General features: G+C 69.0%; 56 protein-coding genes and 1 pseudogene (1 of these 57 only partly in view). 37 read left to right on the top strand and 20 right to left on the bottom strand.

Features of this window, described 5'->3' with window-relative positions; all coding sequences use genetic code 11:
• From ASF75_RS00270 to ASF75_RS17495, 3 genes are all read left to right on the top strand, one after another.
• Positions 1 to 712: the 3' portion of an ATP-dependent DNA ligase gene (locus ASF75_RS00270; RefSeq protein WP_056068197.1), read on the top strand. 332 nt of this gene lie to the left of the window's left edge; only the last 712 of its 1,044 coding nucleotides appear in the window; its start codon lies off the left edge, out of view; its stop codon occupies positions 710 to 712.
• Positions 713 to 898: 186 nt separating this feature from the next.
• Positions 899 to 1,060, top strand: a complete 162-nt coding sequence (locus tag ASF75_RS17500) for a hypothetical protein (RefSeq protein ID WP_156155271.1) — start codon at positions 899 to 901, stop codon at positions 1,058 to 1,060.
• Positions 1,057 to 1,200, top strand: a complete 144-nt coding sequence (locus tag ASF75_RS17495) for a hypothetical protein (RefSeq protein WP_017886554.1) — start codon at positions 1,057 to 1,059, stop codon at positions 1,198 to 1,200. Before ASF75_RS17500 ends, ASF75_RS17495 begins: the two co-directional genes overlap by 4 nt.
• A gap of 40 nt (positions 1,201 to 1,240) precedes the next feature.
• Here the strand turns inward: ASF75_RS17495 and ligD are convergent, their stop codons facing one another.
• The gene (ligD, locus tag ASF75_RS00265) at positions 1,241 to 2,263 is read right to left on the bottom strand and encodes a non-homologous end-joining DNA ligase (RefSeq protein WP_056068194.1); all 1,023 of its coding nucleotides are present in this window, start codon (positions 2,261 to 2,263) and stop codon (positions 1,241 to 1,243) included.
• A 158-nt stretch (positions 2,264 to 2,421) separates the two neighbouring features.
• Here ligD and ASF75_RS00260 point away from each other — a divergent pair, with 158 nt between their 5' ends.
• Genes ASF75_RS00260 through ASF75_RS00250 form a run of 3 tightly spaced genes read left to right on the top strand, consistent with a single transcriptional unit; the run spans position 2,422 to position 5,153 of the window.
• On the top strand, positions 2,422 to 3,318 hold the full coding sequence (locus ASF75_RS00260; protein ID WP_200942656.1) for a DUF429 domain-containing protein: 897 nt from the start codon (positions 2,422 to 2,424) through the stop codon (positions 3,316 to 3,318).
• 9 nt (positions 3,319 to 3,327) lie between these two features.
• On the top strand, positions 3,328 to 4,530 hold the full coding sequence (locus ASF75_RS00255; RefSeq protein ID WP_017886551.1) for a glycosyltransferase: 1,203 nt from the start codon (positions 3,328 to 3,330) through the stop codon (positions 4,528 to 4,530).
• Positions 4,527 to 5,153, top strand: coding sequence for a uracil-DNA glycosylase (locus ASF75_RS00250; protein WP_056068190.1), 627 nt, complete (start codon positions 4,527 to 4,529; stop codon positions 5,151 to 5,153). The genes ASF75_RS00255 and ASF75_RS00250 overlap by 4 nt, the downstream gene beginning before the upstream one ends.
• A gap of 50 nt (positions 5,154 to 5,203) precedes the next feature.
• Here ASF75_RS00250 and ASF75_RS00245 read toward each other — a convergent pair whose 3' ends face one another.
• A complete protein-coding gene (locus tag ASF75_RS00245; RefSeq protein WP_052481637.1) occupies positions 5,204 to 5,632 on the bottom strand; it encodes a DUF6892 domain-containing protein in 429 nt (142 codons plus the stop codon).
• Between the two features lie 98 nt (positions 5,633 to 5,730).
• On the opposite strand from ASF75_RS00245, the gene ASF75_RS00240 reads away from it, so the two are divergent.
• The 3 genes from ASF75_RS00240 (at position 5,731) to ASF75_RS00235 (ending at position 8,189) form a co-directional block, all read left to right on the top strand.
• On the top strand, positions 5,731 to 7,185 hold the full coding sequence (locus ASF75_RS00240) for an APC family permease (protein ID WP_017886548.1): 1,455 nt from the start codon (positions 5,731 to 5,733) through the stop codon (positions 7,183 to 7,185).
• On the top strand, positions 7,185 to 7,313 hold the full coding sequence (locus ASF75_RS18215; protein WP_268750869.1) for a hypothetical protein: 129 nt from the start codon (positions 7,185 to 7,187) through the stop codon (positions 7,311 to 7,313). Before ASF75_RS00240 ends, ASF75_RS18215 begins: the two co-directional genes overlap by 1 nt.
• A 255-nt stretch (positions 7,314 to 7,568) precedes the next feature.
• Entirely contained in the window at positions 7,569 to 8,189 is a 621-nt protein-coding gene (locus tag ASF75_RS00235; protein ID WP_017886546.1) for a hypothetical protein, read from the top strand.
• Positions 8,190 to 8,193: 4 nt separating this feature from the next.
• Here ASF75_RS00235 and ASF75_RS00230 read toward each other — a convergent pair whose 3' ends face one another.
• The 3 genes from ASF75_RS00230 to ASF75_RS00220 form a co-directional block, all read right to left on the bottom strand.
• Positions 8,194 to 8,628: a hypothetical protein gene (locus tag ASF75_RS00230; protein ID WP_056068189.1), complete on the bottom strand. Its 435-nt coding sequence runs from the start codon at positions 8,626 to 8,628 to the stop codon at positions 8,194 to 8,196.
• A gap of 95 nt (positions 8,629 to 8,723) precedes the next feature.
• Positions 8,724 to 9,221: a DUF6264 family protein gene (locus ASF75_RS18055; RefSeq protein ID WP_235517512.1), complete on the bottom strand. Its 498-nt coding sequence runs from the start codon at positions 9,219 to 9,221 to the stop codon at positions 8,724 to 8,726.
• A complete protein-coding gene (locus ASF75_RS00220) occupies positions 9,194 to 9,574 on the bottom strand; it encodes a hypothetical protein (protein ID WP_056068184.1) in 381 nt (126 codons plus the stop codon). Before ASF75_RS00220 ends, ASF75_RS18055 begins: the two co-directional genes overlap by 28 nt.
• A gap of 90 nt (positions 9,575 to 9,664) precedes the next feature.
• Here ASF75_RS00220 and ASF75_RS00215 point away from each other — a divergent pair, with 90 nt between their 5' ends.
• Positions 9,665 to 9,997, top strand: coding sequence for a hypothetical protein (locus ASF75_RS00215; RefSeq protein WP_017886542.1), 333 nt, complete (start codon positions 9,665 to 9,667; stop codon positions 9,995 to 9,997).
• A 93-nt stretch (positions 9,998 to 10,090) separates the two neighbouring features.
• On the opposite strand, the gene ASF75_RS00210 is transcribed toward ASF75_RS00215, so the two are convergent.
• Complete coding sequence (locus ASF75_RS00210) at positions 10,091 to 10,591, bottom strand: DUF427 domain-containing protein (RefSeq protein WP_031259408.1); 501 nt, start codon at positions 10,589 to 10,591, stop codon at positions 10,091 to 10,093.
• Between the two features lie 76 nt (positions 10,592 to 10,667).
• On the opposite strand from ASF75_RS00210, the gene ASF75_RS00205 reads away from it, so the two are divergent.
• Complete coding sequence (locus ASF75_RS00205) at positions 10,668 to 12,080, top strand: amino acid permease (protein WP_056068181.1); 1,413 nt, start codon at positions 10,668 to 10,670, stop codon at positions 12,078 to 12,080.
• 18 nt (positions 12,081 to 12,098) lie between these two features.
• Here ASF75_RS00205 and ASF75_RS00200 read toward each other — a convergent pair whose 3' ends face one another.
• The 3 genes from ASF75_RS00200 to ASF75_RS18210 all read right to left on the bottom strand — a co-directional run bounded on the left by ASF75_RS00200 (position 12,099) and on the right by ASF75_RS18210 (position 13,646).
• A complete protein-coding gene (locus ASF75_RS00200; protein ID WP_056068179.1) occupies positions 12,099 to 12,284 on the bottom strand; it encodes a hypothetical protein in 186 nt (61 codons plus the stop codon).
• A gap of 116 nt (positions 12,285 to 12,400) precedes the next feature.
• The gene (locus ASF75_RS00195; RefSeq protein WP_056068177.1) at positions 12,401 to 13,402 is read right to left on the bottom strand and encodes an AraC family transcriptional regulator; all 1,002 of its coding nucleotides are present in this window, start codon (positions 13,400 to 13,402) and stop codon (positions 12,401 to 12,403) included.
• 115 nt (positions 13,403 to 13,517) lie between these two features.
• On the bottom strand, positions 13,518 to 13,646 hold the full coding sequence (locus ASF75_RS18210; RefSeq protein ID WP_258375068.1) for a hypothetical protein: 129 nt from the start codon (positions 13,644 to 13,646) through the stop codon (positions 13,518 to 13,520).
• A 191-nt stretch (positions 13,647 to 13,837) separates the two neighbouring features.
• Here ASF75_RS18210 and ASF75_RS00185 point away from each other — a divergent pair, with 191 nt between their 5' ends.
• The 5 genes from ASF75_RS00185 to ASF75_RS00165 all read left to right on the top strand — a co-directional run bounded on the left by ASF75_RS00185 (position 13,838) and on the right by ASF75_RS00165 (position 20,935).
• Positions 13,838 to 17,284 (top strand): DEAD/DEAH box helicase, encoded by a 3,447-nt coding sequence (locus ASF75_RS00185; RefSeq protein ID WP_140447908.1) that lies wholly within the window; start codon positions 13,838 to 13,840, stop codon positions 17,282 to 17,284.
• A gap of 603 nt (positions 17,285 to 17,887) precedes the next feature.
• Complete coding sequence (locus ASF75_RS18285) at positions 17,888 to 18,715, top strand: HNH endonuclease family protein (RefSeq protein ID WP_040419335.1); 828 nt, start codon at positions 17,888 to 17,890, stop codon at positions 18,713 to 18,715.
• Positions 18,716 to 18,791: 76 nt separating this feature from the next.
• Entirely contained in the window at positions 18,792 to 19,457 is a 666-nt protein-coding gene (locus ASF75_RS00175) for a GOLPH3/VPS74 family protein (RefSeq protein WP_082509328.1), read from the top strand.
• A gap of 153 nt (positions 19,458 to 19,610) precedes the next feature.
• A complete protein-coding gene (locus ASF75_RS00170; protein ID WP_056068171.1) occupies positions 19,611 to 20,414 on the top strand; it encodes a glucose 1-dehydrogenase in 804 nt (267 codons plus the stop codon).
• Between the two features lie 104 nt (positions 20,415 to 20,518).
• Complete coding sequence (locus tag ASF75_RS00165) at positions 20,519 to 20,935, top strand: SseB family protein (RefSeq protein ID WP_159556558.1); 417 nt, start codon at positions 20,519 to 20,521, stop codon at positions 20,933 to 20,935.
• Positions 20,936 to 21,044: 109 nt separating this feature from the next.
• Here ASF75_RS00165 and ASF75_RS00160 read toward each other — a convergent pair whose 3' ends face one another.
• From ASF75_RS00160 to ASF75_RS00150, 3 genes are all read right to left on the bottom strand, one after another.
• On the bottom strand, positions 21,045 to 21,461 hold the full coding sequence (locus ASF75_RS00160) for a hypothetical protein (RefSeq protein ID WP_235517447.1): 417 nt from the start codon (positions 21,459 to 21,461) through the stop codon (positions 21,045 to 21,047).
• Positions 21,462 to 21,525: 64 nt separating this feature from the next.
• Complete coding sequence (locus ASF75_RS00155) at positions 21,526 to 25,020, bottom strand: TM0106 family RecB-like putative nuclease (RefSeq protein WP_056068167.1); 3,495 nt, start codon at positions 25,018 to 25,020, stop codon at positions 21,526 to 21,528.
• A gap of 67 nt (positions 25,021 to 25,087) precedes the next feature.
• Positions 25,088 to 25,306 (bottom strand): DUF1653 domain-containing protein, encoded by a 219-nt coding sequence (locus tag ASF75_RS00150; protein ID WP_235517445.1) that lies wholly within the window; start codon positions 25,304 to 25,306, stop codon positions 25,088 to 25,090.
• A gap of 226 nt (positions 25,307 to 25,532) precedes the next feature.
• On the opposite strand from ASF75_RS00150, the gene ASF75_RS00145 reads away from it, so the two are divergent.
• Positions 25,533 to 26,033: a thioredoxin family protein gene (locus ASF75_RS00145; protein ID WP_082509324.1), complete on the top strand. Its 501-nt coding sequence runs from the start codon at positions 25,533 to 25,535 to the stop codon at positions 26,031 to 26,033.
• On the top strand, positions 26,030 to 26,692 hold the full coding sequence (locus ASF75_RS18280; protein WP_156463734.1) for a DUF4395 domain-containing protein: 663 nt from the start codon (positions 26,030 to 26,032) through the stop codon (positions 26,690 to 26,692). The genes ASF75_RS00145 and ASF75_RS18280 overlap by 4 nt, the downstream gene beginning before the upstream one ends.
• Positions 26,693 to 27,214: 522 nt before the next feature.
• On the opposite strand, the gene ASF75_RS00135 is transcribed toward ASF75_RS18280, so the two are convergent.
• Positions 27,215 to 27,682: a hypothetical protein gene (locus ASF75_RS00135; protein WP_056068165.1), complete on the bottom strand. Its 468-nt coding sequence runs from the start codon at positions 27,680 to 27,682 to the stop codon at positions 27,215 to 27,217.
• On the opposite strand from ASF75_RS00135, the pseudogene ASF75_RS18275 reads away from it, so the two are divergent.
• Positions 27,681 to 28,322: pseudogene (locus ASF75_RS18275) on the top strand (hypothetical protein); the annotation flags it as partial. The gene ASF75_RS00135 and the pseudogene ASF75_RS18275 sit on opposite strands and share 2 nt — an antisense overlap.
• A gap of 194 nt (positions 28,323 to 28,516) precedes the next feature.
• Here ASF75_RS18275 and ASF75_RS00125 read toward each other — a convergent pair.
• Positions 28,517 to 29,455, bottom strand: coding sequence for an ADP-ribosylglycohydrolase family protein (locus tag ASF75_RS00125; protein ID WP_056068159.1), 939 nt, complete (start codon positions 29,453 to 29,455; stop codon positions 28,517 to 28,519).
• 91 nt (positions 29,456 to 29,546) lie between these two features.
• Between ASF75_RS00125 and ASF75_RS00120 the strand changes: the two genes are divergently transcribed.
• From ASF75_RS00120 to ASF75_RS00110, 3 genes are all read left to right on the top strand, one after another.
• Positions 29,547 to 30,191, top strand: coding sequence for an NUDIX hydrolase (locus tag ASF75_RS00120; RefSeq protein ID WP_056068156.1), 645 nt, complete (start codon positions 29,547 to 29,549; stop codon positions 30,189 to 30,191).
• Positions 30,192 to 30,282: 91 nt separating this feature from the next.
• The gene (locus ASF75_RS00115; protein ID WP_056068153.1) at positions 30,283 to 30,873 is read left to right on the top strand and encodes a hypothetical protein; all 591 of its coding nucleotides are present in this window, start codon (positions 30,283 to 30,285) and stop codon (positions 30,871 to 30,873) included.
• A 5-nt stretch (positions 30,874 to 30,878) separates the two neighbouring features.
• Positions 30,879 to 31,472: a hypothetical protein gene (locus ASF75_RS00110; protein ID WP_156463733.1), complete on the top strand. Its 594-nt coding sequence runs from the start codon at positions 30,879 to 30,881 to the stop codon at positions 31,470 to 31,472.
• Position 31,473: 1 nt separating this feature from the next.
• On the opposite strand, the gene ASF75_RS00105 is transcribed toward ASF75_RS00110, so the two are convergent.
• Positions 31,474 to 31,902, bottom strand: coding sequence for a hypothetical protein (locus ASF75_RS00105; protein WP_156463732.1), 429 nt, complete (start codon positions 31,900 to 31,902; stop codon positions 31,474 to 31,476).
• Positions 31,903 to 31,996: 94 nt separating this feature from the next.
• On the opposite strand from ASF75_RS00105, the gene ASF75_RS00100 reads away from it, so the two are divergent.
• From ASF75_RS00100 to vsr, 7 genes are all read left to right on the top strand, one after another.
• Complete coding sequence (locus ASF75_RS00100; protein ID WP_056068144.1) at positions 31,997 to 32,740, top strand: ATP-binding cassette domain-containing protein; 744 nt, start codon at positions 31,997 to 31,999, stop codon at positions 32,738 to 32,740.
• Positions 32,740 to 34,032: a hypothetical protein gene (locus ASF75_RS00095; protein WP_056068141.1), complete on the top strand. Its 1,293-nt coding sequence runs from the start codon at positions 32,740 to 32,742 to the stop codon at positions 34,030 to 34,032. The genes ASF75_RS00100 and ASF75_RS00095 overlap by 1 nt, the downstream gene beginning before the upstream one ends.
• Positions 34,029 to 34,634, top strand: coding sequence for a hypothetical protein (locus ASF75_RS00090; protein ID WP_056068139.1), 606 nt, complete (start codon positions 34,029 to 34,031; stop codon positions 34,632 to 34,634). The genes ASF75_RS00095 and ASF75_RS00090 overlap by 4 nt, the downstream gene beginning before the upstream one ends.
• Positions 34,616 to 35,203 (top strand): hypothetical protein, encoded by a 588-nt coding sequence (locus ASF75_RS00085; RefSeq protein ID WP_056068134.1) that lies wholly within the window; start codon positions 34,616 to 34,618, stop codon positions 35,201 to 35,203. The genes ASF75_RS00090 and ASF75_RS00085 overlap by 19 nt, the downstream gene beginning before the upstream one ends.
• Before the next feature lie 330 nt (positions 35,204 to 35,533).
• Positions 35,534 to 36,037 (top strand): N-acetylmuramic acid 6-phosphate etherase, encoded by a 504-nt coding sequence (locus ASF75_RS00080; RefSeq protein ID WP_414835786.1) that lies wholly within the window; start codon positions 35,534 to 35,536, stop codon positions 36,035 to 36,037.
• Positions 36,038 to 36,081: 44 nt separating this feature from the next.
• Positions 36,082 to 37,611, top strand: coding sequence for a PTS transporter subunit EIIC (locus tag ASF75_RS00075; protein ID WP_056068127.1), 1,530 nt, complete (start codon positions 36,082 to 36,084; stop codon positions 37,609 to 37,611).
• A 94-nt stretch (positions 37,612 to 37,705) separates the two neighbouring features.
• A complete protein-coding gene (vsr, locus tag ASF75_RS18035) occupies positions 37,706 to 38,560 on the top strand; it encodes a DNA mismatch endonuclease Vsr (protein WP_235517442.1) in 855 nt (284 codons plus the stop codon).
• On the opposite strand, the gene ASF75_RS00065 is transcribed toward vsr, so the two are convergent.
• Positions 38,550 to 39,779: a YDG/SRA domain-containing protein gene (locus tag ASF75_RS00065; protein ID WP_235517440.1), complete on the bottom strand. Its 1,230-nt coding sequence runs from the start codon at positions 39,777 to 39,779 to the stop codon at positions 38,550 to 38,552. The two genes, vsr and ASF75_RS00065, sit on opposite strands and share 11 nt — an antisense overlap.
• Positions 39,780 to 39,966: 187 nt before the next feature.
• Here ASF75_RS00065 and ASF75_RS00060 point away from each other — a divergent pair, with 187 nt between their 5' ends.
• Both ASF75_RS00060 and ASF75_RS00055 read left to right on the top strand, forming a co-directional pair.
• Positions 39,967 to 41,001, top strand: coding sequence for a 5'-nucleotidase (locus ASF75_RS00060; protein ID WP_235517438.1), 1,035 nt, complete (start codon positions 39,967 to 39,969; stop codon positions 40,999 to 41,001).
• 58 nt (positions 41,002 to 41,059) lie between these two features.
• Positions 41,060 to 45,853, top strand: a complete 4,794-nt coding sequence (locus ASF75_RS00055; protein ID WP_056068121.1) for a DEAD/DEAH box helicase — start codon at positions 41,060 to 41,062, stop codon at positions 45,851 to 45,853.
• A gap of 24 nt (positions 45,854 to 45,877) precedes the next feature.
• On the opposite strand, the gene ASF75_RS00050 is transcribed toward ASF75_RS00055, so the two are convergent.
• Complete coding sequence (locus tag ASF75_RS00050) at positions 45,878 to 47,077, bottom strand: McrC family protein (RefSeq protein ID WP_056068118.1); 1,200 nt, start codon at positions 47,075 to 47,077, stop codon at positions 45,878 to 45,880.
• Positions 47,058 to 49,196 carry an AAA family ATPase gene (locus tag ASF75_RS00045; protein ID WP_156463731.1) on the bottom strand — a complete coding sequence of 713 codons (2,139 nt, stop codon included), beginning with the start codon at positions 49,194 to 49,196 and terminating at the stop codon, positions 47,058 to 47,060. The genes ASF75_RS00050 and ASF75_RS00045 overlap by 20 nt, the downstream gene beginning before the upstream one ends.
• A gap of 248 nt (positions 49,197 to 49,444) precedes the next feature.
• Between ASF75_RS00045 and ASF75_RS00035 the strand changes: the two genes are divergently transcribed.
• On the top strand, positions 49,445 to 50,617 hold the full coding sequence (locus ASF75_RS00035; protein WP_056069034.1) for a GTPase family protein: 1,173 nt from the start codon (positions 49,445 to 49,447) through the stop codon (positions 50,615 to 50,617).
• Between the two features lie 31 nt (positions 50,618 to 50,648).
• Here ASF75_RS00035 and ASF75_RS18300 read toward each other — a convergent pair whose 3' ends face one another.
• Together ASF75_RS18300 and ASF75_RS00030 are read right to left on the bottom strand one after the other, a co-directional pair.
• Positions 50,649 to 50,858 (bottom strand): HTH domain-containing protein, encoded by a 210-nt coding sequence (locus ASF75_RS18300; RefSeq protein WP_414835785.1) that lies wholly within the window; start codon positions 50,856 to 50,858, stop codon positions 50,649 to 50,651.
• 48 nt (positions 50,859 to 50,906) lie between these two features.
• Entirely contained in the window at positions 50,907 to 51,839 is a 933-nt protein-coding gene (locus tag ASF75_RS00030) for an NADP-dependent oxidoreductase (RefSeq protein WP_056068110.1), read from the bottom strand.
• A 139-nt stretch (positions 51,840 to 51,978) separates the two neighbouring features.
• On the opposite strand from ASF75_RS00030, the gene ASF75_RS00025 reads away from it, so the two are divergent.
• From ASF75_RS00025 to ASF75_RS00005, 5 genes are all read left to right on the top strand, one after another.
• Positions 51,979 to 52,551, top strand: coding sequence for a hypothetical protein (locus ASF75_RS00025; RefSeq protein ID WP_056068107.1), 573 nt, complete (start codon positions 51,979 to 51,981; stop codon positions 52,549 to 52,551).
• 164 nt (positions 52,552 to 52,715) lie between these two features.
• Positions 52,716 to 53,555 (top strand): ABC transporter ATP-binding protein, encoded by an 840-nt coding sequence (locus ASF75_RS00020; protein ID WP_056068104.1) that lies wholly within the window; start codon positions 52,716 to 52,718, stop codon positions 53,553 to 53,555.
• Positions 53,552 to 54,349: an ABC transporter permease gene (locus ASF75_RS00015; RefSeq protein WP_056068101.1), complete on the top strand. Its 798-nt coding sequence runs from the start codon at positions 53,552 to 53,554 to the stop codon at positions 54,347 to 54,349. The genes ASF75_RS00020 and ASF75_RS00015 overlap by 4 nt, the downstream gene beginning before the upstream one ends.
• 29 nt (positions 54,350 to 54,378) lie before the next feature.
• Entirely contained in the window at positions 54,379 to 55,581 is a 1,203-nt protein-coding gene (locus tag ASF75_RS00010) for a sensor histidine kinase (RefSeq protein WP_056068097.1), read from the top strand.
• Positions 55,578 to 56,210: a response regulator transcription factor gene (locus ASF75_RS00005; protein ID WP_056068094.1), complete on the top strand. Its 633-nt coding sequence runs from the start codon at positions 55,578 to 55,580 to the stop codon at positions 56,208 to 56,210. Before ASF75_RS00010 ends, ASF75_RS00005 begins: the two co-directional genes overlap by 4 nt.
• Positions 56,211 to 56,715 lie beyond the last annotated feature (505 nt).

The following is a 56,715-nucleotide window of genomic DNA, read 5'->3' as shown; positions in this document are numbered from 1 at the left end:
CAAGCTCAGCGTCGAGACCCCGGCGCAGTTCGTGGTGTTCGACCTGCTGGCGGTCGACGGGCAGGAACTGCTCGACCTGCCGTTCGACGAGCGCCGCGAGCGCCTGGAACAGCTCGGCGACGCGATGACCACCCCGCTCTTCGTCACCCGCACCACGCTCGACGTCGAGCAGGCCCGCGAATGGCTCACCACCTTCGAGGGCGCCGGGCTCGACGGTGTCGTCGCGAAGCCCCGCGCGCGGCCGTACGAACCGAACAAGCGCACCATGCTCAAGATCAAGCACCACCGCACCGCCGACGTCGTCGCCATCGGCTACCGCGTGCACAAGAGCGGCTCCGGTGTCGGGTCGCTGCTGGTCGGCCTGTACGACGCAGACGGCGAGCTCCGCCAGGTGGGCGGCGTCTCCGCCTTCACGGACAAGCGACGGGCCGCGTTGGTCGAAGAACTCGAGCCCGTCGTGCTCCGCGATGCGGACGGGAGGCCCGTGACCGGTGACGGGGAACGGTCGCGGTTCTCGTCGGGTCGCGACACGTCGTTCGTCCGGCTGGCGCCGGAACTGGTGCTCGAGGTCCGGTACGACCAGATGGAGGGCGACCGGTTCCGGCACACCGTGCAGTTCGAGCGGTGGCGGCCCGACCGTGACGCGACGTCGTGCGGGTTCGAGCAGCTCGAGGTGCCGAGTGCGTACGACCTGCACGACGTGCTGTCCTGAGGCGTTCGCCACCGCCCCTGTGCGCTCCTCCGGGTCGTGGAACGCACTGCGGTGTCCGTTTGTCGCTGTTCGGTCACGTTTCCGGATGAGTAGTTAGTCGAACTAGCGAAGTCGTGTGAGGATGTTCCCAGCAGCACGAGGCGTCCATTCCGGAGCCCCGGATGCCTGGATCGAATGGGGATCGACATGAGCACCAGCACGCTTGTCCGCCACCCTCAGCGGAGCCCCTTCACCGAAGTCCGAGAAGCACGGCGTCAGCGCGTCCTGCAGCTCAGCGCGGTCATCAGTGCCATCGCCGGCGTCACCGCCACGGCGCTCGCACTCGTCACGATCGGACTCGGCGCGTGATCGTCGACGGCATCACCGACGCGCACCGCGGCACCTGGTCGAGACTGACCCGCCTGCACACCGCGAGCGTCGGGCTGCCGACGCACACCACCCGCGTCGAGGACCCGGACCGCCAGCGGGACGTCTCCTCCGCAGCCTGAGGTTCGGCTCGGCTGGGCCCGTCTGCTCGACCGCTGGGCCTCAGCTCGGCTTCTTCGCCCGTGAGGGCTGCACGCGCGGCGGTTCCCCCGGCATCTTCGGGAAGTCCGGCGGGAACGGCAGCTCCCCCTCGCCGTTCGCCAGGTCACGCTCCCACCACTCCAGCAGCGGTGCGATGCTGCCCGGCTGCTCCCGCATCGACTCCCACGGGTCGCCGGTGGTCTGCAGCCGCTCCGGAACCGTCCGGATCGTGAAGCTCGTCGGGTCAGCGGTCGGCAGTTCGTCCCATGTGATCGGCGTCGACACCGAGGCGTGCGCCAAGGCCCGGGGGCTGTAGGCACCGGCCATCGTGCGGTCGCGGTTCGCCTGGTTGAAGTCGACGAAGATCCGCTGTCCCCGTTCCTCCTTCCACCACGCCGTCGTCACCTGGTCGGGCATCCGGCGTTCGAGTTCACGCGCTGCGGCGATCACCGCGTGCCGCACGTCGAGGAACTCGTGCTCGGGGTGGATCGGCGCGAACACGTGCAGGCCACGGTTGCCGCTCGTCTTGATCCACGTGGTCAACCCGACCTCGTCGAGGACCTTCCGGAGCTCCTCGGCCACGGGCACCGTGTCACCGAAGCCGGTGCCGGGCTGCGGGTCGAGGTCGATGCGGAGCTGGTCCGGGTGGTCGCTGTCCTCGGCGCGTGAGGCCCACGGGTGGAACACCACCGTGTTCATCTGGGCGGCCCACACCGCCACGGCCGGCTCGTCGATCACGAGCTGCAGGTGCGACCGGGCACTCGGGTAGGTCACCGTCACCGACCGGACGTAGTCGGGCGCTCCCTTCGGCGGGTTCTTGGAGAAGAACTGCTCGCCGTCGACACCACCGGGGAACCGCTGCAGCGAGATCGGCCGGTCGCCGTTCGCCCGGACGAAGGCATCGCCCACCGTCACGAGGTACACCGCCAGGTCGAGCTTCGTGATCCCCGCCTCGGGCCAGAGCACCCGCGAGGGGCTACTGATCCGGACCTCGCGGTCGCCGTCAGGCCCGGGCACACGCACCATCGTCGCTTCGCTCGCCATGCAGCGGACCGTACACGCGTGCCCGCCGCGCGCCCGCAGCCCGGTGTGCGTGCGCCTTCGCGCTCCCGCTGGACACCGGTGTTCCCGGGTCGAACACGCGCACGCCGGTGTTCAGCGCACGAACACCGGTGTCGTGCGGGCACGGCAGGATGGGGCGGGTGAACGCGTACCTCGGCATCGACCTCGCGTGGGGACTCGGCTCGGATCGGAAGGCCGCGAACGAGACCGGGCTGGTCGCGATGGACTCCGACGGCACGATCACCGACGCCGGGTGGGCCCGCGGGGTCGACGCCGTCACCGACTGGATCGCCGCGCACCTCGGGCAACGGTCCCTCATCGCGGTGGACGCCTCGCTCGTCGTGACGAACCCGACGGGCATCCGCGAGTCCGAACGACAGGTCGGGCAGCGCTACGGCCGGTGGAAGGTCGCGGCCAACCCGACGAACCAGGCATCTGCGGCGAGCGCCGGCTCAGCGCTGCTCGACCGGCTGACCGCACTCGGCGTCGGGTACGTCTCCGACACGGACGCCATGCGGGCACGGACCGGTCCGGCGATGTTCGAGTGCTACCCGTACACGACGCTGGTGGGGGTGGAGGAGCTCGGGTACGACGTCGAACGCCCCCGCTACAAGCGACTCGACCTCCGGATCCCTGCCGCCGAGGCTCGTGCCCGTCGCGCCGAGGCCTTCGACGAACTGGTCCGGCGGCTGCGCGAGACCCCGCTCGACCCGCCGCTGCTGCTCGACTCGCACCCGCTGACGCAGCGGCTCGCCGATCCGTCGGTGCTGCACGGTCCGACGCACAAGCACCGCGAGGACCTGCTCGACGGGGCGCTGTGCGCGTGGACGGCGTCGTTCTGGGAGCGACACGGCGACGAGCGCGTGCAGATCCTGGGAGGTGATCCTCCCCACCGACACGGCCCGGACGCCGCTGGCGCGTCGCCCGGGAACCGGCGGCGTGGGCCCACCCTCCCCACCGACACGCCGGACGAGGCGGGCCGCCGGCCCGTCGTGGTGGCGCCCGCACGCCCGTCGCAGCGGGGGCCGCGCGGCTAGGGTTGAGCGGTGAGCTCGACGACCGAACCCCTGCACATCGGGCTGGTGTCGCTGCACACCTCCCCCGGAGACGAACCCGGTTCGGGCGAGGTGGGCGGCATGAACGTCGTCGTCCGGCACCAGGCCGAGGCGCTGGCGGACCTGGGCCACCACGTCGACATCATCACGCGCCGCTCCGCCCCGACGCAGCCGGACTCGGTGTCGCTGGTGCCGGGCGTGTGTCTGCGGTTCCTGTCCGCGGGGCCGGCCCAGCCGGTGCCGAAGGGTGAGCACGACGCGTTCATCGAGCCGTTCCGCCACGAGCTCGAGCAGCTCGGGCAGTTCGACGTCCTGCACTCGCACCACTGGTTCTCCGGAGCGGCCGCGCTGCCCGTCGCCCGTGAGCGCGGCATCCCCCACGTGCAGTCCTTCCACTCCATCGCTGCCGACCCGGCGACGCCGCTGTCCGAGGGCGAGCGCCCCGAGTCCGCCGGTCGCATCGCGGGCGAAGAACTGCTGGCCCGCGAGTCCGACGCCGTCGTCGTGGTGTCCGAGGCCGAAGCGTCGACCGTGCGCTCGCGGCTCGGTGGCGACGACGCCCGCATCTGGATCGTGCCGCCGGGGGTCGACGGTTCCGTCTTCCGTCCCGCTGCCGTCGGTGCGCGCCGCGCCGCCTCGCCCTACGTGGTCGCGGCGGCGCGCGTGCAGCCGCTCAAGGGCCTGGACCTGGCGATCGAGGCGATCGCCGACATCAGCCTGGAGGCCCGCCCCACTCTGGTCATCGCGGGCGACGTCTCGAGTGAGGCGGGCGACTACGTGGACGAACTGCGTCGGCTCGCCGACGCGCGTGGAATCGCCGACCACGTCACCTTCATCGGGCCGCAGTCCCGTGCCGACCTGGCGTTCCTGTTCCGTGGCGCGGCAGCCGTGCTCGTGCCGTCCCACTCCGAGACGTACGGCCTCGTCGCGCTCGAGGGGTCCGCTTCCGGGGTGCCGGTCGTGGCCGCCGCTGCCGGGGGCCTTCGTGAGGCCGTGGTCGACGGGGAGACGGGTGTCGTGCTCGAGTCCCGCGACCCGCAGGACTGGGCGAACGAGATCGAGCGGATCCTGACGGATGCGCCCTACGCCGCCGGGCTCGCTGCTGCGGGCCGGGAGCACGCGGAGCGGCTCAGCTGGGAGCGGTCGGCCGCGGGGCTCGAGGACGTCTACCGCCGGGTGCTCGGACGCTCGTGAGCAGGTCGGGGGCCCCGGACACGGGCGATCGGTTCGCGGCGTTCTGGGCCGCGATCGACGCCGTGCCCGTGGAGTCCGACGCCGAGGCGCTCTACGACGTCGGATCGGCCGAGGGGCGGCTGCGTCGGGCGAACCTGACGCGGTACCTGGAGCAGTCCGGGCCGGGTGCCGACACGCTGCTCGTGGCCGAGGCCCCGGGGTGGCGCGGCATGACGAACACGGGCGTGCCGTTCACGAGCATGCGTGAACTCGGGTCCGAGTACCTCGTGCCGCCGGACCCGACCGCCCCGTGGGAAGCGTCGTCCCGCGTCGTGCACGCAGCGCTCGAGGGGTGGCACGGCGCGCTCCCCGTCGCGTGGGCGATCTTCCCGCACCATCCGTTCGTGGCACCGGACCGGCTGACGAACCGCACGCCCCGGCCCGCCGAGGTCCGCTCGGGAGCGCCCGTCGCGCTCGCGCTGCTGGAGGCCCTCGGCGGCGCAGACAAGGTCCGGGTGGTCGCCGTCGGTCGGAAGGCGCAGGGAGCGCTCGCGCTGGCCGGCATCGAGGCGGTCGCCGTACGGCACCCGGCGCAGGGTGGCGCGAAGCAGTTCACCGAGCAGGTGCGGGCGCTCGACCGCTAGCCGTCGGCCCGTCCCGGTCGGGTGCCGGTCGGGTGCCGGTTGCGTCCCGCTCAGGCGGAGCGGACCTCGACACCCTTCGTCGCCAACCGCTCGGCGACGTGGGCGGGCAACGGTGCGGCGGCGTACACGGTGCGGAGCTCCGGCAGGTCGAGCAGGTCGTCCCAGTTCTGCGGGTCGAAGCGGTCGTCCGAGCCGTCCCAGCCGGGGTGGACGTCCTGCAGGACCTCGAGGTCGGAGTCCACCGTGATCTCCGTGACGAGCGACAGGTGCGACGGCAGCAGGTCGAGGTCGTCGTAGTACTCGCGCGCCCGGTCGTCCTGCCCGTCGACGTCGAGGTCCTCGTCGGTCTCGTCCTCGGCGTCCGGGTCGTAGGGGTCGAGGACGTCGAGGTCGTAGCAGAGGACATCGAGCACCAGGAGCTTCGCGTTGAAGTCCGCGAACTCGATGGGCTCCTCGGTGGTGTTCGACTGCTGGTCCATGGCCCGGAGCGTATCCGTCGCCGCGGGACCGTGTTGCGATCGCGAGAAACCTTCCTGTGGGACTGGACAGCAAGGTGTTCCGCGCGCAAGGGTGACGCATGGCCACCACCAAGACGGACCGCCCACAGCAGGAGCAGCACGAGCTCCGCCGGGTCATCGGTCCCAAGCTCCTGCTGCTGTTCATCGTCGGCGACATCCTCGGTACGGGTGTCTACGCGCTCACCGGCCAGGTCGCGGCCGAGGTCGGTGGGGCAGCGTGGCTCCCGTTCCTCATCGCGTTCGCGGTCGCCCTGCTGACGGCGTTCTCGTACCTCGAGCTCGTGACGAAGTACCCGCAGACCGCCGGCGCCGCGCTCTACGTGCACAAGGCGTTCGGCATCCACTTCGTCACGTTCATCGTGACGTTCATCGTGATGTGTTCCGGGATCACGTCGGCGTCGACCGCGTCGCGGGCATTCGCGGCGAACCTCGGCGCGGGGTTCGGCATCGAACTGCCGAACGGCGTGGTGATGCTCATCGCGATGGGCTTCATGCTCGCGGTGATGTTCATCAACTTCCGCGGGGTGAGCGAGAGCGTCAAGACGAACGTCGTGCTGACGCTGGTCGAGCTGTCCGGTCTCGTCATGGTGATCCTGATCGGGTTCTGGGCGATCGCGGGCGGCAACGCGGACTTCTCGCGGGTCGTGATGTTCGAGACGCCGGAGGACAAGTCCCTGCTGCTGTCGATCAGCACCGCGACGTCGTTGGCGTTCTTCGCGATGGTCGGGTTCGAGGACTCGGTCAACATGGCCGAGGAGACGAAGGACCCCTCGCGCATCTTCCCGAAGATCATGCTCACCGGCCTCGGCATCACCGCCGTGATCTACGTGCTCGTGTCGATCTGCGCCGTCGCCGTGGTGCCGATCGGTGAGCTCGCCGGCAACGAGACGCCGCTGGTGACCGTGGTGCAGACCGCGGCGCCGGACTTCCCCATCGCCGACCTGCTGCCGTTCATCTCGATGTTCGCCGTCGCCAACACGGCCCTGATCAACATGATGATGGCGTCGCGACTGCTCTACGGCATGAGCAAGCAGGGCGTGCTGCCGGGCTTCCTGTCCCGCATCTCCCCCGCCCGTCGCACCCCGTCGACCGCGATCGTCTTCACCACGCTCATCTCGCTCCTGCTGATCGGGTGGGTCTCGCTCGACCCCGACTCCCCCATCGTCGTGGTCCTCGGCGGCACGACCTCGCTGTTGCTGCTGACGGTGTTCGCCGTCGTCAACGTGACCGTGCTCGTGCTGCGCCGCGACAAGGTCGACCACAAGCACTTCCGTGCCGGTGTGGTCATCCCGATCATCGGCATCGTCACGTGCCTGTGGCTCGTCATGCCGTTCTCGTCCGGTCGTGACCCGCAGCAGTACCAGATCGCCGGCGCCCTGCTGGCCCTGGGCGTGCTGCTCTGGGTCCTGACGTGGTTCACCCACGGACGGAAGCAGGCTGAGAAGGCCCCGACCGGACTCGTCACGGAACCGACGAAGGTGCAGCGCCCGCCGCACGACCAGCGCGACGCCTGATGGACGCGACGAGCGTCATCTGGACCGTCGTCATCACCGTGATCGCCGCGCTGTCGCTGTCCGCCGGAGGCTGGCACCTGCGCCAGGCTCGGGGTCGGGGTCGAGGGGACGACCGACGCGAGCGCTGACCGCCGTGCACGGATGACCGTGACGGTTCTGGTTCGCGAAGCCCCCGATTCGCAAACCAGAACCGTCACTCGTTGTTGGGGATGCACCTTCCCCGCGGCGAGCAACCGGCGGCGGACCGCGGACTCCGAACTCCGAACCCCGAATGTGCGAGCACGGCGGGCCGCCGCAGGCTTCCCAGGAGGCGCCCGTACGCTCGTGCTGCTCTTCCTGCTCCGTCCGCCCAGCACTCGCCCAGCCCGTCGAGAGGTCCCGTCATGCGCCGTGTCGGCATCACCCTGGCCTCGGTGTTCGGCGCCGGGATCGTGGCGGTCGGCATCGGCGTGGTCGTCCTCGTGGTGATCGCGGTCAACTCGCTCGCCGGGGTCGCCAAGTCGAGCGCCGCGACTCCGGAGCCCGCGTGTCCGGCCGTCGCTTCGAAGACGATCGGGGGCATGGTCGTGCCGGCGGGACCCGTCGCCGGCTTCTGCCAGGACCGCCTGGTGAACGCCGCGCACGTGATCGAAGCCGCTCAGGCACTCGGGATCGGCCCGCACACGCAGGCCGTCGGTGTGATGACCGCGATCGGTGAGTCGAGCCTGGTCAACCTGGACCACGGCGACGCCGCCGGCCCGGACAGCCGCGGACTGTTCCAGCAGCGCGACAACGGCGCCTGGGGCACGTACGAGCAGCGGATGGACCCGTACACGGCCGCGACGATGTTCTACACGAAGCTCGTGAAGGTACCGGGCTGGAAGACGATGACGCCGACGCAGATGGCACACGCGGTGCAGATCAACTCGGACCCGGACCACTACGCGAAGTCGTGGCCGGAGGCGAAGGTGATCGTCGAGGAGCTCACCGGCCAGACCGTGCCGGACACCGCTCCCCAGGGCTGACCCGTCACGAGGCCACCGCCTGTGTTTCCTCGTCGAACTCGACGATGGCCGCTCCGCCGGAGTGCACGACGACCTGCGCGCGGAGCCGGACGGACTGCTCGTCGAGGGCGCACGCGCAGGCGTCGACCCACTCCCAGTCCACCGGGTAGAGGCGATCGGCGCCGGGGCGTTCCCACGCGAGCACGACGTCGACGGCACCGAGCTGCGCGACGATGTCGGCGATCAGGGCGGCGAAGTCGTCGACGTGTTCGTCCGGCGAGTACGGCAGGTCGGCGATCGGCAGCAGGAACGGGATCGACATCCCGCGGTCGTCGAGGAACAGCACCCAGCACTGCCGACGCAGCGGGCGTTCGACGACGGCTTCGACGAGTGCGACGACGTCGTCGTCGGTGCGGACGGGTTCACGGGTCAGGCGGTCGAGCATCTCGGTGTCAGGCATGGCCCCAGCGTGGCGGCCCAGCATCCACCCCCGAGGCAACGACCAGCTTCTGTGGAGAGACGCTCGACGAGCCCGGCCTGTGGAGGAAGAACCGCTCAGATGCCGTGCGTGACCGAGCTGTCGACGAGCAACAGCGAGGCGAAGAACACCGCGACGATCGCTGCCATACCGACGAGCACCACCGGCCAGGTCAACCGTCGGCGCACGAGCCGCAGCACGCACACCACGATCGTCGCGACGAGCACCACCGCCACGATGATCGGCCCCATGACGACCACGGAGTCACCCAGCGTCTCGTTGCAGGTGTTGCCCGGTGCCGCACACGACACGAACGCCAGCGACATGAGCTTGATCCCCCACCCCGCTGCCAACGCACCCACCGTGAGCACCACGAGCAGGGCGGCGGAGGCGACCACGTCCGCGACGCGAGCGCGTCCTGCCCGGGGGTGCCGGGCCTCCCGACCGAAGCGCGCCGGGCCGGACCCGAGCGGATCGGGACCCGACGCAGGACCCGACCCGGGGCCCACACCGGGGGCAGGCCCGGTCTGCCGCGCGGGCGCGCCCATCAGGAGCGCCGGCCGCGCGTCGACCAGAGGGCGAGCGCGATGAGGACGGGCTGGCCGAACAGGCGACCGAAGCGCTTCTCGTCGCTGTCCAGGCCGAAGGCGTCGCGACGGTTTACCCACTGCGACAGGTTGCCGGGGAAGATCACCGTGAAGAACAGGGCAGCGACCGAGCCGACGAAGCGACGCGCCGACTTCGGCGCGAGCACCAGGGCCGAGCCGAGCGTGATCTCCGCGACCCCGGACGCGAGCACCGTCGTGTCGTCGTCGAGCGGCACGAAGTCGGGCACCTGCGCCGTGAACTCCTTGCGCGCGAAGGTGAGGTGGCTCGTGCCCGCGACGACGAGGGCCAGGCCGAGCAGGACGCGGAAGAAGGAACGCATGCCTCCATGGTGCCCGTTCCCACGGCCGGATGCCCGCGCTGCGCGACCCGGACGTACCCGAAGCGAGGTTCACTCGCTACCATGCCGTCCATGGGAGCAGTCGCTCGGGACCACGAACCGCCGGCAGCTCCGGCGACCTTCGCGGTGTTGCTCGGACCGGTCGCGTTCTACCTGGGCATCATCGTGCCCGCGCAGTCCACCATCCGCCACGTCCTGCTCGCTGCCGTGTTCGGGCTGGTCTGCGTGCTGAGCGGCTGGCGGGCGATCCGGATCGCCGGCCGTCGCCGAGCCGTGCAGGTGTGGTCGTGGATCGGCATCGTCATCGGCACCGCCGGACTCGTCATGCTCGTCTGGCAGGTACTCGTGATCGTGAGCGGCGGCACGTTCCCGCCGCCGTTCTGGTCGCCGTACGCCAACCGCTGACGCGGTCCGGCCGGGAGGCCCGGGTCGGGTCCGCCCCGCCGCCCACGAAACGGGTCGGTCCGGGTCAGGGCCGCCCCACCTGACGACGCCGGGTCACCAGCCGAGCGTGCCGGGCGCGCCCTTGAACGGGCCGACGATGTCCGCCGTGATCCAGCCGCCGTAGAAGTCGCCGTCCTGCGCCTGGACGCGTTCGCCGCCGACCTCGCACGAATCCATCGCCGACGGGTAGATGGCGACGCGTTCCCGCAGCGACTCGTAGCCGGGGACCGGTGTCGGGTAGTTCCACGCGGCACGGCTCGCGACCGTGCCATCGCCGCCGACGACGTCGAAGTAGCGCGCCAGGCCCTTGAACTCGCACATGCTCGATCCCGACGCCTTGACGAGCGCGCCCTCGGCCAGATCGGCCATCGGCAGGTAGTAGACCGGCGGGTGCGAGGTCTCGAGCACGCGGACGGCGTCGGTCGTGTCCGCGACGACCGTGCCGCCCAGACGGACGACGACGCGGGCGGTGACCCGCTCGACGGCGGGTGGGCGGGGGTAGTCCCAGACGGATTCCTGGCCGGGGCCGGGCTCGGTCCTCTTCGGGTGACGCATGCTCCAGGTGTACGCCCGGAGCCTGCGGTGCAGCCGCGTGCGTGCGCGGAATCGTCTCCGGGTGCACCATGGGCGGGTGACGACGACGACACGCACCCTGTTCCGACGGAAGCCCATCGAGACGATCGATGACGAGGCCGGGGGCGAGGGCGGCCTCAAACGGCACCTCGGCCTGTGGCAGCTCACCGCGATCGGCATCGGCGGCATCATCGGCGCCGGCATCTTCACCCTCGCCGGCACCGTCGCGAACGGCGTCGCCGGACCCGCGGTGCTGATCAGCTTCCTGGTCGCCGGCGTCGCGAGCGCCGCCGCCGCCCTGTCCTACGCCGAGTTCGCCGGGCTCATCCCGAAGGCCGGCAGTGCGTACACGTACGGCTACGCGGTGCTCGGCGAGATCGTCGGGTGGTTCATCGGCTGGGACCTGTTGCTCGAGTACACCGCGATCGTGGCGGTGGTCGCGATCGGGATCTCCGGCTACGTCGGGTTCCTGGTCGGCCAGTTCGGCATCGACCTGCCCGCGTGGATGCTCGGCGCCCCCGGCACCGGTGACGGCCACGTCATCGACGTCTTCGCGATCGCGCTGTGCCTGCTCACCGCGTTCGTGCTCACCCGCGGCATCCGCAGCGCCGCCCGGTTCGAGTTCGTCGCCGTCGGCATCAAGGTGGCGCTCGTCGTGCTCATCGTCGTGCTCGGGGTGTTCCACATCAACAGCGCGAACTACTCCCCGTACTTCCCGTTCGGGTTCGGCGGCGTGATGACCGGCGCCGCGACCGTGTTCTTCGCCGTGTTCGGCTACGACGCCATGTCCACGGCGGCCGAGGAGTCCACCGACGCCCGCAAGCACATGCCGAAGGCGATCCTCCTGTCCCTCGGCATCTCGATGGTGCTGTACGTCCTGGCGACCCTCGTGCTCACGGGGATGCAGAAGTACACCGACATCGACCCGGCGTCGGGCTTCTCGTCGGCGTTCGCGTCGGTCGGGCTCGGCGGTGTCGCCAACGTCATCGCGATCGGTGCCATCGTCGGCATCGTCACGGTGCTGGTGACGTTCATGCTCGGTGCCTCGCGCGTCTGGTTCTCGATGAGCCGCGACGGTCTGATGCCGAAGTGGTTCGCGAAGACCGACCCGAAGCGGCACGTGCCGACACGGGTGACCTGGATCCTCGGCATCGCGTCGGCGATCCTGGCCGGGGTGCTGCCGATCGGTGTCGTCGCGGAGCTCACGAACATCGGCATCCTGCTCGCGTTCGTCGTGGTCTGCTCGGCCGTGGTGGTGCTGCGCTACCGGCAGCCCTACCTGGACCGCCAGTTCCGGCTGCCGTTCATGCCCGTCATCCCGATCATCGGCGTCATCGCGTCGCTGTGGCTCGTCACGTTCCTGCAGTGGGAGACGTGGGTGCGGTTCGCGATCTGGTTCGCGATCGGGCTCGGTGTGTACTTCGGGTACTCGCGGAAGCACAGCAAGCTGGCCGAGCCGGCGAAGCGCTGACCCCGAGCCCCTGCGCGGCTACCGCGACGGAGACCGTCGGCGTCTCAGCACGGCCCAGACGACGGCGACCACCACGCCCGCTGCGAACCACAGCCACGAGTTCGGCTGCCCGGCGAGCGCACCGGCCGCGCTGCCGATCAGCCCCAGCACGAGGGCGGTCAGCGGCAGCCACTGCTTGGTCGTTCGTGTGGGTCGGGATGCCATGGGCGAGACCTTCGTGACAGGGGTGCGGACAGCGCCGAGCCGCAACTGCACATCGACGGATCCGGCTCGGAGTGGAGCCAGTGTACGGCTGGGTCGTCGACGACGATCGACGCCGCTCAGCGCCGCAACGTCTCCCGCGGGTACTCCCCGAACCGGGCCGCGTACACCGACGCGAACCGCCCCATGTGCGCGAAGCCCCAGCGCCGCGCGACGTCCGCCACCGAGGTAGCGTGCGGCTCGAGGACCCGCAGTTCCTCGTGCACGCGCCCGAGCCGCACCTCGCGCAGGTACGTCATCGGCGAGCGCTCGAACGCTCGCTGGAACGACTCCTGGATCCCGCGGATGCTCAGCCCCGCGGCCTGTGCGACGTCGGCGACGGTCAGCGGCTCGTGGGCGTGTGCCTGGATGAACTCGACCGCGGCACGGAGTCGTCCGTCGCTGCGGGTGCCGTAGCCGGAGGGGAACCGCTCGGCCTGCAGCGGGTACATCCGGAACAGGGCGCGGGCGACGTCGCGCTGCGCTTCGTGCCAGGCGAGCGACTCCTCGCCCTCCTCGCGCAACGCGTGGAGGGCACCCGACACGGCGGTGCGCCAGAGTGCGACGGCGGACGGGTCCGGGGCGGCGGTCGTGTCGAACGCCACGGTGCCGTCGACCAGGTGGTTCTCGGCAGCGACGTCGAGCACCAGGTCCCGGCGCAGGTGCACCAGGCGCTGGTCCCAGTCCTGGTACTCCATCTCGAACCGGCGCTCGACGGGGAACATCGTCGGGACGCCGGGCTGCATGCGGACCTCGTCGTGGCCGACGTCGACGCGGGCTTCGCCGCGTTCGAGCCACTGCACGACGACCTCGCCCTCGGTGGCGACGTCGCCCCGCAGGTACCCGTGCATCTGGGAACGGCGGATGCTGAGCCGTTCGTCACCGACGCCGACGTACTTGAACCAGTAGTCCTGGTCGAGGGCCCGGGAGTACCAGGCCTTTCCCGCGTACATGCCAGCGAGCGAGCTGATGGCGGAGTCGGTGTCCTGCCCGGCCACGGCGACGAGTGCACGCGGCGGCGTGGGACGCGCAGCGGGGTCGGAGCCCGGAGCGGGCGACTTCGACTCGGTCGTGTCGGTCATGGGGCCACCTCTCTCTCCTGGAAGCAGAGCGGTGTGATCACGTGCGGTGGTGCCGACCTGCCCCCTCACGCTAAGGAGCGGTGCGTGGTCGTACAACCAGGTTGCGTTCCGTGGCCTAACGGCCGGTCCAGCGCACCCAACCGTGCACCTGGGCGGCGGCGCTCTCGAACGACGAGTGCCCACCGGTCAACGAGTGGTCCGGTGAATCGACCGTGTACGTGTCGGTCCGGGTGATGTCGCACACGACTTCCGAGCCGAGCCACCCGTTCCAGTGGTCGGCTGAGTCGCGTACCCACCGCAGTCGGTCCGGCATGCGTTTCCAATCGGTTCCGTGGACCGCAGTCGTCGCGCTCCGGTGTCGACGGTAGCCCTGCCCGATGTGGGGCGCCCAGGGTGGCGGCGCGGATCGTCGGTGGCGACTGGCACGATGGACCCGTGCCAGCAGCCCCGATGATCGACGCCGTCGACGTCATCCGATTCGTCGGGCCGCAGACCTTCGGCCGTGCACGCGACGTCGTCCGCGCCGGACTGGTCGACGACGCCACCTGGCACGACGACGACGGCACGGTCACCGCGGTCGTGTCCGGCACCGCCGACGACCCGTACGAGCTGCGCGTCGACACCACCCCGGCTCGCGGCGACTTCGTCCGCCCGGTCCGCAGCAGCTGCAGCTGCCCGCTCGGCGGCGACTGCAAGCACGTCGCGGCTGCGCTCCTCACCATCAACGCCCGCGCCCTCGCCGCGAACGCCGGCCCGCGTCCGGACGCGCCGGCTCCGCCGCCCTCTGACTGGAGGCACGACCTCGCCCGCCTCGCCGGTGACGACGAGCAGGCGCCCACCCCGCAGGGCACGCGGATGGGGCTGCAGTTCGAGTTGCGTGACGCGGTCCCCGCCAAGCTCGCCTCGCGAGCCCGTGCCGCGGGCCGTGCGCTGCCGACGGCGTCCCGCAGCGTGCGGCTCGGCGTCCGCCCGGTGACCCGAAGCGACGCCGGCAACTGGGTGCGTGGGCAGCTGACCTGGGGCACGCTCCCCTACTCGCAGAACCGGCTCGGCGTCGGTGCCGAGCAGCACGCCTGGTTCCTGCAGCTCGCCGCCCTGCACCGCGCCGGGCAGCTCGCCGGGTTGCCGGGTGAGAGCGACTGGCTGCACCTCGACGACTTCCGGAGTCCCCTGCTCTGGCCGCTCCTGCAGCAGGCCGCGACGCTCGACATCGCGTTCGTCACCGGCAAGCGCGAGGGCGGCGCGGTGCTCGGCACGCAGGCCCAGGTGCTGCTCGACGTCGGCCGGCACGACGACGCCGTGGTGATCGGCGCGAGTGCGGTGCTCGACGGCCGACCAGTGGTGCCCAGTGCGGCGCGGATGATCGGCGACCACGGCGTCTACGTGTTCCGCGAGAGCCCGGAGTTCACGGTCGCCGTCGCCCCGACCCCCGCGCCGGTGCCCGAGGACCAGCGCCGCATGCTCGTCGAGGGCACCCGCATCACCGTGCCGACGGCCGAGGTCGACGAGTTCCTGGCGGACTGGTCGCCCCGGTTGCGCGGTGCCCTCGGGCTGGTCAGCTCGGACGGCTCGGTGGAGCTGCCCGAGCGCACCCCGCCCGAACTCGTGCTCACCGCGACCTTCGAGCCGGCCCGGGCGCCGCGCACCGACGACCGCGTGCACCTGCACTGGCGCTGGCACGTCGACGGCCGGAAGGACCCGGTGTCCCTGCACGGTCCGCTCCCCGACCTGTCCGGGCTCCGTGCCGCCGACGATCCGGCCGGCACCGACGACGCACCCGTGACGAGCCCGACCAGTCCCGACGACGCACCCGCGGTGGAGCCGACCACGGCGACGACGCCGGCCGACGACGCGACGCGGGCCGGCCCTCCCGTCCGCAGTGCCGGACCCGGTGGCGGACTGGACTGGTTCCAGGACGGCACCATCGACGGCGCCGACGTCGCGGTGTTCGCGAACGAGTTCCTGCCGGAGCTGCCGTCGCTCGGCGTCCGCACCGTCGTGCAGGGCGAGCGGCTCGACTACGAGCGGCTGAGCGGGCGACCGCACATCCGCGTCACGACGATGCCGTCGGACAAGCACGACTGGTTCGACCTCGGCATCATCGTCAGCGTCAACGGCAAGCAGATCCCGTTCACGCCGCTGCTCACCGCGCTCGCGGGTCGGCAGCGACGCCTGAAGCTCGTCGACAACTCGTACCTGTCCCTGGCCGACCCCGCGTTCGACCGGCTCAAGGAACTCATCGACGAGGCCCGCGACCTGGACGAGTGGGAGCCCGACCAGCCGATCGCCGTGACGCCGCTGCACGCCGGGCTGTGGACCGAGTTCGACCTGCTGGCCGACGAGACCTCGCACGACGAACGCTGGCAGGCGATCACCGCGGGGCTGCTCGGGGCGACTCCCCCGGGTGACGTCCCGGTGCCGGACACCGTGCACGCCGACCTGCGGCCCTACCAGCACGCCGGGTACGCGTGGCTGTCGTTCCTGGTGACGCACGGCATCGGCGGGGTGCTCGCCGACGACATGGGTCTCGGCAAGACGCTGCAGGTGCTCGCGATGGTCGCCGCCCGTCGTGCCGCGGAGCCCGACGCTCCCCCGTTCCTGGTCGTCGCACCGACCTCGGTCGTCGGCAACTGGGCGGCCGAGGCCGCGAAGTTCGTGCCGTCGCTGCGGGTCGCGACGGTGAACTCGACGTCGCTGAAGGACCCCGGGCTCGTCGCACGGACCGCCGCCGCGTCGGACGTCGTCGTCACGTCCTACGCGCTGCTCCGGCTCGATGCCGACGCCTGGACCGACCTGCCGTGGTCGGCGCTGGTGCTCGACGAGGCCCAGTTCGTGAAGAACCCGCAGTCGCAGACCCACCGTGTCGCCTCGGAGCTGCAGGCACCGGTGAAGTTCGCGATCACCGGCACCCCGCTCGAGAACGGGCTGACCGACCTGTGGGCACTGTTCCACATCGTCGCGCCGGGGCTGCTGTCGACCTGGACCCGGTTCGGCGACGACTACGTGAAGCCCCTCGCCTCACCCGAGCTCCGGGGCGAAGCCCGCCAGGAGCTCACCGGGCGGCTGCGTCGACGGATCCGGCCGCTCATGCTCCGGCGCACGAAGGAAGCCGTCGCGTCCGACCTGCCCCCGAAGCAAGAACAAGTGGTCCGGGTCACGCTCGACCCCGCGCACCGTGCGCTGTACGAGCGCACGCTCAACCGGGAGCGGCTGAAGGTCCTCGACCTGATCGACGACCTTTCCAAGAACCGGATGATCGTGTTCCGGTCGCTGACGCTGCTGCGGATGCTCGCGCTGTCGCCGGCGCTGGTGTCCGCCGGAGCGTCCGGGTCGGCGTCGTCCGGCTCCGACGTCACGTCCGGCTCGACCCCGATCCCCTCGGCCAAGCTCGACCTGCTGCTCGACGAACTCGAACAGCTCGCGGCAGAGGGGCGACGCGCCCTGGTGTTCAGCCAGTTCACCTCGTTCCTGCGGATGGTGTCCGACGCCCTCGACGCCCGCGGCATCGGGTACGAGTACCTCGACGGCTCCACCCGCAAGCGCCCCGAGGTCATCGAGCGCTTCCGGCAGGGCACCGCCCCGGCGTTCCTCATCTCGTTGAAGGCCGGCGGCTTCGGACTCACCCTGACCGAGGCGGACACCGTGTTCGTGCTCGACCCGTGGTGGAACCCCGCCGCCGAGTCCCAGGCCGTCGACCGCACGCACCGCATCGGCCAGACCCGGTCGGTGAGCGTCCAGCGGTTCATCGCCGAGGACACCATCGAGGAGAAGGTCCTCGCCCTCGCCGCCCGCAAGGCCGAGCTGTTCGCCACGATGATCGACGACGACGCCCTGTTCGCCGACGACCTGACCGCCGACGACATCCGTTCCCTGCTGACCTGACCCGCCGCCTGCCGGCTCCCCCGCTGTTCGCCCGCCGCCGCGCTGCCCGCCGCCGCGCTGCCCCGCTGCCCCGCTGCCGTGCCAGATCCGCACCGTGCGAGATCCGCCAACCCGTGCGACATTGCCCGCCCCGTGCCACGCCACAACCCCGCACCGAACAACCCCGGCCGCACACACCTACCAACCCCGCACCGTGCCCACCACGCTGCCCCGCCCCCGCGCCAGATACGCACCGTGCAAGGTCGCTCAACCCGTGCGAGATTGCCCGCCCCGTGCCACGCCACAACCCCGCACCGAACAACCCCGACCGCACACACCGACCAACCCCGCACCGTGCTCACCACGCTGCCGCGCTGCCGCGCCAGATCCGCACCGTGCAAGGTCGCTCAACCCGTGCGAGATTGCCCGCCCCGTGCCACGCCACAACCCCGCACCGAACAACACCGACCGCACACACCGACCAACCCCGCACCGTGCCGCGCGCGCCGCCCCGGTATGTCGGTCACGCACGAGATGATCGTCCCTGTCCCGCCAGACCCGCACCACCGCACCACGTTCCGCCCCGCACCACGTTCCGCCCCGCACCACCTGGAGTCCCACCGCATGACGTCCCGCCGACGCCGCAGCCGCATCACCCTGACCTCCGTCCTCGTCGTCCTGGCCCTCGCCGTCGGTGGGTACGCCCTCGACGCCACCGGGGCCCTCGGCCCGGACGCCGACGCGGCCGGCACGACCGACGCGGCCGGCACGACCGACGCGGCCGGCAAGACCGCTGCGGGCGGCCCCACAGCCGTGGAGACGACCACGATCGGACCGCAGGACGCGTCGTCAGGGGCGAGCCCGACCTCCAGTCCGACCGTCAGCCGCGGAACCGACGCCGACGCGGTCCGCGCACGCACCCAGCTCGCCGACCTGCCCGTCAAGGGCAAGGCGGCGGCCACCGGCTACGACCGCACCGGCGACTTCGGCAGCGCCTGGCTCGACGTCGACCACAACGGGTGCGACACGCGGAACGACGTCCTCGCCCGCGATCTGGCCGGCATCACCCGCGAGGGTCGCTGCAAGGTCCTCACCGGCACCCTCGTCTCGCCGTACACCGGTGCGCGGGTGGACTTCGTCCGCGGCAACACGACCTCGACGCTCGTGCAGATCGACCACGTCGTCGCGCTCGAGAACGCCTGGCGCACCGGAGCCCAGCGCCTCACCGAGACCGAGCGGCAGGCACTGGCGAACGACCCGGTGAACCTGTTCGCCGTCGACGGCCGGTCCAACTCGCAGAAGGGCTCCGGCGACGCGGCGACCTGGCTCCCCGCGAACAAGGCGTTCCGCTGCACCTACATCGAGCACCAGGTCACGGTGAAGACGAAGTACCACCTTTGGGTGGCCCCGGCAGAGCGGGACGCGATGGAACGCGTGCTCGGCGCCTGCTGACGTCGGGCGGCCCGGCGCCGCTGAGTGTCAGCCTGGAGGCCCGGCGCACCTCCGCCCCGCGTGGCAGGCTGCGGACATGGCTGAGCAACTCACAGTGCCGCAGGCGTTCGCGCTCCTCCAGGTCGAGCCCGGCGGCCGCAAGTCCCTCGACGGGCAGACGCTGGACACCGGCCTCGCGGGCGCGGTCCTCGCCGACCTCGCACTCCGCGGTGTCGTCTCGCTGCAGAACGGCCTGGTCACCGTCGTGAACGGCGCCGCCACGGGCGACCCGGTGCTCGACGGCGTCGTCGGGTCGATCGCGGCATCGGGTGCGCCGCGCAAGGCGAAGTGGTGGGTGAGCCGGCTCGGCAAGCAGCGGCTGCGCGATGACGTGTTCGCCGGCCTCGTCGCCAGGGGCATCATCAGCGTCGAGCAGGGCAAGGTGCTCGGCCTCTTCCCCACCACGAAGCACCCGGAGCGCGACGGAGCCCCGGAGGCACTGCTGCGATCGGGCATCGCGGACGTGCTGGCTCGGCGGGCGGGCCCGACACCTTTCTCCGCTGCGGTCATCGGGCTGCTCGACGCGACGAACACGCTCCGCAAGCAGTTCGGCGCGGTCGACAAGGGCCTGGTCGAGGAGATCACCTCGGGGACCTGGGCGAGCCCCGCGGTGCAGGCCGTGCTCGAGCAGATTCGAGCCGCGGCGATGATCGTCATCATGGCGGCGACCACCGCGACGGCAACCACGGTCATCACGAGCTGAGGTCGGCCGCGGGCACCCGCTGGGCACCCACTGACGAGGCCGTTGCGCGACAGGTGTAGTCTACTTTTATCGATGCGGATGCATTGATCGGACTCGCTGCTCCACCGCGGACCCCGAGCCCTTCGCCGTCGAAGACCTCAGGAGGCCTCCCCCATGCCCGAAACCACCACCGGCACCACCCGCTTCACCGACCGTGTCGTCCTCATCACCGGCGGCGGCTCCGGCCTCGGCCGTGCGACCGCGGTCCGCCTGGCCGCCGAGGGCGCTGCGCTCTCCCTGGTCGACGTCTCCGAGCAGGGTCTCGAGGCGACGAAGACCGCCGTCCTCGACTCCACCCCAGACGCGCAGGTCCTGACGACCGTCGCCGACGTCTCCGATGAAGCCCAGGTCGACGCCTACGTCAGCGCCACGACCGAGCGCTTCGGCCGCATCGACGGCTTCTTCAACAACGCCGGCATCGAGGGCAAGCAGAACCCGACCGAGTCCTTCACCGCCGCCGAGTTCGACAAGGTCGTGTCGATCAACCTGCGTGGCGTGTTCCTCGGGCTCGAGAAGGTCCTCAAGGTCATGCGCGAGCAGGGCTCCGGCATGGTCGTGAACACCGCGAGCGTCGGCGGCATCCGCGGCATCGGCAACCAGTCCGGGTACGCCGCCGCCAAGCACGGCGTCGTCGGACTCACCCGCAACTCGGCCGTCGAGTACGGTCGCTACGGCATCCGCATCAACGCCATCGCCCCCGGGGCCATCTGGACGCCCATGGTCGAGAACTCGATGAAGCAGCTCGACGCGGAGAACCCCCGCAAGGCGGCCGAGGAGTTCATCCAGGTCAACCCGACGAAGCGCTACGGCGAGGCCCCCGAGATCGCCGCCGTGGTCGCGTTCCTGCTCTCCGACGACGCGTCCTACGTCAACGCGACGGTCGTCCCGATCGACGGCGGGCAGTCGGCCGCGTACTGAGTCCGTCACCTCCGACACCCGGCGCACGTCCGCGTGCGCTGGGCGTCGACCTGGAGGCGCGGCTCGGCCCCGCCGTGTCCTGCGGGCGTGACAGCATGGTCGGCGTGAGCAACGACGAGACGAACGGATCAGCCTTCGGCCGAGGCGTCGACAAGACCCCGCCGACCGCTGCCGCCGAACTGCGACGGAGGATGGCCGCCTCTCCGGCGGGCTTCCTGCGCAGCGCGGCGTGGGTGCCCTGGAAGCCGGCGGGCAGTCCGGAAGCCGGCAGCGTCGCCCACGTCATGATCCGTGACAAGCCGTTCGTGCCGGTCTTCACCGACCCCGGCGAACTCGCCGCCGGCCTGCCCGAGGCCGAGGGTCGCCCGGTGCCGATGTCCGAACTCGTGTCGGCGCTGCCCGAGGAGTTCGGCATCGTGGTCGACCCGACGAGTGCCGAGGCGGCGAACTTCCTGCACGCCGACGTCCTCGCGCAGATGCGGGTGCAGATGCAGAGCGGTGTCCCGACGAGCGACGACTGACCCGCACGCTCCCACCGTCCGCGGCGGGCGAGTGCGGAGCGTTTTCCGCTGTGTGACGGTTCTGGTTCACGATCCGCGGGGTTCATGAACCGAAACCGTCAAGCGGGCGTCAGGAACCCGACGCCGCCCCGACCACCGCAAGCGTCAGCGCGAGGGCGATCGCCACCGCCGCAGCCGTCCCGAGCGCGACGAGCCACCCGAGCGGCCGCTTCCGACGGACCTTCGCCGCGAGCACTCCGCCTGCAGTGCACACGACGACGAGGACGATCGCCTCGACCACTGCGGTCTGCATGCCCATCGACCGGTTGCAGACGTGCGTCGAGGACTCCCAGTCACACCCGTACTGCGACACCGTCCCGAGGACCCAACCGAACAGCACCGCGAAGCCGCTGAGCATCGCGATGACCACGAACAGGGCGATGGTGACGACCAGGTCGACCGTCGACGCCGTGTTCGCCTTCGGCGCCGGGACCGGGCCCGGCACTGGTGCTGCTGTCGGCTGTGGTCCTTGCGCTCCTGCAGACATCGTCCCCCGCTCCCCTGGCCCCCTCGGCCTTCTGCAGCCTAGAGGATCCGCCCCGTCGCCTCGATCAGCGGCCCCGTTCGACGAGCTCGATGAAGCGGGACAACAGGGACAGACCGGCGATCGACGGGGGCAGGCCCGTGGTGAGCGCCGGCGAGTGCACGAGGTACGCCGCCCACTTCGCCCGCGAGATCGCCACGTTCAGCCGGTTGGGCATGAGCAGGAAGTCGAGCCCGCGCGGGATGTCCGCCGCACTCGACGCCGCCAGGGACACGATCGACACGACGGCCTCGCGGCCCTGGAACAGGTCGACCGTCCCGACCTGGGTCCCGGTGAAGCCAGCGCGGTCCAGCTCCTGCCGGATCAGGGCTCCCTGCGCGTTGTACGGCGCCACCACGATGACGTCCTCGTCGGTCAGGGCACGCGTGTCGGAACCGTCCGTCCAGGTGCGACCGACGACGTCACCGACGAGTGCGACGACGCGGGCGGCCTCCTCGGCCGACGACGTCGTGTTGCCCGCGTGGACGACCGGCACGGGGTGCACACCGGCGTCGACACCGTCGAGGTGCCGACCGGAGACCATCGAGGCCAGCTGCCCGTCGTAGGACAGGGCCGAGACGGACTCGGTGAGCGCGGGCTCCATGCGGCGGGTGCGGGCCAGGAAGTAGCCGAACTCCGGCGGCAGGACGTGCTGCCCGTCGGCGAGCCAGCCGAGCGCGGACTCGTCGACGGGCTCGGGGTGCGAACCCTGCGACACTTGCGGGAGCTGCTGGGGGTCGCCGAGCAGCAGGAGCCGGGTCCCCGCGACCGACGAGGCGATGGTCGGGGCGAGGGAGAACTGTCCGGCCTCGTCGACCACGAGCAGGTCGAGGGAACGACGCTCGATCGTCGACTCGTTCGCGAACGTCCACGCCGTGCCACCGACGACACCGCCGGTGCCCGAGGCCTCGCACGACGACAGGAACGCGGCGACCGCGGCACCGTTCTTGACGGGCGTCCACGCGGCGGCGTCGAGGTCGTCCTCGGTCGCGCCGGACTTCGGCACCTTCACGACCCGGTCCGCGGGGACGCCGGCGTTCACCACGGACGACAGGAAGTTCTCCGACGTCGCGTGGGACTGCCCGACGACGCCGACCCGCCAGCCGTACTCGCGGACGAGCCGTGCGACGACGTTCGACCCGACGTAGGTCTTGCCCGTGCCGGGAGGGCCCTGGATCGCCAGGTACGAGCGGTCGAGGCCGAGCAGGGTCGACACCACGGCCGACACCGTGTCGTCACCCTGCACCGGGACGATCGCACCGCGCGGGGGCACCCGACGCAGCAGGTCGAGCGCAGGGTCGGGCAGCATCGCCGACAGCTCGTCGAGCACGGCCTGCCCCCACCACGCGATCGCCTCGGGCTGGGGCTTCGCTCGGGGCGGTGCCGACGGGGCGAGGGCCACCGGGAACTCGTGGTGCGGCTCGCCACCGACGGGCAGGCCCTCTTTCACGAGGACCTCGACGGCATCGCCGTTGTCCCACACGTCCACGATCGCGGCGCGCGACGACGCGCCCTTCGACCCGGGGCCCGGAGAGGCGACCGATGGCGGAAGCGGGTCGTCGTAGACCAGGTGGGGCGTGCCTCCAGGCCGGAGCCGCGAGCCGGGCGCGAGCGTCCCCGACAACCGGAGTTCCCGCGACTGCGAGCGGGCACGCGGCAGCGTGTCCCAGTCGCGCTCGACGGACGCGCGCTCCACGACCAGGACGTCACGCGTGTCGGCCCAGTCGTCGACCGGGTTCCGCAGGCGGTCGAAGTGGTCCTGCCAGAAGGTCTTCGCCTCGCGGCGGTGGTAGTCGATCGCGGCTGCGGCGAGCGCCAACGCGGTTTGGTCCGGAGTGCGGTCGAGGGCATCGACGTCCTCGAGCTGCGCGGCCAGGGCGACGTGCACCGGATTGGGTTCGCGCTCGACGGGGATCGGCGGGACCTCGAGCTCGAGTGCCGGGCCGGCCGCGTCCGGGTCGTCGGTGCGCAGCGAGCGGAGCCAGTCGCGCAGGCGCAGGGTCGAGCGGCAGTCGTAGGCGTTGTAGTCGGCGACCTGGTCGAGCATCCGCTGCCCTTCGACGGCGTCGCCGTTCCGGAGTTCCTCGATCGCGTCGACGTAGGCGGTGATGCTGTCGGCGGCGTTCGTGACGTCGCTCTCGCGCAGGTCCGACCCCATGTACAGCGGTTCGAGCTTCTTGATCGAGTAGCTGTGGCTGCCGACGACCAGGGCCTTGCGGACGATCGGGTACAGGTCGACCAGGACACCGGCGCGCAGCAGGTCGTCGACGGCCTCTTCGCCGACCCCGTGCCGGGCCGCGAGGGACAGCAGGTGCGTCCGCTCGTACGCCGCGTAGTGGTAGATGTGCATGCCCGGGTACTGCTGCCGCCGGGCCTCGATGAACGCGAGGAACTGCTCCAGCGCAACCCGCTCGTCGCGGATCGTGTGCGCCCAGAACGCGGTGAACTCGGCGCGGTCGTCGACCAGGCCGAACAGGTAGTCGAGGCCCCAGTGCACGCCGTCCTCGGTGTGCAGGGGGTCGCCCTCGAAGTCGAAGAACACGTCGCCCGGGTCGGGTGCGGGGATCGCGTCGAGCGCGCGGGCGTCGAGGACGTCGAAGCGCGGCGTCACGGGCTGGTCCGGCCGGTCGGCACTGTTCCGTCGGGCGGTCTCCGTCTCGATCTGGAGGCTCGCCTGACGTACCAGCCGATCCTGCGTCGCGCGGGACAAGCCCGGTACTGCCCGGGTGCGGACCGCCAGGTCGTCGATCGTCCGCACCTCGTGCTTGATGAGCTTCGCCCGCTGGTCGAGGCGCATGCCGGCGACGAGGACGAGGTCGCGGTGCTCGGCCACCTGGGTCGAGCAGACGGCGCAGCGCCCGCACGACGAGTACCGCGGGTCGCCCCACTGCAGTGGCTCGTCGGCAGCGATGCGCTCGGCGATGACCCGCTGCAGCTCGGCGCGCTGCGTGCGGTACACCGGCGCGATGTCGGCGAGGTCGTGCGTCGTGGTCGTCCGGTCGCCGAGCACCAGGTGCACCTGCTGTCCGGTCGGGATGCCGTGCGCCTGCATCTGCTCGGCGTACGCGGCGAGCTGCAGCAGGGCGCTGATCTTGGCGTGGCGGGCGAGCTTGGTGTCGTACACCTCGTACTCGCCCTGGTCGTTGCGGATGATGAAGTCCGCGAAGCCGATGAAGCCCGGGCTGTCCGTCGTGGGCGCCGCGTGGAACGTCGGCTGGTACAGCACATCGGCACCGTCGGCGAACGCCTGTCGCGCTTCGGCTGCGGCACGTGCGTAGTCCGGCGGTGCGGGGCGGTCGAACTCGACGACCTTGCGGGTCTGCTTGAGGATGTCGAGGTAGTCGAGTTCGTGCTGGTCCCCCAGCCGTGCGGTGCGCTCGAGCATGTCGTCGTGCACGTCCGGCAGGGCGTCACCGCGACCGAGCTTGGCGTCGAGCCGGCGCAGGAACGCCCACTCGCAGGCCGACCACGTGCTCAGGTCACTCGGGCTGAGCAGCACGTGCCCGTCGACGCCGATCTGCATGCGTTCCCCCGTCTCTCTGGTGCCCTGCGAGCCTAGGGCCGCCCGCCGACACCGAAGCCGTGCGCGATCAGTCGGCGACCGCCACGAACCGCGGCCCGTCGTACCCGTCGCGCGCCACGTGCGCCGTGAAGTCAGCGAGCGGGCGGACCCAGTGCCCCCGCTCGCCGTACAGCGCCTGGTAGACGACCACCGGCTCCTCGGTCTCCACGTCACGAGCGACCAGGACCACCTCGTAGTCGTTCCCCTTGAAGTGCCGGTACCGCCCGGGTGTCACGTCGATAGTCACAGCCTCGATCGTAGGCAGGTGAGCCGTCCGCCGCCGACGCTGGAAAGGTGCGCTGTTCACGGCGCAGGTGTACCCACCCCGGCGGGCGGCTCGTCTGACGGCTGAACGACGCGACGGCCGCGCCGAACCGCCAGACCGCCGGACCGCCGGACCGCCAGACCGCCCGGCACCGTCACGAACGGACACGTGCTTCCGTGCGGACAGCACCACGACGTACGGTCACACCATGACCGTCATCGTGGCCGTCGCCGTGCTGGCGGGGGTTCTCGCCCTCGCCACCGTCCTCGGGCTGCTCCTGCGTTCCAGGACAGGCCGCGCGAAGCCCAGCCCGACCGCGCCCGACGGCACCGCCAGCACCGTCGACGACCTCGCCTCCGCCGATGCGTTCGGCAGTCGTGCCACCCTCGTCCAGTTCTCCACGCCGACGTGTGCTCGTTGCCCGGCCACGCGCCGGTTGCTCGACGCCGTCGCAGACCACCACGAGGGCGTTCGACGCATCGAGATCGACCTCGCCGAGCACCCCGGCCTGGCGAGCCGTTTCAACGTCCTGCAGACCCCCACGGTCTTGCTCGTCGACGGTTCCCGGATCGTTCGCACCCGCTTCGGAGGCCCACCCCGCCCACCCGAACTCGCCGCAGCCCTCGACACCGTCCTGACCACAGGCAGAACAGACACCACACGCGGCACAGGTACCTCAAGCACCACCGGCACCCAGGAGTCCCGATGACTACCACGACCGACACCGACCGCGGCATCGACCCGCGCTCCCCGCGCTTCGGCGCCGCCATCACCACGGTGCTCCTCGCCGCGACGATCGTCCTCACGCTGATCCCCGCGACGTGGGTGGCCGGCATCGTGCTGCTCGCGGTCATCGTCGTGCTGTTCGCCGTCGGAGGCATCGCCGGCATCCGCCGTCACCCCTACGGCGCACTCTTCCGACGGGTCGTCCGCCCGCGCCTGGGCCCGCCCGCCGAACTCGAGGCTCCGGAACCCCCGACCTTCGCCCAGCAGGTCGGCCTGTTCGTGACCGCGGTCGCCCTGCTCCTCGCGCTGCTCGGCGTGCCGTACGCCGCCCCGATCGGTGCGGCGGTCGCCCTGGTCGCCGCGTTCCTCAACGCCGTCTTCGACGTCTGCATCGGCTGCCTGCTCCGGGAGGCGCGACTCACCCCCGCGGCCCAGGCCGCGCTGGCAGGGCGGTCCGGTTTGGAGGCGCGCCTCGCCTCCGCGACGCACGCGAAGCGGGCGGTCCTCGTGGGTTGGAGTGCATGGGGGACTACGAGGGCATCGCCCGTCGCGCTCGGCGGCGGACGATCTGGATCGCCATCGGCGGGGTCGTCGCGGAGGCGGTCGTCGGGCTGTTGCTGCCGAGCGGCGACGATGCGCTGAGCCGGTTCCTGACCGTCCTCGGGTATGCCTTGGCGCTCGGCGGGTTGAGCGGGACCGGTTCGATCCTCCCGTCGACGATCAAGCTGGCTCAGACGATGCAGTGGCCGGTCCGCGAGCTCGACCGAACGGGCCGACGGAGCGTCCGCCGCGCCGTGTTCGCCGGGAGGCCGATCGAACCGCGCGACTCCGAGATGGCGCATCGTGCTTTCGACGGGGCTCGGAGTGCGGCGCTGTCGATGCCCCTCTCGCTCGCCCAGTTCCTGCTGCTCTACGCCGGGATCGCGGGACCGCAGATCCCGAACCTCATGAGCGACGACGACTCCTTACGGGTCAAGAGGAGAACGGCGGAGGCGCCCAGTGCGCACATCACGGTCAAGCGTCTACACCGCGGGGTCAAACTGCGTCCCTGTCTGCCACGTCCTCGAACAGCAGCACGCCGTCCGTCCCGCCTCCCACACTTGGCCAGCGCCGAGAGACGGAGCGCGGGCGATCACCGGACCATCCCTCGACCGCGGGAGGGGCTCAACTGCCTGACGGCTTCGACGATTCGGAAGGGCGCGGATTCAGCGGTGTCCCGAGCTTGGGTGGGTTTCCGGGCACGCAGTGCCCGTAGATGATGACTCCAACGAAGCCGGGATCGGTCTGGAACTGCAATCCGTACCCGTCGGCAGCGGTCCCGCCGTTGTAGCCGTTCGGGTAACCGATGACCGTCCGGGGAGGCGACAACGTCTCGTCGTGCTGTACGCGGATACCTTCCATGCCCAGCCTCGACTTGAGCGCGGCTGCAACACGCTTCGTCACATCATCCGGCGTACCGGAGAGAGGTTGATTCCGGATCGCGGTGAGCATGAACTGCGCCCCCGCTCCACCCTGCGAGGAGCAGCCGTTCCATTCCGACTCGGTCCCCTCGGCCCATCCATCCTCTCCGACAACCGACGTAATCGCGGCGAAGATGTCGAGCACATTCTGATGTGACTCCTGCAACGTCATGGATGAATCCTTGCTCGCTGGGGTGTGGGGTCCGGTGTCAGAGCAGCCGGTGATGAGAGTCGCAACGAGTGCGCACAACGCACCCACGACGGCCCGTCGGTCATTGAGTCGGATCACCGGTCAGTCCTGTCTGCCACTCGTACATGAACCAATTGTCCTTCGTCTGCTGCCGCATCCGATCGAAGGGAGCACCAGCTTCAGGGATCTGATCGCCAAGACCCATCGTTGCCTTCGCAGTGTTGTACTGCGCGGTCGTCGCATTGTCGAAGTACGAGTAGCGACCTTGATCATTGCCCTCGCGACCGTCGTACGGGCCGTGATGGGTGATGCCGTTCAGCGTGTCAGCACCGGACCCTTGCGTCTCGGCGCTGAAGTCATGGGCGCCCCAGGACGGGTCCGTCGGGTCCTGGCGGCCCGACAGGTTCTGCCCGGTGATCGCCCACCCGTCTTTCGCTCCTTGGCTTGCGAACACCTCACCCTTCGGCACCTGCAGTGCGTCGGCGTTCGGCGCAACGTCCGTGACCCCGGCGGACCCGAGGAGCACGACGTGGTCGGCGTGGGTCTTCGTCAGCGCGATCGTTGCCACGCACTGCTCGGCGTGCCGTACGCCGCCCCGATCGGTGCGGCGGTCGCCCTGGTCGCCGCGTTCCTCAACGCCGTCTTCGACGTCTGCATCGGCTGCCTGCTCGGCGTCCGGCCTGGAGGCCCGACTCACCTCCGCTCCACCGCCCGCGCTGCCGATGTGGTCGCCTCCAGAGCGGTGGGCCGGCCCCACGAGAACGACCAGCCCGACGGCGGAGGCTCCCCCCACGGCAGCCTCCGACGCCGGTCCGGTCAGACGGCGAGCGCCTGCTCACTGAGCGCGACGATGTCATCGGCGCGCAGGTTCGGCCAGCCGTGCAGCAGCTCACGCCACTCGGCCGGCAGCGACGATGCTCCGTACAGCGCACCCGCGAGGCCACCGGCGATCGCGGCGACCGTGTCGGTGTCGTTGCCGGTGCGGACTGCGCGGATCAGGGCGTCCTCGAGCGAGGAGCTGTGCTTGACCGCGGCGTAGGCGGCCTGCAGGGCGGACACCACCCACCCGTTCGACTCCGTGAAGTCCACCGGCTGCGAGTGCTCGGCCGTGACGATCCGTTCCACCCACAGTCGTCGACGGTCGAGGTCGAGCAGGTCGATCCCACGCAGGAGGTCGAGCTCGCCGGTCAGGACCGCGTGCCGGATCGCCGCGCACCAGAGCACGCACGCGTCCCCCGCGTCCGACTCGTAGTGCGTCAGGTCACTGATCGCGCGAGCTGCAGCCGCGAGCCGTTCCTCTTCGCCGACGTCACCGCGCAGGAAGGCGAGCACCAGCGGTGCGGTCCGCATGAGCGATCCGTTGCCGGCGGAGCGGCCCTTGGACTCGTGCTCTCGCCGGGCCGCAGCCCGCGCGACGGAGGCGGTCCGCGCCTCCAGACCGGTCAGGACGTTGCGCGTCTGGATGCCGACGTCGGGCGCGTCGACCGACCACGCTGCCCAGGCGGCCACCAGGCCGTCGAGGGCCGACTCCGATGCCGGGTCGCCGCGGGCGACCGTGCGGAGGATCGGCACGGCCATGCTCGTGTCGTCGGTCCACTCCCCCGGCGCCCAGCCGAAGGAGCCGCCACCGGTCATCGTGATCGGGGTCGGCTCGGGCACTGCCGGACGGAACTCGTACCCGGCGCCGAGGGCATCGCCGGCGGCGGAGCCCAGGACGGCACCGACGGCTCGGTCGTGGATCTGCGGGTTGGTCATGTGGACCTCCGGATCGGGTTTACGCGGGATTGCGTAAAAGCGATCCTGCACCACTCGCCACGTTTGCGCAAGTGTGCGTAAACTCGCGGGCATGACCGACGAGTACCGCGACGCGAGCGGCCGGCGCCTGACGGACTACCCGCGGCCCTCCGTCGCCGTGGACACCGCCGTGTTGACCGTCCCCCCGGGCGGACCGCTGTCCGTCGTGCAGGTCCGCGATGCCACCGAGGGCGACTGGCGACTGCCGGGAACGTTCGTGCACGAGGGTGAGCGGCTCGCGGATGCGGTGCTGCGGTCACTCCGCCAGAAGGCAGGGGTGAGCGGGCTCGCACCGCAGCAGCTCCACGTGTTCGACGATCCGGCGCGGGACGACCGTGGGTGGGTACTGTCGGTGGCGCACCTCGACGTCGTGCCGGCTCATGCCCTGGACCTGGACGAGCCCCGGGTACGGCTCGCGCCGGTGGTCGAGGCGCGCGGGATGGTGCACGGGCACGACGACATCCTCGGGTTCGCGGTCGCTCGGCTCCGCTCCGTCTACGGCACTACCCCGGATCCACACGTGCTGCTCGACGAGCCGTTCACGATGTCGGAGTTGCGGCAGCTGCACGAGGCGGTCCTCGGCAAGCGCCTGCTGCCGGACTCGTTCCGGCGTGCCATGCTGCCGAAGCTGGTCGCGACGGACACGAAACGGGCGGACGGGCCGGGGAAGCCTGCGACGCGGTACCGGCGGGGGTGACGGTTCTGGTTCAGAATCCCCCGGGGTCGTCAACCGGAACCGTCAGCACGCCTCGAGAACACCGTCACGCGCCTCCTCGTAGGGTGAGCGGGTGGAGGAAGACGAACGGATCATCCGGCGCGCGTGGCGTCGCACTGCCCTGGTCGTGTCGATCGCCGCGGTCGCGGGTGCAGTGGCAGGTTGGGCAACCTCGCGAGGCGAGGACGGCTGGACCGTCGCCCTGGCCATCTTCATGTGCGTCGCGACACTGGCCGGCATGGCCGGGATGCTCTCCCTGCTCCCCACAAGCGCGCGCGCATCGTCGATCATCACGCAGGCGACCGAGGGCCTGACGAGAGACCGTCGCAGGGCCATCCGCTCGGGCGTTCCGCTCGCGGAGGACGCGGGCCAGGAACTGCAGCACCGTGCGCTCACCCTCGCCCGCGGGACCGCCGTGTTCAACGGGATCTTCCTGGGGCAGGGATTCCTGCTCCTCACTGCGGTCGCGGCTCCGCACTTCGCTCGTGTCGTCAGCGACGGCGGCGGTGTGGTCTTCAGCCGGGTCGTCCTCGCGCTCTTCGTCATCGAAGTCGTGTTCCTCGTGCCGTTGCTGGTCACCCGACATCGCCGAGCTCGGCGCTACGCCGAAGCTGCCACGGCCGAGAACGAGCGCCGCGCTCCTGCGCCGGCCTCCGTCGCATGACGTCCGTGACCGGAGCGCCGCTCGCCCCCGAAGCCGTTGCTCGCCGAGCCTGGCGCAGAACCGCCGTCATCGTCGCGATCGGTGTGGTCCTCGGTGCGATCGGCGGATCGCTCTTCGCCCGGCAGGACAGTGCGCTCGAGACCACCCTCGCGATCCTCGGCATCGCTGCGGGAGTGGGTGGCATTCTCGGAACCTTGTCGATGATCGCCACGACGCTCCGCCGATCTTCCGACATGCAAGCGCCGATCGATGGCCTCTCGCGCTTCGGCCGGAAGACGCTCGCTCAGGCGATCGCGAGCGGGACCCCGATCGAACCGGCCGACTCCGACCTCGCACGACGGGCATTCGACCTCGCTCGTCTCCGCGCTGCCTACCAACCGGTCGCACTCGGCCAGTTCCTGCTGCTCTCCGCGGGGATCGCGGGCCCGCAGATCCCGAACCTGTTCGACGACAACTCGTACATGGCTGGCTTCAGTCGCATCATCTGCGTGGCCCTCCTCGTCGTGGCTGCGGCCATGTCCCCCGTCATCCTGCGTCAGACCCGGGCTGCACGACGCTACGTGCAGGCGGCCACCGAAGCAGCCGCCCGCCAGCGCTGACTCAGTAGGCCTGCCGCACCCGCGACACCGACAGCCGCAGAGCGGGCTCGTACGAGGAGCCGTTGAGCGCCGTGATCGTCCAGTGGTACCGATCAGGCCGGGTCATCACGCCCCAGTCGCTCCGGCCGCACTTGTTCACCTTCGACCCCATGCTCTTGTCCGGCAACAGGCCGCGCTCGTCGTAGAGCCGGACGGTGGCGGATCGGAATCCGCTCGCGTTCCCCGAGATCCGGCAGCTCGCGAACGTCGTGGCAGTCCGCACCTTGTCCTTGTGCGAGTCCTGCCAGCTCCTCGAGTTCTTGCCGATCGCGACACCGGTCAGCTTCGATGACCAGGAACCCTCGGCGAACGCCGGCGCTGCCGCGAACACCGTGGCGGCCACGGCTCCCCCTGCGACGGCTGCCGCGAGACGACGACTGAGATTGACCATTGCACTTCCCCCTTGAGGTGACGGCCCGGGCTGTCCGAGCCGAGTGTACGCTACTGTACGGTGAAACACCAGTACAAGGTTTCAAGGGGGCGCAGTGGGCATACAGATCGACGAACTGACTTTCGGGTACCGGCGGGACCACACGGTGCTCTCCGGGTTGTCGACGGTGTTCCCGACCGGAGCGAGCGTCCTGCTCGGGCCGAACGGCGCTGGCAAGTCGACCCTGCTCGGACTCGTCGCCGACACGCTCCGTCCCCGCACCGGGACGATCAACATCGAGGGGCTGGGGGAACCGGGCGCGCGCGGAAACCGCCGACGGTACCGCCGCGGCGTCGCGTGGCTTCCACAGCGGAGCGGCACCTTCCCGGGCCTGACCGCTCGAGAGCACGTCGCCTACTGTGGCTGGTTGAAGGGCTTGTCGCGCGCCGACGCCTGGGATCGCTCGACGGCCGCGCTGACCGCCGTCGATCTCGCCACCCGAGCCGACGCACGAGCGTCGTCGTTGTCGGGCGGCCAGATCCGGCGGCTCGGCGTTGCCGGCGCGCTGGTGTCCGGCGCGCAGTGGATCCTGCTCGACGAGCCGACGGCCGGACTCGATCCGGCACAGCGCGCGCGGTTCGCGCGGGTGATCCAGAACCTGCCGACGGAAGTGTCCGTCGTCGTCTCGACGCACCAGACCGAGGACGTCGCCGCGACCTACGACCACGTGACCGTCCTCGTCGACGGCCGGGTGCCGTTCGCTGGTTCGGTCGCGTCGTTCACCGAGCCGTTCGCAGACCTTTTGTCCGCCGAGGCGATCACCGCTTCCTACGCGCGGTTCACGAGCGAGGACGACTGATGCGCCCGATCATCCCCTGGCGCAGCCGAGCAGCACTGTGGCTCCTCATTCCTGGGCTGCTCGGCGTCGTCGCGTACAGCGTGCAGTTCGCAGATGAGACGACGGTCGCCGGCTACTGGCCCGCCGCGATGGCTGGCTCCGCGATCTACCTGGTGTTCTCGTGCGGCATCGCTGCCACAGCTGGCGCCTGGGAAGGGAAGCGCTTCCGAGCTGGGACGCCCGTCATCGAGTCCAGCAGCCGATCCAGTGCAGCGGTCGTCACCGATCACCTGTGGACACCGCTGGCCGCCGGTCTGTTGCTCCAGCTCGTCGCGGTCGCACTCATGAGTCGGGACACCTGGGGCGCTCCCGGTAGCCCGTCGCCCCTCGTCGGTCTGGCATTCGCGGGGATCCTGTTCTTCCACAGCTGCATCGGATTCGCACTGGGGCGGTGGCTCCCGCCGGTGGTGTCCATCCCGCTGAGCCTGCTCGTTTCGTACAGCTGGCTCGGCTTCACCTGGTCCGTGGACTACTTCCCACTCCGGTACCTCGCCGGTCTCGTGATGGCGGACTGCTGCTCGGTCGAGACCGCGCTCGACATCCGGGCACCGGTCATCGTGACGGCGTTCAGTCTGCTCGCCGGGTGCAGTCTGCTCGTCATCGCGGTCGCTCGACGCTCGAGTGGTGACCGTGCGCGCCGGTTCGGACTCCAGATCGGCGCGAGCTCGTTCGTCGTGATCACCCTCGTCGCGCTGACCAGCGGCTCCGGCCTCGGCGCGGCACCGATCGTCGACCGCCCGCAAGCGCAGGCGATCTGCAGCGGCGCGGCGCCCACGATCTGCCTCTTCCCGGAGCAACGCGCCACCGACGACTCGCAGTCGGTGATCCGGAAGGCCGCGGAGAACCTCGGCCGCTCGGGCATGAAGGTGCCGTCGACCATCCGGGCGAGCAACGCGCCGTCGACGCCCGACATCCTGAACATGATCGTCCAGGTCCGGATGACCGACGCGGACGTGCTCCACAGCATCACGACCTCCTTGCTCGGCGACGCCGAGGTGGCGTACTGCGGCGCCGAGGAGGACGACGCCGAACGCCTCAACGATGCCGCTGTCGCCGACCGATGGCTCATCGACGTCGCCGCCGAGGGCATCGTGCACGCCGACCAGGTGGAACCCGCCCTCGAGCTGGACGACCCCGACGTTCTGCGAGACCTCCGTCGTGCTCCGGTCCCCGCTCAAGCCGCGTGGGTCACCGCGACGATCGACCGGCTGACGGATTGCTCGGTCGGCCACATCGCGGTGCCGTCCTCGTGATCTGGTGGCTGCGTGTCCACCGCACCCTGCCGCTGCTCGGACTCACGACGGCCCTGACGGTGCTCTCGATCGCGCTCGGCCCGATCGGCATGCTCTTCCCCTCGTTCGGCGGTGGCGCACCCTTCGCGATGATCCCCGTCGCTGCGGTCGCTCCGCTGGTGCTTGCGATCGCGGCGGGTGCATCAATCAGTCGCGCACCGTTCCCCGCTCCGACCCGACGGACCGACCTGCTCGAGCTGAGCACCGTCCTGGTGGTGATCGGACTGGTGTGCGCGATCAGTACCGTCAGCCTCGCCCTCGGCGCAGACCCCGCTGTCTCGCTCGCCACCATCCGCAACACGATCGCGTTCTGCGCGCTCGCAGTGGCCAGCCGCGCGGTGCTCGGTGATCGCTACCAATCCGTGCCGGGCGTCCTGTACCTGCTCGTCGCAGGGCTGTTCGGACGCGGAATGCCGGATCGCCCTGCCGTCTGGGCCGGCGTCGTCACAACCAACACCGAGCTCACCTACTGGCTGTTCGTCGCACCGATCGTCATCGTCGCGGCCGTCGTCACGGTCGGGCGATCCGCTCGTAGGGTGGGGGCATGGGGGAACTCGAACTGAAAGCACGGCGAGCCTGGCGACGGACGACCCTGCTCGCACTGATCGGAGCCGTCGTCGGCGCCGTCATCGGCGGGCTGCTGGCCACGACCGAGTCGGGCGCTGTCGCAGTCCTCACCGTCGTCGGCTTCGGCGCGTCCGTCGGTGGCCTGGCCGGTACCTTCTCGATCCTCGCAACGACGATCGGGATGTCGACCGCGATGCAGACCACAACGGCGGGGCTCTCCCCTGCGGGCAAGCGCATGGTGACGCAAGCGATCAAGACCGGCAGCCCGATCCAGCCACCCGAGTCCGACCTCGCCCTCCGAGCACGCGAGCACGCACGACTGCTCTCCACCTACCAGCCGCTCGCCCTCGGCCAGTTCCTGCTGCTCTACGTCGGCGTCGCCGGCATCCAGTTCCCGAGGCTCGCGGACGAAGATGTCTTCGGCTCGGCGTTCCCCCGGTTCCTCTGCGCAGCGCTACTCATCACCGCACTGATCATGACGCCGATCCTGCTGCGAGCGGTTCGTCGGTCGCGGCGGTACCTGCGGGCGGCGACCGTCGTGGCTTCCCCGGTCTCGCGGGCCTGACGAGGACGGCCGCCCGCACAACCAAAGCGCGTCTGAGCCGCACGATTCCGCGGCGCGACCTGACTCCCGTTGTGCGAACCGGAACCGGAACCACTGAACCGCAGCCACCCGCCCACTACGTAACACGCAAGCTACTTTCAGCACTGGCGCTAGTCCGCTGGCCATCGCCCTGGCGGCAGACTCGATCGCCGCAGCGTTCGCGCGTGGCGGCCGACTCGTCTCCGTCGGCGCCGGCACGCCGGGCCGGCTCGGCGTCCTCGACGCCAGCGAGTTCCCGCCCACCCTCGGTACGACGAAGCGGCCGCTGTCCGCGACCTCGACGCGCTCGGCCTGACAGCCGACGACGTGGTCGTCGGGATCAGCGCGTCCGGCAGGACGCCCTACGTCATCGCGGCCATCCTGGAGGCCCGGCGCCGCTCCGCCCTGTCGGTCTCCGTCGCGTGCAACCCCGACTCGGCCGCGGGGCGGGAGGCCGACATCGCCATCGACGTCGTCGTCGGCCCCGAGTTCATCGCCGGGTCGACCCGCCTGAAGGCGGGCACCGCGCAGAAGCTCGTCCTGAACATGCTCACCACGCTCGCGATGGTGCGCAGCCACAAGACGTACGGCAACCGCATGGTCGACGTGCGAGCGACGAACGCGAAGCTCGTCGCCCGGGCGTTCTCGCTCGTGCAGGACGTCACGGGCGCTCCCCCCGCCGAGGTCCAGGCGGCTCTCGATGCCTCGGACGGCGAGGTGAAGACCGCCATCGCCGTGATCCTGACCGGCGCCTCCGCTGCCGATGCCCGCGAGCGCCTCGATGCTGCTGCCGGCTCGTTGCGCGCCGTGCTGTGAACCCCGTTTCCCCGTTCGTTTCCTTCCCCCCGAGGAGCACAGCAATGCCCGATGCACAGCAACTCGCCCAGCAGATCCTCGACGCCGTCGGCGGTTCCGCGAACATCGCCGACGTCGAGAACTGCATGACCCGCCTGCGGGTCGAGGTCGTGTCCGATTCGTCCGTCGCGCTCGAGGACCTCAAGGCCACCGACGGCGTCATGGCCGCCATCGCGGCCGGCTCGAACCTGCAGATCGTGCTCGGCCCGGGTCTCGTCGACCGCGTGGCCGACGGCCTGGAGGCCCTGCGCGCGGCCGCCCCGCCGGCTGCGGCTGGCGGGCCTGGTGCGTCGCCCGAGGAGCTCGCTGCTCGCGGTGCGTCCATCAAGGCGACCGCGCGGTCCCGTTCCGACGGCCGCACCATGCGCGCGATCCGGAAGATCTCCGCGATCTTCATCCCGCTCCTCCCCGCGCTGATCGCCTGCGGGCTGATCGCCGGGATCAACGGGATCCTGACGAACCTGGGGTGGGTGCCTGCGTTGACGCCGTTCCTCGGGGTGCTCTCGTCCGGCTTCTTGTCCCTGCTCGCCGTGTTCGTCGGGATGGCAGTGCTGTCGAAGAGCGTGTCGCGATGGAGTTCGGCGGCACGCCCATCCTGGGTGGCGCGGTCGGCGGCATCATCGTCGCGGCCGGTGTCGCGAACGTCACCGTGTTCGGCGAGACCCTGGCCCCCGGGCAGGGCGGTGTGCTCGGTGCGCTGGCCGGCGGCATCCTCGCCGCCTACGTCGAGCGCTTCATGCGCCGGGTCACGCCGGGACGTCATCGCGCTCATCGTCGTGCCGACCGTGACCGTGCTGGTCGCCGGGCCGGTGACGCTGGGGATCCTGATGTCCGTCGCCGGTGTCGTCTCGGTCGCGATCGGTACCGCTGCGACCTGGCTGCTCGCGAACGGCGGGGCCTTCGCCGGCTTCGTCCTCGGAGGACTCTTCCTGCCGCTCGTCATGACCGGCATGCACCAGGGGCTCATCCCGATCCACACCACCCTGATCGACCAGACCGGGTGGACCGTGCTGCTGCCCGTCCTGGCGATGGGTGGTGCCGGGCAGATCGGTGCGTGCATCGCGCTGTGGGTGCGGTTCCGGTCGAACGCCTCGCTGGTGCGGACCATCCGTGGTGCACTGCCGGCCGGGTTCCTCGGTGTCGGGGAGCCCCTGATCTACGGCGTGACGCTCCCCCTGGGTCGGCCGTTCATCACCGCGTGCATCGGTGGGGCGTTCGGTGGCGGCGTCGTCGGGCTGTTCGACCAGCTCGGGCACTCCGTCGGGGCGATCGCCATCGGGGCCTCGGACCTGTCCCTGATCCCGCTACTGAACGGCTCGTCCGGGTACGGGTGGGCGCTGCTCGGGTACGGGTCGGGGCTCGTGGTGGCGTACGTCGTGGGGTTCGTGGCGACGTTGTTGTTCGGGGTGTCGGACTCGGTGCGGGCTGATCTGGAGGCGCAGTCGGCCACTTCGCCGGGAGACCCTGTCGCTCCGGATGCACCGCTGAACGTGCCGGTCTCGCCTGTCGGAGCGACCGCGGCCGACTCGCGCTGATCGCCCGTTCCTCCACATAGCGATCCACTGCCGATCCGTTCACAGACCATCGCTCCGATCCTCGCCCGAACCGTCGTCAGGCGAGGATCGGAGCGTGGGGACCTGGGAAGCAGACGACGCTCGTCGGCGGCACATGGCCCGCTTCGGTCGACGGGACACCGCGCCCGAGCTCGCGCTGCGCCGTGAACTGCACCGCCGAGGGCGACGGTTCTTCGTCGATCGGCGCGTGAGCAGTCAGTGCCGTGTTCGACCCGACCTCGTGTTCCCGCGTGCACGGATCGCGGTCTTCGTCGACGGGTGCTTCTGGCACTTCTGCGAGGAGCACGCCCAGCTTCCGAAGGCGAACGCCGAGCTGTGGCGTCGGAAGTTGCTCGCCAATCGTCAGCGGGACGCGCAGAACCAGGCGATCTTGGTGTCGGAAGGCTGGAGGGTGTTGCGGTTCTGGGAGCACGAACGTCCTGAGGATGCAGCCGCCTACGTCGAGCATGCCCTGGATCAGTGGAGTGCAATCGCTCGTACCGTGCCGGGCTTCTCAGGCAGGATGGAACGCATGATCGAGGTCGTCGCCGGCGTACTCACTCGGCCTGACGGTCGCGTACTCGCATGTCGAAGGGCACCTGGTCGACCAGCGGCGGGGAAATGGGAGTTCCCCGGCGGGAAGGTCGAGCCGGGAGAGCCCGCTGCGGAACCCCTGCTACGCGAGCTCCACGAAGAGCTCGGTCTGGACGTCATCGTTGGCGAACCGATCGACCGCTCCCTCACCCGTGTCGGCAACGTCGACATCGACCTCGCCACCTACCGAGTCGCCTGGGCCGCGGACGGACCGACGTCGAGCACGGACCACGACGAGTTGCGCTGGGTCCTCCCCGCCGAACTCGGCTCGCTCGGTTGGGCCGAGCCAGATCTGCCCACAGTGAGGATCCTGAGCAGAGCCGGGGCTACGGCCTGACCTCCCGGAAGTCACCGCTCGATATTGGCCACCACACGGTGATCCCGATCGAGGTGCACAGCTCCAACATCGAGGGTTGGGGCTCGGAAGGCAGGAGGACTGCCGGGGTCACCGCCAGACCGTGACGTCTCGCGACCGCCGCGTAGTCGAGCGCCTGCCCGATCGCGGTTCGGACGTACGCCCGCGCGGTCGACTTCTTCGCCTCGACGACCTGGCCGATCGTCGGAACGTAGAGATCGGGCACGATCGTCACACCGTCGTCCGTGAGACGCAGCACCTGCACGTCCTCACCCCGAGCGCGGAGCCATTCGCCGAAGCGGGTCTGCAGCTCGAACTCGCGACGGGAGACGGATCGCGCCGGCTCGCCTTGGTTGACCCGCCGCACCTGGTACTCGCTGAAGTCGAGCGGTTGCCAGGCGGACGTGGCTGAAGAGGCACCGATCACTGACGCGCGGCCGGAAGGGTCGCCGGCCTCGTCGACGAGGCCGGGTAAGAGCGACGTGTCCGCGTCGACGGCGACGAGGTTGAACACCAGTCCGTCCCGCTCAGGAGACGAACCGGTCCCGGGGAAGCGCTCCCAGGTGTAGGGCTGATCAGCGAGCGCGAAGCTCCCGACGTAGGTCAGGGTCCCCTGACCCCGGAACACGCGGATGGGGCGGCCGATTGCCTCGGAACCCGCCAGCGCCTTGTTGTTTCCGGTCAGCTTCTGGTCGCCGCTCTGTCCTTGCCCGCTGTAGCGGAACAAGCCGTCACCGCGGAGGCCCTCGTGGACGCCGTAGCCATGTTCCCCGCCGCCGTCGTTCGTGAAGACGAGCATTTCGTTCGTCTTCACGACACGCGTGATGCCGTCCTGCGAGCTGCCACCGCCGAGACGGCTGTGCAGCTCGCGCCGTCCGATGCTCGTGCCGATCGGGATGTCCCAGACCATTCCCATTCCCCTCGTTATGGAGACGCTAGGCGACGACCGCCGAGCTGTTCGAACGCTGGGCAGCCCCCAGAATGGGGAGCTCCCGTGACGGTTGCTCACGAGAGAGGATGTCGCAGTACCGGAGCGTTCGAGGGGGACGCCGGTGTGATCAGGACACTCCCCGGGGAGCATCACCATGACCATCGCCGGAACCTCTGCAGCGACGAACACCGGCGGCAGGCGAACGAAGCTGAACAGCAGGCGGGACGCTACGAGATCGCCGAGCGCACCGAGGCCGAGACCACTCGACACCCCTGAGTCGACGAGCGAAGCCGAGCGGGAGCGCCGGGAACTCGAGCGGCGGCAGTTGCACGTCGGTATGACGCGGGCAGGCGACGGGCTCTGGGTGGCGACGCACGCTTACTAGCGATGACAACTTCGGCACATCTAGTCCTGCCGCTGATTCTCCTCTCTCACAACACACTTCGACTCGCTCAGCATGAGCACCAAACAAGGAACAGAAATGCCTTTTGCTCTAGACGACATGTTGGTCGTCGGTGTCGCCTCGAGCGCACTGTTCGACCTGTCCGATTCGGACAAGATCTTCCGCGAGTACGGGGAGGACGAGTACCGGAAGCACCAGGAAGAGCACCTCGACGACACACTTCTCCCGGGCGTCGCATTCCCGTTCATCCGCCGCTTGCTGTCTCTCAACGACCTGCGCCCGGACGGTGGGCAGTTGGTCGAAGTGATCATCCTCTCCCGGAACGACCCGGAGACGGGACTACGAGTGATGCGGTCGCTCGAAGCGCACGACCTCGCGATCTCGCGGGCGATCTTCATGCAGGGCCGGTCGTCGCACGAATACATGGAGGCGCTCAACATGTCGTTGTTCCTCTCCGCCAATGACGACGACGTCCGAGCTGCGATCGACCGCGGCCTGCCTGCCGGTCGCGTTGTCGGCACACCGGCAGAGGATCCAACCGGCACTGACTTACGCATCGCGTTCGACTTCGACGGTGTCCTGACGGACGACTCCTCCGAGCGCATCATGCAAGCCTCCGATCTCGCGGCCTTCCATGAGAACGAGGCCTCTCACACCGACGAAGCGATGCCGGAGGGGTTGATGGCACGGTTCTTGCGCGGGATCAATCGCATCCAAGACATCGAAGAGGATTTGGTTGGGACCGATCCGACCTACAACCGTCGCGTGCACGTCGCGATCGTGACCGCGAGGAATGCGCCGGCACACGAACGAGTCGTTCGGACTCTGCAGGGTTGGGGCCTCCGGGTGAACGATGCGTTCTTCCTCGGTGGTGTCGAGAAGGCTCGCATCCTGCGAGTCCTCCGTCCGCACATCTTCTTCGACGACCAAGTGGATCACCTGCGCGGGGCGGCCAACGAAGTGCCGAGTGTTCACGTCCCCTTCGGGATCGTCAACGCGGCGAAGGGGACGCCACTCAACGTGGTGGCTGACACGGAAAAGCCGGTGAACCGCGAGCCGCAGGACCAGCCAGACGATCTCGCCAGCTAGTCTCGATCTCGCTCCGACCTGGCCTCCGTGCCAGCCGCACCTCAAGGGGAACCGCATCATGGCGATGTCCATCCACGATCTGCTCGACGTCTACGCGACCATCGCTCCGGACAAGCGCACCAAGGGCCGCCTCTTCGAACGGTTGACTCGTGCATACCTGACAACCGACCCGAAGTGGACGGCGCGCTTCGACGAGGTATGGCTCTGGCAAGACTGGCCTGACCGAAACGGGAAGACCGACACCGGCATCGATCTCGTTGCACGGGAGCGTCATGGTGGCGGGTTGTGCGCGATCCAGTGCAAGTTCCACGACCCGGAGAACACCATCCAGAAGAGTGACCTCGACTCGTTCTTCACGGCATCGGGGAAGGCAGCCTTCTCATCGCGTTTGATCGTCGCCACCGCTCCGCTCGGGAAGAACGCGCTCGAGGCCCTCGTCGATCAGCAATTGCCGACCGCGCAGATCCCGATCGAGGAGTTCGAGCACAGTGGGATCGATTGGTCAGAGTACTCCTTCGACCACCCCGACTCGCTTGCTGCCCCCGTTCAGAAGTCACTGCGCCCGCACCAGGTAGAAGCGCTGAACGCGGTGCAGGCTGGCCTGGAAAGCACCGACCGCGGCAAGCTGATCATGGCGTGCGGCACGGGCAAGACGTTCACCGGCCTTCGTATCGCGGAAGCTGTTGCCGGCCGCGGGGGAAAGGTACTCTTTCTGGTCCCCTCGATCGCGTTGTTGTCCCAGACACTCCGAGAGTGGTCCCAGGAGCGAGCCATGCCGCTCCGGGCTTTCGCCGTGTGCTCGGACAGCAAGGTCGGACGAGTCAGCGAAGACTTCACGGTCGCTGATCTCGCCTACCCAGCCACCACGAACACGCAACAGCTACTTAAGGAAGTTGCTAAGGCCGATGAGCCCGACGGCTTGACCGTCTTCTTCTCGACGTATCAGTCGATCGATGTCGTCGCCAAGGCGCAGGCTGAAGGGCTGGCGGACTTCGACCTCGTGATCTGCGATGAAGCGCACCGCACCGCTGGTTTCTCTCGTCAGGGCGCAGATGAATCGGCCTTCCTGCGCGTGCACTCGGATGATGCGATCAAGACCTCGGCCCGCGTCTACATGACTGCAACGCCAAAGATCTACGCCGAATCTGCGAAGAACCAGGCTGACGAGAACTCCGCCGTCATCTACTCAATGGACAACGAGAGCGTGTTCGGCCCCGTCTTCCACCGCCTGGGGTTCGGCGAAGCAGTGGAGCGAGACCTCCTCTCCGACTACCGAGTGCTCGTTCTCACCATCGACGAGGACTCGATCGGGAGTGCGTTCCAGGAGACCTTCGCGGCCGACGGCGAACTGAACATCCCCGACGCCGCCCGGATCGTCGGCATTTACAACGGGCTCGCCAAGCGCGGCGTGCACGGCATCGACACCACGACCCCGAACGCACATCAACCCCTGCGAAGAGCTGTCGCATTTTCCCGCTCGATCAAGGATTCGAAGACCGTGCGAGGCTTCCTCGACGGCTACGAGGGAGTCGATGGAGTCCGGCCTGACAGCATCGCCGGGCGCCGGATCGATCTCTCGGAAGACGGCGACGCCCAGACCTACCGGCTCGAAGCTCGGCATGTCGACGGTGGGATGAATATCCTCGAGCGCAACGCGCATCTCGACTGGCTGAAAGCGGACACCAGCGATCAGAACGTCTGCCGGATCCTCACCAACGCGCGCTGTCTGTCCGAGGGCGTCGATGTACCTGCACTCGACGCCGTCATCTTCCTGAACTCACGAGACAGTCAGGTCGACGTCGTGCAGTCGGTCGGCCGAGTCATGCGGAAGGCTCCGGGCAAGGACTACGGGTACATCGTCCTTCCCATCGCAGTGCCCGCGGGCCAGTCGCCTGAACAGGCTCTGAACGACAACGCCAAGTTCAAGGTCGTCTGGGACGTCCTGCGTGCGCTGCGCGCGCATGACGAGCGATTCGAGGCGAAAATCGAGCAGATCGACCTCAACGGTCGTACGGACACCGGACCGGTCATCGCAACCAACTTCTCCGATGCTGACCTGCCCGAATCCGCTCCGGACTCCGCGACTCCCGAAACATCACAGGTTCCGCTCGACATGAGCGCGCTCGGCGCGGACTGGCAGAACGCCATCTACGCGCGCATCGTCGACAAGGTCGGCGAACGCGACTACTGGGAGAACTGGGCCAAGGACGTCGCGGAGATCGCCGCTCGACAGATCGCCCGCATCACGGGACTTGTCGACGGCTCGAACGCGGAGCTCCGCACGGAATTCACGCGCTTCGTGAAGGGCTTGCAGGACAACCTCAATCCGGGAGTCACTGAGCCGCAGGCGATCGAGATGCTCTCCCAGCACCTCATCACGCAACCCGTCTTCGACGCCCTCTTCGCCGGCCATGCGTTCAGCGACCACAACCCGGTGTCGCAGGTCATGCAGCGGATGGTCGACGCGCTCGAGGAGCAGAACTTGGCGACCGAGACCAGCGATCTTGCTGGCTTCTACGCGGGCGTCCAACGTACCGTCGCAGGAATCACCGACGCCGCTGGACGTCAGACAATCATCAAGCGTCTCTACGAGAAATTCTTCAGCGGAGCCTTCCGCAACACCTCAGAACGCCTCGGCATCGTGTACACACCAAACGAGATCGTCGACTTCATCCTCCGGAGTGCAGACCGCCTCAGCCGCGATCACTTCGGTGCTGGACTGTCCGACCGCGGCGTGCACGTCCTCGATCCGTTCACCGGCACGGGCACGTTCATCGTTCGGCTCCTACAGTCCGGCCTCATCAGTGCGGCGGACCTCGCGCACAAGTACCGGCACGAGCTCCACGCGAACGAAATCGTTCTCTTGGCCTACTACGTCGCCGCCGTCAACATCGAAGCAACCTACAACGGTCTCCAGGGGGGTGAGTACGTCCCCTTCCCAGGGGTCGTCCTCACCGATACGTTCCAATCCGCCGAGGACGACGACACGTATGACGATCAAGGCGTGTTCGGCGACAACAACGAGCGCGTCAAGCAGCAGAACGAACTTGACATCCGCGTCATCGTTGGCAACCCGCCCTACTCATCAGGACAAGACTCCGCCAACGACAACAACCAAAACCTCAAGTATCCGTACCTCGACAAGCGCATCGCCGACACGTACGCGGCGCGATCAACCGGGCAGAACAAGAACAGCCTGTACGACTCGTACATCCGTGCCATCCGGTGGGCCTCCGACCGGATCAAGGACCGCGGCATCGTCGCCTACGTCACCAACGGTGGGTTCCTCGACGGCAACACCGCGGCCGGCCTTCGCCTCGCCCTCCAGGACGAGTTCACCGAGCTCTACATTATCAACCTCCGCGGTAACCAACGCTCTGCCGGCGAAGAGTCTCGACGAGAAGGCGGAAAGGTGTTCGGCGCGGGCAGCCGAGCGTCCGTCGCAATATCGTTGCTAGTGAAAAACCCGGACAGGCCTTCATCTGGCACGATCCACTACCGCGACATCGGCGACTACCTCACCCGCGACGACAAGCTGGGCCTCCTCGAGCAGTACCGCGACTCCGACGGCGTGCCGTGGCAGCAGATCATCCCGAACGAGCACGGCGACTGGATCAACCAACGCAATGACGTCTTCGAAATGTTCACTCCTATTGGCGACAAGACGGACATCCAATCAGGGATTTTTGGTTCGTACTCGCGAGGCCTGGCGACGGCCCGCGACGCTTGGGCGTACAACATGTCTGAAATAGCGTTGCGGTCAAACATGAGCCGGATGATCGATTTCTACAACAATGAGGTGGACCGCTTCGCGACCTCCGGGTCCGCCTCACAGGCAGTAGATCAGTTCATCGATTTCGACGCTACAAAGATTAGCTGGAACCGTGCAGATAAAGGCCGGCTCGCTCGCGGTCTTAAATATGAATTCGATTACGGCAAGATAGTCCAATCGCGGTACAGGCCGTTCAATAGTCAAATGGTTTACTTTGACCGGCAACTCAATGACATGGTCTACCAGCTCGACCGTATCTTTGTGCCGAGTCAATACAATATTGGCTTCTATCTGAACACGGGCGGCACTAATGCTCCGTTCTGCGCACTGATGCTGGACGCGATTCCTGATCTCAACTTCTTCGGACAAGGCGGGCAGTTCTTCCCAAGGTACGTCTACGACGTCGAGCAGCAGGGCAGCAATTTGACGTTGTTCGATGGCCCGCAACGTCGTGACAACGTCACCGACACGGCGCTCGTCCGCTACCGGGAGTTGTACGGCGCCGATGTGACAGCCGACGATGTGTTTTTTGCCGTGTACGGACTGATGCACTCCGCAGAGTACCGACACAACTTCGTTGCAGACCTGAAGAAGATGCTGCCGCGCATCCCGGAGCTGAGGTATCCCGCCGACTTTCGTTCTTTCGCAGATGCCGGTCGGGCGCTGTCAGAGCTGCACATCGGGTACGAGTCCGCGCCGCTGTACGCGTTGACCTTCAGCGGTCCGGTGCCTCCTGAGCTCCGGGTGACAAAGATGAAGTACGGCGGGAAGCCAGGCAATCTAGACCGGACACAGATCACCGTCGCACCGGGTCTGACGATCACCGGCATCCCGACTGAGGCGCATGACTACAAGCTCGGCTCCCGGTCCGCCCTCGACTGGATCATTGAGCGGTACCAAGTCAAGACCGACAAGGCATCCGGCATCGTCAACGATCCCAACGACTGGGGAGTCGAACACGACAACCCGGCGTACATCGTCGAGCTGATCCAACGCATCACGACAGTCAGTGTCGAAACGGTTCGCATCGTCGCGGCGCTTCCCGCTCTGGACTACCGCAGCGGACCCAAGCCCCAGTGAGGTGGATCCCGGCCGACGCGCTCATCACGTCGGTCGGGACTCCCTACTAGGCAGTTCGCCCGCAACGCGAGCACTGAATCGGCGAAAGTCCGATTGAGACTCGATCTGATTCAGGTCGACCGGACTCCGCGTGACTGTCGGACCGTACATCAACTGCACTGAAGAGCGTTGATTGCCGGTTCCGGCGTACACAAGCCACCCCTCCCTCAACCCGAACCGCCTGCAGTATGCCGCCATCTGGTAAAGATCCGCGTTCGGGTACTGCCCGTGCTTCTCGATCTTGTACTTCACGTCGATGCACGCCCGCACCTCTCCGTCGACGAGCCACACGAGGTCCGGCGCGATCTTCACCGTCCCCTCGACATCGAGCGTCGACTGGTACTGCGATACAAGCACTCCCCCATAAGGCTTGAATGCCTCGCGCAGCGCAGCCGACACGAAGTCCTCGAACACCGACCACATGTCGACGAGGAACCCTGACGCGACGACTGAGCCGGCCCGTTGCTCGACCGACGAACCCGACAGCACGAGCGACGCCAACGCCAGCGCCGACGAGTACCGCGCGTTCCGTCGATCCGGCCGGACCACGGGCGCGGGAGCCCCGATCGGGATTGCCGACACTTCGTCGAGCACCCGCACGATCCACCGCAGTGACTCGAGCACATCGGCCGGCACACCTTGCAGTCGCAACAACCGCTTCGCCGCGGTCAGCAACACCTGGTTCTCCGCGATGTCCTCGACGTAGTCATCGAACGACACCTCGACCGGCAGCGGCTGCCCACCCCGCCGGGTCAGCTGGTCCCCGATCCGCCACCGACCACGCACAAGCGGCAGCGCATCCTCGCGCGTGACGTAGCCGCGAAGCGGTCCTCCGGCCAACGCCCGCGAGGCCTGCCGCACGAACGCGTGCGCCAACGCCGGCACGAGGTCATCGTCTTCCTCGAAGCCGAAGTCGTCTTCGGTCCAAATCGCACTCCCGGCACGGGCATACCCGAGCATCGCGAACAGCCGTCGCACCGGCGTCTTCGGCCTCAACCACACCGTGTGCCCGGCGATCCGCACGACACCGACCTTCCGGACACCGCTCACGCGGTACTCGTCAGCGCCGAGCGTGGGTGCAACGGTCGCGATGTTCGCCGACGCGAGCCCGACGGCGACCGGCCGCGGCAATCGGTGTACCACCGGCTGCTCCGCCTCCCGCAGCTCAATCGTCGACGGAAGCACCTGCGGCCCCGTCCGCAGCGTCGCGCGTCACCTGGCGACGCAACGTTGTCAGGCTATACCGCGCCTCCAGGTCGACGCCTTCGCCGTAATGGTGCTCTGCCAGGAGCGGCAGGATCTCGTACCGCCACACGTCCTGCAGACCGGTCCCGGCGAGATCACGCATCAGGAACGACGGCCCGACCTTCGCATCGTGGTCCTGGATCTGCGCGTTGAGTCGCGTCAGCAGGTCGGCACGATCGTCCTGGAGGCCCTTGGTCGCCGCCCAGCGCGACAGCACGTTCCGCACTGGCTCGCGTTCCGGGTGCAGCTCGATGAACGCGAATCGGCGCCGCATCGCGGCATCGAGCATCGCGATCGAGCGGTCGGCGGTGTTCATCGTGCCGATGACGAAGATGTTGCTCGGCAGGGTGAACGGCTCGTCGCTGTAGAGCAACGAGATCTCGCTGTCGCGGTACTCGAGCAGGAAGTACAGCTCGCCGAACACCTTCGCGATGTTGCCGCGGTTGATCTCATCGATGACCAGGAAGTAGTTCGCCTCCGGGTTGGCGGCGGCCGCGTCGGCGAGGCGCCGGAGTGGTCCCTTCCGAAGAGTGAAGGCGAGGTTGCCGCTGTCGTCGTTGGCAACGGGGCGGAAGCCCTCGAAGAAGTCCTCGTACGAGTACGTCGGGTGGAACTGCACGATGGTCGTCTCGCCGTCGGTGCCGTCCGTGACGTGCTTCGACAGCGCCTGCGCGAGGAACGTCTTCCCGGTGCCAGGCGGGCCGTAGAGGATGACCTGTTTGCGACGCTCGACGAGGTCGAGGGTGTTTTGCAGCCAGGCCTGCGGCATGTGCAAGGCGGTGGCGAGTTTGCTGTCAACCAGCGTGAAGGGTGTCCGTCCGTCTGTTGGTGCGGGGTCGACCGGCGGCAGCACCTTGACCGTGTCGTCCGGTCCTGTTCGAGGGTCGAGGGCTCCTGCCCACTTCGACTTCAGCGGTTCGCGGTAGTAGACCGCCGGACCGTTCTCCTTCGTCTGCAGTGCGAGTGTGATCTCGAGAAACTCACGATCGGGATCGTCAGCCACTTCCCTGGCATCGGCGTCGCCGGCGACCTCGCCGCGGAACACCGAGCGGATGCGTTCGCGATCGACAGCTGAAACGACCTCGCCGAACGAGTCCGGGTGCACGAGGTACAACAGCTCGTTGCGCAGCGTCGGGAACGGCGTCCCAGGCACCGCGGCGACCAAGTCACGCCATGCCCACGGGTCGTCGAGGAACACTTCGCGCTCGTCATCGGCGAGTGAGACCCACTGGTCGACGAGCCGCACAACAATCGAGAGCGCGTTGTGGATCCCCTGGGCCATGCCCTGCCCCGGGTTGAACGACCACGACCGGAAGGCCTGGTCGACGTCGGCTGGGATAACGACTGGTTCGTGCATCAGGCTAAGCAGCGTCTCGACACGCTCCCGCTTCTTTCGCTCCCCCGGGGTCTGCAGAGGGAGGAGTTGCCAAGCGATCAATTCGGCCATGAGCAGGCGTGCATCATCGCTCACGTCCGCGAACTGTTCACGGAGTTTGTCAAGGAAGCTCTCTCCCGCCACGTCCGCCCGTTCGACGAAGCAGCGGATCAGCTCCGCCGTGACGTCCGTGCGCCAGACGGAGCGATGCTCGGCGAAGACCGAGCCCAGCTGGCGAAGACCGCGTTCTCGGAACCGCTCGGACGCCTCTCGGACACGCTCCGCGCCGACGTCCGGCGGCAGGATCGCGACGCCCAATCGAGCTGCACGATCAGCCACTAGCGTCTTGGTGACCTCACGCGCGGAGCGGGTGGCCACTTTTCGGAACTCCGTGGGATCGGGGGCTTCCTCAACGACACGCCGGCCTTCATCGGTGATCGTCCACAGACCGTCACCCGACTTCTGCAGGAAGCCCGCGCGACCGAGCATCGAAGTGCCGAACCAGAATGCGTTCCGCCCGCGAGGCTCGGGCCTGGACGACACGAACGTCGCCTCGCTGGCACTCATAGGTATGTCGGCGCCGATCGCGTCCCACACCTCACGCCGGCGAACTGGCTCCGGATGGTCGACGAGGAAGCGAAGCGCCGCTACCAGCCGCTCGTCCTGCAGTCGTTGATCCGACACGAGCTCCTCCTGATCTGGGGACCGTCGGGAGGGGTCCTCACCTTCCAGATGTTATGGGATCACTGAGGTTGTTTGCGCTGCGAGGGAGCAGGCCACTCCCGCACAAGTGCGCCATCCCGCAACTCCCGCCGAAGATGAGCGGACTGGCCCGTGAGCCGCTCGATCCGTGATGGCGCGGCGCTAGATTGATGTGGAAGCGCAAAGACTCCTCGCACGAGGTGCCGCGACAGATGGAGGGTCGACGCACGATGACCGAAACGCAGGGCGAACAATTCGACGATGACCTGTCGATCGACGACACACCGTTCTTCGAGGCCAATGCGAAAGCGAAGGTGAAGTACGGGCGCTTCAACCTTGCGGTGGTCGGTGGCACAGGTGTCGGCAAGTCCTCACTGGTCAACGCGGTCTTCGGCCGGGACCTCGCGAAGGTCGGCAAAGGCCTTCCCGTCACTGAGGGTGTCCACTACTACTCCGACGACACTCTTGGGATCTGGGACTTCGAGGGGTTTGAGATCGGTTCGACGGCATCACCCGCTGATTCACTGCGGCAGCACCTTCGCATTGTTGCGCAGAGGCCAAACGAAGAACAGATCGCTGTCGTCTGGTTCTGCGTGAACTCCACCGCAGATCGACTGACACGCGCCGACATCGACATGATCCGAGAGCTGGATGACGCCGGCTTGCCCGTGATGCTCGTCCTCACGAAAGTGGACTGGGACCGGACCATCGCGGGATCCTTCAAACCGCCACACGGCGTACAGGCTTTCAAGGACTGGCTGGATGAGCCTGTCGATTCGGACGGGAGGCCAGTCGACATCCCCCTGCAGGGCGTCGTTCTGACGTCAACCCAAACGAAGAACGGGAAAGGGCCGGGTCACGGACTTGGTGATCTCCTCACGCAGACCCTCGAACTGTCGCCAGACGATGCGAAGGATGCATTTCGCGTCGCTCAACGACTCAACCTTCCCTGGAAGCGCCAGATGGCTCGCTCGGTCATCGCGGCGGCTTCAACAGGCGCTGCAGCTGCGGCTGCGGTTCCGATCCCGGTAGCGGACGCAGTCGCCTTGGCGCCGATTCAGCTCGCCATGATGGGACGAGTTTCGGCGATCTACGATCTCGACTTCAAGACGATGATGTCCGTTTCAGCGGCAGCACAGATGAGCGCTCAGCTCGCTGGTCGTGCTCTCGCACGCAGTTTCATCAAGTTGATCCCGGGAGTTGGGAGTGTTGTCAACGCGTCAGTGGCTGCTGCTCTCACTCTCGCGGCTGGTGAGGGATGGCTTCGTCTTTGCGAGCAGGTCCACACCGGAAAGGTAGACCTCTCGAAGATCGATGACGCGTGGCGTGATTACAGTCCCACCGTGATCAGCGTCATCAGACACTTGGTGACGCAGCAAGCGGGACGCCCAAAGAAGGGGTAGGTCATCTGGCCGAAGAGCTGGACTCACCACTTCAGGGCCGGAGCTCGATAGCGCCGTCTACCGTCCGCTCAAACAGGTGACCGTAGTTACCGGCACGGGCGCTCACCTGCGACGCTTTGAGCGAACGCCCATCCGCTCGAGAGTACAGCTCCCGGGCATTAATCTCCTCAGCGATCGCACGGCTGCTCATTGGAGCGTTGTGCTGTCGCAGAACTTCGCGGATGGCATCGTGAAGGTACATTTCGCTATTCTCACGCAATCGGGTCGTCGGAAGCACGACATCATCAACTCACCACGTCAACACGAACCGCCCCCGCGTCCCCCCACCCTCGAGCCGCTCATGCGCCTCCCCAGCCCGCGAGGCAGGCAACACCTCCGCCACCCGCGGCACCACCGTCCCTCCTTCGACCGCATGCCGCAGCTGCTCGAGCTTGTCGAACGACCGGTACTCCGAGAACACGGCCACTTGCTCGAACCGGATCCCCCGCGAGCCGTCCCCCGACCATCCCCGCACGTCCAGGAACACTCCCCCGTCCCGAACAGCATCGACGACGACCCCACGCTGCACCGCAGCATCGGCGAGCGCATCGACCCCGTCCGGCACGAGCGCACGCACCGCGGCAGCGAACCCATCACCACGCGGCACGATGTGCGCCGGCCCGAGCGACCGAACCAGCGCCTCGTCCGCCGGAGCGGCATCAGCGATCACGGTCAGCCCAGCGGCGACGGCGAGCTGCACCATGTAGTTCCCGAGCAGCCCGGCAGCCCCGGTCACGGCGAGCGTGTCCCCACGCGACAGCCCAGCGAGCGACAGGATCTGCAACGCGGTCAGCCCGTTCATCGGCACCGTCGACGCAGCCTCGATCGACGTCCCACGAGGGATCCGCGTGAACGACCCCACCGGCGCCACGAGCTCCTGCACGTACGCCCCACCGTGCGTGCTGAGCGGCAACGCGATCGCCATGACCTCGTCGCCCACCTCCCACCCGGTGACGTCGGGTCCGACCTCGTCGATGACGCCGGCGGTGTCCATCCCCGGCACGTACGGCGGCGAGGCCTGCGAGCTGTCCCGCTGCCCGGCACGCACCCCCGTGTCGGTCGGGTTCACGGCGAACGCCTGCACCTGGATCCGCACGGAACCCGCACCGGCGTGCGGCTCCGGCACCTCGTGGACGGCGAGGGCCTCGGGCCCTCCGAACTGTTCGACTCCGACGACCTGCATCCTCCCGGTCTACGCGCACGTTGCTTGACGCAACCTGACGCGACCACCCCACGGCCTGGAGGCCCGGCACCACCCCGCCCCGCGCCTCCCGCCCGTCAGGGGGTGCGGTCCACGGCACGTGGTGCGCCATGCTGGCACCGTGCGTCTCGACGAACTCCTCACCCGGTCCGACGGTCCTGCGATCGCCGAGGAGCTCGCCGCCCTCCGCCGACCCGCCCGGTACGTCCTCGAGGGCATCCACCAGGAGTCCCGGCAGAAGTACTGGCAGTTCCGTGTCGACATCGACGAGGCCGCGCAGACCTGGACGCTCGTCCGCCAGCGCGCCAAGCCGGTCTCCTACCGCGACGGCGTGCTGCACGACCCCGACGACGGTCCGGACGAGATCTCGTTCGCCCGGAGCATGGTCTCCGATCCCGTCGTCCGGATGGCCGTGCCCGACCTGATGCTCCGATGGGGCCGCGGCCCCGAGAGCTTCCACCCGATCCTGGTCCAGCACATCGGCGAACACTCGATCCTGGTGACCTTCGAACACCGCGAGAACCCGGCGACCCGCGCGACACTGGTGATCGACGAACGCGACGGCATCGCCCGCCGCTTGTCGGAGTACGGCGAGGACACGATCATCACGAGCGTGCGGACCGCCGAGCCGGACGAGGTCCTGCCCCGTGCCCGCTTCGTGCAGCCGACGGACTGGATCCGGCCGCAGTACTGAGACGGTGACGGTTTCGGTTCACGATCCCCGACGATCGCGAACCAGAACCGTCACCGGCCGGAAACCGAACCACCTCCCCCGCCAGCACCATCCCCCGATCGGACGATGCCGAGACCACCGCCCCGGCCGATCCCCCACGGCCACCGGGCGGCGAAGCTTGACCCATGCCCGAGTCCCCCGCCATCGAGGTCCAGCACCTCGGCAAGCAGTACGCCACCGGTAAACGCGCCGTGGACGACGTCTCCTTCACGATCGAACGCGGCGAGACCTTCGCGCTCCTCGGCCCGAACGGTGCCGGCAAGTCCACGACGGTCGAGATCCTCGAGGGGTACCGGTCCCGCACCGCCGGCGACGTCCGCGTCCTCGGCCACGATCCCGCACGGACGAGCCGCAGCCACAACGCACGCATCGGCATCGTCCTGCAGACCAGCGCGGAGTCCCCGAACGTCACCGTCGCCGAGCAGCTGAACCACTTCGCCACGCTGTACCCGAAGCACCGCAGCGTCGAGGAGCTCCTCACCGCGACGGGACTCGAGACGCAGCGCAACACCCGGATCAGCCGGCTGTCCGGAGGCCAGCGCCGCCGCGTCGACGTCGCCCTCGGCATCATCGGCCGCCCCGAGGTCCTGTTCCTCGACGAACCGACCACCGGCTTCGATCCCGAGGCCCGCCGGCAGTTCTGGGACCTCCTGCGGCAGGTGCAGCACGAGGGCACGACGATCCTGCTCACCACGCACTACCTCGACGAAGCCGCCCAGCTCGCCGACCGGGCCGCGGTCATCGCCGACGGGAAGCTCCTCGACCTCGCACCCATCGACGAGATCGGCGGCGCCGAGGCCCGCACGCCCCGGGTCCGCTGGCGTGACGACGGCGGGGAACTCCACGACGAGCGCACCACCGACCCGACGGCGCTCGTCCGCAGCAGCAGCGCCCCCATGCACGACCTCGAAGTCATCCGTCCGTCCCTCGAGGACGTCTACCTCGACATGGTGGGACAGCAGTGAAGACAGCAACCAGCCGCATCTCGTACGAGATCCGCACCTACTTCCGCGCTCCCGACTCGGTCTTCTTCACGTTCCTGTTCCCGATCATCATGTTGGCGCTGTTCTCGGTCGCGTTCTCCGGCGCCGCCGACATCCAGGCCGGCCCCGGCGTCAGCGCCGACTACGCCACCTACTACCTGCCCGGCCTGGTCGCGACGGGCATCCTGCTCTCCGGCACGCAGTCCCTCGGCGTCGACATCGCCAGCGAGCGCAGCGACGGCACGTTGAAGCGACTCGGCGGCACACCGCTGCCCGTCCTGTCGTACTTCGTCGGCAAGATCGGCATGGTCCTCGTCACCACGCTCGTGCAGACCGCACTGCTGCTGGCGATCGCGGGCCTGGTGTTCGGCGTCGACCTGCCGACCGACGCGGGCCGGTGGGGTGTCTTCGCCGGGGTGATGGTCCTCGGGATCGCCACCAGCTGCGTCCTCGGCATCGCGGTCTCGGCGCTCCCCCGCGAGGGGCGCCGCGCCACCGCCACCATCGTCCCGATCGTGCTGGTGCTGCAGTTCATCTCCGGCGTCTACCTGCCCTTCACGCAGCTCCCCACCTGGTTGCAGGACGTCGCGTCCGTCTTCCCCCTGCGCTGGATGGCGTCCGGCATGCGCTCCGTCTTCCTGCCCGGTGCGTTCGAGTCGGGTGAGCCGGGAGGCGCGTGGCACCTCGGCCTCGGAGCCCTCGTGCTGGCAGCGTGGCTGGTCCTGGGCACGGTGGCCTGCCTGTTGACGTTCCGGTGGAACCGCGAGGACGCCTGATGGCGCCCCGCTGGTGGGATGCTGGGCACATGAACGGCGAGACGTGGATGCGCAACCGCTGGCTGCACGTCTTCTTCGCGGGCACGATGGCCCTCACCGCGGTGATCACCGCGTTCGGCTGGTCCCCGTGGTCGACCCGCTGGCCGGCGTACACCGCGGTCGTGGTGCTCGTCGTCGCCTACGTCGTGTTCGGCCACCGCGGCTACGACAGCCCCCGCGCCGCCGCGGCCTTCCTGCCGCTGGTCCTCGTCGCCGCCCTGGTGTTGCCCGCCGTGGTGCCGAGCACCGCGTTCGTGCAGTGCATCGCGTTCCCGCTCGTCTGGGTGCAGTCCGAGCGGGTCCGCACCGGCGTCCTGCTCTCGGTCGCGGTCGGCATCGCGAGCGGAATCGGCCTGCAGGTCTCCGACGGCCCGGACGCCTTCGTCAGCACCCTGCTCATCGAGGGCATCAGCGTCATCGGTGCCTGCGCGATGGGCGTGTGGATCTCGAGCGTCGCCGGGCTGTCCGAGGAGCGCCGCCAGCTCCTCGACGAACTCCGCGCCACCCAGCAGTCCCTCGCCGATGCCCACCGGAGCGCGGGCGTCGCGAGCGAACGGGAGCGCCTGGCCCGCGAGATCCACGACACCGTCGCGCAGAACCTCGCCGGCATCGTCATGCTCACCGAACGCGCCCGCAAGGACCTGGCGAACGACCGAGGAGCCGCGCTCGACGAACGGCTGGCGGTCCTCGAGGAGTCGGCACGAGCGGCGCTCGAGGACTCCCGTGCCCTCATCGCCGCCGGGGTCGCCGGTGCCACGAGCGGCAGCCTCGCCGGGGCCCTGCACCGGCTCGCCGAGCGGTACACCCGTGAGACCGGCACGCCCGTCGCCGTCGACGCGACCGACGGCCAGCTCGACCGTGACGCCCAGGTCGTGCTGCTCCGGGTCGTCCAGGAGTCCCTCGCGAACATCCGCGCGCACGCCGATGCCAGGTCCGTCCGCATCGTCCTGCAGCACGCGCCCGAACACGTCGGCGTCCGCGTGGTCGACGACGGCGTCGGGTTCGACACCGGCGTGCCGACTGCCGGGCACGGTCTCCGGGGCCTCCACGAACGGCTGGCGCTCTCCGGCGGTACCTGCACGATCACGAGCACACCGGGCGGCGGCACCGTCGTCGACGCGAGCCTGCCCACCGGACCCGAGCCGAGCCTCCCGGCCGTCGAACGCCACGTCCTCGCAGAGGTGACCCGGTGATCCGTGTCGTGGTCGCTGACGACCATCCGATCGTCCGGTCGGGCATCGTCGCGCTGTTGCAAGACGCCGCCGACATCGCGGTCGTCGGTCAGGCCAGCGACGGCCGCGCCGCAGTGACGGTGGCGCTGGCCGAACGCCCCGACGTCGTGCTCATGGACCTCCGGATGCCGGTGCTCGACGGCGATGCGGCGACGGCGGAGATCCTCGCCGCCGACCCAGGCATCCGCGTCCTGATCCTGACGACGTACGAGTCCGACGACCAGATCCTCGCCGCCATCGAGGCCGGCGCCACCGGCTACCTGCTGAAGGCAGCCCCGGAGTCCGAGATCCTCGCCGGCGTCCGGGCGACCGCACGGGGCGAGACCGCGCTGGCACCATCGGCGGCCGCAGCGCTCGTCCGCCGAGCGACGGGATCCCTCCCCGCTGCTGCCGGCCCGTCGCTGACCCCGCGCGAGCTCGACGTCCTGCGCCTCGTTGCCCAGGGCAACAGCAACCCGGCGATCGGGCGCGCACTGTTCCTCAGTGAGGCCACGGTGAAGACCCACCTCGGCCACGTGTTCGAGAAGCTCGGCGTGAACGACCGCACCCGTGCGGTGATCCGCGCGATGGAGCTCCAGCTCCTCCCCTGATCAACTCCGCAGTCAGGCGCCGCTGGTCACCGCAGCGCACCTGAAGGGCATCGACGTCGTGCTCCAGTGCATCCGCTATCGCCAGAGCCCGACGTACACCAGTCCGCCGAGGACGACAGACACCCCGCCGATCGCGATCAGCCAGATCGGTGCGCTCATGCTCGACGTCCCCGGTTCTTCGCAGTCCCCCCGCTCCGACCCTACGACTCCGTGCACGACGGGGATCTTTCCCTGCAGCGCGTGTGACGGTTCCGGTTCGCGATTCCCGACGATCCTGAACCAGAACCGTCCCCGGGCAGACAAGAGACCGGGTCCCGCGCAGTGGACCTAACCACGGCGCAACGACGCAACGACGCACACAGCGTGCCGGTGCGCACCGCTGGCATGACCACCGCCATCAGATCGCTCAGAACAACCCCGTGAACGCAGAAAACCCCTGACCACGAATGGTCAGGGGTTCCCTGTTCTTACTACGTTAAGTCCGGCGGCGTCCTACTCTCCCACA

It is taken from the genome of Curtobacterium sp. Leaf154 (assembly GCF_001424595.1).
Classification (GTDB): domain Bacteria; phylum Actinomycetota; class Actinomycetes; order Actinomycetales; family Microbacteriaceae; genus Curtobacterium; species Curtobacterium poinsettiae.
Note: the sequence above shows the minus strand (reverse complement) of the source record. Positions and strands in the feature narration are given on the sequence as shown.

Coding starts and splice junctions, on each gene's coding strand:
- ASF75_RS00135 (WP_056068165.1), bottom strand. CDS start 27,682: ATGACGTTGCAGGAGTCACATCAGAATGTGCTCGACATCTTCGCCGCG.
- ASF75_RS00220 (WP_056068184.1), bottom strand. CDS start 9,574: ATGCGTTCCTTCTTCCGCGTCCTGCTCGGCCTGGCCCTCGTCGTCGCG.
- ASF75_RS00030 (WP_056068110.1), bottom strand. CDS start 51,839: ATGCAGGTCGTCGGAGTCGAACAGTTCGGAGGGCCCGAGGCCCTCGCC.
- ASF75_RS00235 (WP_017886546.1), top strand. CDS start 7,569: ATGCGCCGTGTCGGCATCACCCTGGCCTCGGTGTTCGGCGCCGGGATC.
- ASF75_RS18280 (WP_156463734.1), top strand. CDS start 26,030: ATGACTACCACGACCGACACCGACCGCGGCATCGACCCGCGCTCCCCG.
- ASF75_RS00035 (WP_056069034.1), top strand. CDS start 49,445: ATGACCGAAACGCAGGGCGAACAATTCGACGATGACCTGTCGATCGAC.
- ASF75_RS17500 (WP_156155271.1), top strand. CDS start 899: ATGAGCACCAGCACGCTTGTCCGCCACCCTCAGCGGAGCCCCTTCACC.
- ASF75_RS00060 (WP_235517438.1), top strand. CDS start 39,967: ATGAGCACCAAACAAGGAACAGAAATGCCTTTTGCTCTAGACGACATG.
- ASF75_RS18285 (WP_040419335.1), top strand. CDS start 17,888: ATGACGTCCCGCCGACGCCGCAGCCGCATCACCCTGACCTCCGTCCTC.
- ASF75_RS00170 (WP_056068171.1), top strand. CDS start 19,611: ATGCCCGAAACCACCACCGGCACCACCCGCTTCACCGACCGTGTCGTC.
- ASF75_RS00210 (WP_031259408.1), bottom strand. CDS start 10,591: ATGCGTCACCCGAAGAGGACCGAGCCCGGCCCCGGCCAGGAATCCGTC.
- ASF75_RS00010 (WP_056068097.1), top strand. CDS start 54,379: ATGAACGGCGAGACGTGGATGCGCAACCGCTGGCTGCACGTCTTCTTC.
- ligD (WP_056068194.1), bottom strand. CDS start 2,263: ATGGCGAGCGAAGCGACGATGGTGCGTGTGCCCGGGCCTGACGGCGAC.
- ASF75_RS18215 (WP_268750869.1), top strand. CDS start 7,185: ATGGACGCGACGAGCGTCATCTGGACCGTCGTCATCACCGTGATCGCC.
- ASF75_RS00245 (WP_052481637.1), bottom strand. CDS start 5,632: ATGGACCAGCAGTCGAACACCACCGAGGAGCCCATCGAGTTCGCGGAC.
- ASF75_RS00075 (WP_056068127.1), top strand. CDS start 36,082: ATGCCCGATGCACAGCAACTCGCCCAGCAGATCCTCGACGCCGTCGGC.
- ASF75_RS00120 (WP_056068156.1), top strand. CDS start 29,547: ATGACCGACGAGTACCGCGACGCGAGCGGCCGGCGCCTGACGGACTAC.
- ASF75_RS00230 (WP_056068189.1), bottom strand. CDS start 8,628: ATGCCTGACACCGAGATGCTCGACCGCCTGACCCGTGAACCCGTCCGC.
- ASF75_RS00155 (WP_056068167.1), bottom strand. CDS start 25,020: ATGCAGATCGGCGTCGACGGGCACGTGCTGCTCAGCCCGAGTGACCTG.
- ASF75_RS00105 (WP_156463732.1), bottom strand. CDS start 31,902: ATGGTCAATCTCAGTCGTCGTCTCGCGGCAGCCGTCGCAGGGGGAGCC.
- ASF75_RS00125 (WP_056068159.1), bottom strand. CDS start 29,455: ATGACCAACCCGCAGATCCACGACCGAGCCGTCGGTGCCGTCCTGGGC.
- ASF75_RS00240 (WP_017886548.1), top strand. CDS start 5,731: ATGGCCACCACCAAGACGGACCGCCCACAGCAGGAGCAGCACGAGCTC.
- ASF75_RS00085 (WP_056068134.1), top strand. CDS start 34,616: ATGGGGGAACTCGAACTGAAAGCACGGCGAGCCTGGCGACGGACGACC.
- ASF75_RS00145 (WP_082509324.1), top strand. CDS start 25,533: ATGACCGTCATCGTGGCCGTCGCCGTGCTGGCGGGGGTTCTCGCCCTC.
- ASF75_RS00055 (WP_056068121.1), top strand. CDS start 41,060: ATGGCGATGTCCATCCACGATCTGCTCGACGTCTACGCGACCATCGCT.
- ASF75_RS00200 (WP_056068179.1), bottom strand. CDS start 12,284: ATGGCATCCCGACCCACACGAACGACCAAGCAGTGGCTGCCGCTGACC.
- ASF75_RS00175 (WP_082509328.1), top strand. CDS start 18,792: ATGGCTGAGCAACTCACAGTGCCGCAGGCGTTCGCGCTCCTCCAGGTC.
- ASF75_RS18300 (WP_414835785.1), bottom strand. CDS start 50,858: ATGTACCTTCACGATGCCATCCGCGAAGTTCTGCGACAGCACAACGCT.
- ASF75_RS00095 (WP_056068141.1), top strand. CDS start 32,740: ATGCGCCCGATCATCCCCTGGCGCAGCCGAGCAGCACTGTGGCTCCTC.
- ASF75_RS00020 (WP_056068104.1), top strand. CDS start 52,716: ATGCCCGAGTCCCCCGCCATCGAGGTCCAGCACCTCGGCAAGCAGTAC.
- ASF75_RS00215 (WP_017886542.1), top strand. CDS start 9,665: ATGGGAGCAGTCGCTCGGGACCACGAACCGCCGGCAGCTCCGGCGACC.
- ASF75_RS00195 (WP_056068177.1), bottom strand. CDS start 13,402: ATGACCGACACGACCGAGTCGAAGTCGCCCGCTCCGGGCTCCGACCCC.
- ASF75_RS00160 (WP_235517447.1), bottom strand. CDS start 21,461: ATGTCTGCAGGAGCGCAAGGACCACAGCCGACAGCAGCACCAGTGCCG.